Below are 57,671 nucleotides of genomic sequence, written 5' to 3'. Positions count from 1 at the left end.
GATCCAGCACGCGGTGGATGTACCCAGCATTCTAGAGGCCGCCTATTTTGGTGCCGCTGATCCATCGACCGGCATCATTGCACCGGGTCTTGCCGGGCATCGACCTTCTTCGCTTGTGCCACCCGAGGCGAATTTTGAAAAAGCGGCGCAGTTGCTGGCGGAATCCGGTGAAACCAATGTCACGCTGACCCTCGATACACTGAACAAGACGACCTTTACGACAACCGCCCAGATCATTCAGGCGACACTGGCGCAGATCGGGATCACGGTTGAGGTGAATGTTCTAGAATCCGGGGCGTTCTGGGCGTCTGGGGACAATGAGAACCTTCAGCTTGTACTGAATCGCTATTCCATGACCCCTGATCCGTATTATGCGACGTCGTGGTTTACGCCCGAACAGATTGGCAAGTGGAACTGGGAGCGTTTCAATAGTCCTGAATTCAACGAAATCCATGAAGCCGCGGCTGCGGAAACGGATATAGCAAAACGGGCTGAAATGTATCAGCGCGCGCAGGACTTGATGGAAGATAGCGGTGCCTATCGCTTTATCACCCACGAGGCGACACCGGTCATCCACAGCGCACGTGTCATTCCTGCGCTGCGGCCGGATGGCCTGTCCCTGCTTCGCTATTTCGGCAAGGCGACCTGATCTCCCCAGGTCGACCGGGGTGCGGCGGGCGCGTGACGCTCGCCGTGCCAAAAACAAAGCCACCAAGCCGCAAGGAGCCAGTTGGCCATGCTGAATTTCGCAACCCGTCGCTTCGGGCTGTCGCTGCTTATCCTGTTCGTGGCGGTCACCGTCATGTTCCTGATGATCCGCGCCGTGCCGGGCGATCCGGTCCAGATCATGCTGGGCCCACGCGCCACGCCCGAGCTTCAGGCCCAACTCACTGCGGCGTTGGGGCTTGATCAACCGATTTGGAAGCAACTTTTGATCTTCTATGGAAACCTCTTGCAGGGTGACCTTGGGACTGATGTCTTTTCGGGCCGGTCCGTCACCGAGATTGTGTTTCAGCAATTGCCTTTCACTCTGGAGCTAATCTTTGCGTCTATCCTGTGGTCTGCAAGCTTGGGCATAGCGCTTGGTGCCTATGCGGCTGCGCATCCTAACACTTTGATCGATCGGATCGCAGCCGCAGTATCGGTCAGCTTTGTTGCGGCCCCGGCCTTTGTTGTTGCACTTTTGGCGCTGCTTGTTTTTGCCGTGCATCTGCAATGGTTCCCTGCCATTGGCGCGGGCGAAGGGTTTTGGGATCGTCTAGACCATCTGGTCCTGCCGGCCTTTGCCATAGGGCTCAGCTGGGTTGGCTATATTGCCCGGCTTGTGCGGGCTTCGATGCTGGAGGTTATGGGCGAAAGCCACGTGCGCACGGCTCGGGCCTTTGGTATCGCCGAACGTCGCGTGGTTATGGTTTACGCGTTGCGTATTGCCATACTGCCAGTGGTTACCGTGATTGGGGTCGGGATGGGCTTTCTTCTCAGCTCGGCCGTTTTTGCAGAAATCGTCTTTGCCCGTCCTGGGCTGGGAAAGTTGGTTATCGATAGCATCACGACCCGCAATTACCCGATTGTCATGGGTTCGGTCCTCGTATCAACGGCGCTGTTCGTGGTGTCGACCGCATTGGCTGATCTGATCAATGCGTTGCTCGATCCACGTGCGCGTACGGCTCATTGAGGAGGGGGAGTTATGGAAAAATCTCGTTCTGAACTGGGCCAGATCATAGTCGGCGTCGCCCGTGACCCGCTTGGGCTAATGGGCTTGATCATCGTCGGCATCATCGTGTTCTGCGCGATATTTGCGGCCTGGATCGTGCCCTATGACCCGATTGCGATGGATATCAAATCCCGCATGCAAGGACCGTCCGCCGCGCACTTGCTGGGGACCGACCAGCTGGGTCGCGATACGTTTTCGCGTGTGATTGCCGGAGGCCAAGTCGCGCTCAAGGTGGCTTTGCCTGCTGTGTTTGGTGCCATGGCGATTGGCCTGACGCTGGGTATGATTGCAGGGTACGGGCCGAAATGGCTCGACAATCTTCTGATGCTGTTTTTCGATACCATTCGCTCCTTTCCGACCGTGATGTTCGCGCTTGCTGTTGTGGCCCTCGTCGGGCCGAGCCTTCAGACCGTGGTGTTCGTGGTCATGGCGACATCGATCCCGACCTATGGGCGGGTGGCGCGAACCCAGACGCTGACGCTGCGCAACTCCGAGTTCATACTGGCCGAACGCTCGATGGGGGCCAGCATGGCGCGCATCTTGGGCGTGCATATGCTGCCCAACATCATTGGCGTTCTGGCGGTACTTGCGGCCATGGACATCCCCACAGTCATCGCGCTTGAGGCTGGCCTGTCCTTTCTGGGTCTGGGCGTGAAACCTCCGACCCCCAGCTGGGGCGCTTTGCTCAAGGACGGTTATTCGCTTATCCGCCAAACCCCGTGGCTGGTTGTGGGCGGGGGCCTGCCGATCATTCTGGCAACACTTGGGTTCACGTTCCTGGGTGAAAGCCTGCGCGATGTGGTTGACCCGAAGCTGAGGAAACAGCGATGACCGATACACTTCTGGAAATCGAACACCTCAGCGTCGATTACGAAACAGGACGCGGTGACCTGAAGGCCCTGAGGGACATAACCTTCGACGTCAACAAAGGTGAAATCGTTGGCATAGTCGGGGAATCCGGTTGTGGCAAATCCACCTTGATCTCATCGATCCTGCGGTTGACCGCACCCAATACGCGGTTTCGTGAAGGAGAGATCAGGTTCAAGGGGCAAGACCTGTTGCAGGCGTCGGAGCGACATATGCGCGACCTGCGCGGGGCGGATATTTCGATTGTCTTTCAGGACCCGATGCAAACCCATAACCCGGTTCTGACCATTGGGCAGCAGATGCTGGACATTCAGCACCGATCCAAGAAGTCCAAAGCGGACAAACTGGCCCATGCAGCCAAGATGCTTAGCGCCGTTGGTATTCCCGATCCCGAAGCGCGATTGAAACAGTATCCTCATGAATTCTCAGGCGGGATGCGTCAGCGGATCGCGATTGCGATGGCGTTGATGTCCGAACCTGATCTTTTGATCGCGGATGAGCCGACTACGGCACTGGATGCAACGCTTGAGGTGCAGATCATTGAGCGTCTGCAAGAACTGCAGCGCGAGTTTCACTGTGCCATCCTGTTTATCTCGCACCATTTGGGCGTGATTGCAGAACTCTGCGACCGGGTGGTGGTGATGTATGCCGGAGCCGTTGTCGAAAGTGGCGACGTGCGTGAGATTTTTCACAATCCCAAACACCCCTACACACGCCGTCTGATCGAATGTGACCCCGGCCACATCAAAGAGCGCGCCCGCGTATTGCCGACCATCCCCGGCGAAGTGCCCGATCTGGCCAACCTGCCAGGTGGCTGCATTTTCAGAGATCGTTGCGATCAAGCAATGGCGCGTTGTGCGAGTGAGGTGCCCCCTTTGGATCAACTAAAAAAGGGCCATCACGCTGCTTGCTGGCTGAACCATGAGGAGGCCACAACATGAGCTTGCTGAACGTCGTGGACCTTAAAACCAGCTATGGACCGGTCAATGTTCTGGCGGGCGTCAGCTTTACCGTAGAACCCGGTGAGACCTACGCGCTGGTTGGTGAAAGTGGCTCTGGCAAAACAACAGTTATTCGCGCCATTGCGGGACTTGCCCCGGCGCAGGATGGTTCGGTCACATTCGAAGGTCAGGAAATTCGAGGGGCGCCGGAAAAAGTCATGCGTCCGCTTCGCAAAGACATGGCAATGATGTTTCAGGACCCAGTCGGAAGCCTCTCGCCACGCTTGACGATCCGCAGCCTGATCACAGAACCCTATCGCATTCAGGGCATGAAAGACCGCGATCTGGATGCCGAGGCCAAGCGCCTGCTGGAAATGGTCAACCTGCCCACGCATTTTGCAGATCGTTACCCCTATCAGCTGTCTGGCGGTCAGGCACGGCGTGTCGGCGTGGCCCGTGCGTTGGCGCTGGAGCCCAAGCTGATCCTGGCGGATGAACCAACCGCAGGCCTCGATGTGTCGGTGCAGGGCGAATTGCTGAACCTGCTCAATGACCTGCGCGAAAGGCTTGGCCTGGCGATGGTGATCATCACCCATAACCTCAGCGTCGTGCGCCACGTGGCTGACAGGATGGGCATCATGTATCTGGGCCGATTGGTCGAAGAAGGCACAACCGAGACGATTTTCAACGACCCGCGCCATCCCTATACGCGCTGTCTTTTAAGTGCGAACCCAGAGCCCGACCCGGATGCGCGATTGGAACGGATCGCCCTTAAAGGTGAACCCCCGAGCCTGCTCAAGCGCCCTTCCGGGTGCGAATTCCGCGAGCGCTGTCCTTTTGCCAAGGATATCTGCACCCAGACACCAGAATGGGAAGTGGGCGAAGGCCACGGCCTGCGTTGTCTGGCCCCGCTGTCGTAGTAGGAAATCCAATGCCAGGCACACTCTATTATAACGGCACTATCGTGACGATGGACGCGCAGAACTCTTCACCAGAGGCTGTTCTGACCGAAGGAAGCAGAATTCAGGCAGTGGGGGCCGAGGCTGACCTGCGCGCGCGCATGCCTTCTGATGTCCAAGAGCATAACCTGCAAGGGCGCACTCTGATGCCTGCGTTTATCGACCCACACGGACATTTCCCGGATCCGGGGTTTATCCGACTGTTCCGTGTTGACCTGTCCCCGCCCCCATTGGGGGATTGCACACAAATGGCTCAAGCGCTGGACAGACTTCGAGAGAAAGCCGACGCAACGCCCGAGGGTGAATGGGTCATGGGGGTGTCGTTCGACAATACGTCCATTCTAGAAGGCCGAATGCCCACACGGGCCGAGTTGGACGACGTATCACTACGCCATCCCATCTGGATTATCCATGCGTCGGGTCACAACGGGGCGGCAAATTCTGTTGCACTCGAGAGGCGCGGGATAAACCGTCAAACACCAGACCCGGAAGGTGGCCGCTTTGGTCGTGATCCTGATACCGGCGCCCTAACAGGTTTGATCGAAGGGCTATCTGCCATGGGTGAGATGGGCGACACGGATTTCCTTATTAACCGAGAAAGATTCTGGCAGGGCTTTGATGCTTGTCGTGACGAATACCTGGCCCACGGCGTGACCTATGCGCAGAATGCTTGGACGTCGCAAGCCATGCTGGATCACTTTGCCAGTTTGCCCGCAGATCAGGACCCGGGAATAGACATTGAGCTTTTACCCATCGGAAGCCTGGAGCCCGAACTAAGCACGCATTGGATCGGCGCGTATTGGCCCGGCAATCCACATTTCACTCTTGGTCCGCGCAAGCTGTTCACGGATGGGGCGTTTCAGTTGCAGACCGCCTATCTGTCGGCCCCCTATTATCGACCGATAGATTCGGATCATCCATGCGGAATGGTTTACACCTCGCAAAAACAGCTGGATGCTGACGTTCGCAAGCTTCATGAAAAAGGTCTGCAAATTCATTGCCACTGCAATGGCGATGCCGGCGCCGAGATGTTCATTGATGCGGTTGATAAAGCCCTGCAGGCGCACCCCCGCGCAGATCATCGCCATACCATTATCCATGGTCAGGCCCTGCGGGATGATCAGCTAAGGCGTATGGCCCTGCTTGACCTGACCGTCAGCTTCTTTCCCGCTCATGTGTATTTTTGGGGGGATCGCCACTTTGACACCTTCCTGGGGCCCGAGCGGTCTGAACGGATTTCCCCTGCGGCGTCAGCGGAAAAGTTCGGCGTGCGATACACGATCCACAATGACGCCTCGGTCACGCCAACACGGCCGATCCACTTGGCCCATTGCGCGGTAAATCGCAAAACCGCTTCGGGCCGTGTGCTTGGCGAGGATCAAAAGATCAGCGCTCTGTCGGCCTTACGCGCACAAACTATCGACGCGGCTTGGCAAGTCTTCAAAGAGGATCAGCGCGGGTCTATCGAGCCGGGTAAGGTCGCTGATTTCACCATTCTTTCGCGCAACCCTCTGCACGCCCCGGATCACCTGAAAGACACACGGGTGCTGGAAACAATTCGCAACGGTCAAATTGTATTTTCAGCACTGCCCACCGAACAAGAAGTCGAGCATACATAATGACGGCCAAGCGTATCGCGATCGCGGGGTTTCAGCATGAAACCAATTGCTATGGTGTGACAAAGGCTGGTCTGGCCGAGTTTGAGATGGCGGATTCCTGGCCTAGTATGCTGCACGGTGTGCAGGTTATCTCGGAAACGGCTGGCATGAACCTACCCGCCGCAGGTTTTGCAGAAGCTGCTGCAGCAGCAGGGTTTGAAGCTGTGCCGATAATGTGGTGTTCGGCAGAGCCGTCCGCTCATGTAACCGATCACGCATTCGAAACGATTTGCGGGATGTTATTGGATGGAATCCGCGCTGCGGGTCGGATTGACGGCGTGTATCTTGATCTGCACGGTGCGATGGTCACCGAAAGCTTGGCTGACGGTGAAGGAGAGGTTTTGCGTCGCGTCCGCAATCTCGTAGGCCCCGTAATTCCAGTGGTTGCAAGTTTGGACCTGCATGCCAACATCTCTGCTCAGATGGTTGAACACGCAGATTACCTGTCGATCTTTCGCACCTACCCTCATTTGGATATGGCAGAAACAGGGGCAAGGTGTGTTCCTGTACTACAGCGATTGCTGGCAAGTGAACCACTGTGCAAAGCGTTTCAAGCGGTGCCGTATCTCATTCCGCTGCATGCACAATATACCGGTTCTGCGCCATTCGACGAAGTCTATCAATTGCCAGCAAGATTCGAGCAGCAGGATGTACTGGCAGAAATCGCGCTTGGTTTTACGGCGGCGGATTTTCCCGACACCGGCCCGTCCTGCGTTGCCTACGCAGCCACGGCGAAGGAAGCGGCCGCTGCCGTTGAAGAGATCGTCGACTTGTTTTTGACCAAGGAAGCACACCTTGATTGCTCCATGCTTTCTCTGGAAGAGGCTGTTTTGACAGGCCGCCAAAGACGGGAAAAGCCGGTTGTTTTGGCTGATGTTCAGGACAACGCCGGTGCAGGAGGGACGTCTGACACCACTGGGTTACTGGCAGCCCTGATTGAGGGTGAAGCCACAAGCGTTTTGATGGGCCTATTCAATGATCCGGTAAGCGCAGAACAAGCCCATGCGGCGGGTGAAGGTGCATTGGCCAAACTGGCAATTGGTGCGAAATCCAACTTGGCGGGCCACGTTCCGGTCACGGCAGAATTTGAAGTTCTGGCATTGGGTGACGGCACATGTCGCTATAGCGGTGAAATGTATGGTGGTGGCGTTGCCACGCTCGGCAAGACGGCGGCCCTTCGATTGGTTGGGTACAAGGCCGAGATTGATCTTGTCGTCACAAGCATACGCAACCAATGTCTGGATCGCGCACATTTCACGCATATCGGTTTAAACCCAAAGAGTTATTCCGTGATTTGCGTGAAGAGTACAGCCCATTTCCGGGCAGATTTCGAACCTATTGCAGAGGAGGTTTTTGCGGTTTCTTCACCAGGTACCTTTCTCTGCGACCTGGAAAAAATCCCCTACACCCGTATCACCAGAAGGCTGCCCAACAATGTTGGGTCTGCGGCAGAGGGCGCATCAATCAATGTCCGCTATTCGGGTGTGGGCCCGGCATAGCTTCGCGCTTTGGACATCTTTCCAATTCCAGGGTTGAAGGAATTGGTCGGATCGCAGCATTTGTAATGTGCCGCCAGATCGGGTTTTGCGGCATATAAGTGGCCCACATTGTGTTCGGCCGGATACTCCGCGCCCCGTTCGTCAAACAATTTGAGCATCGCCGCCTTCAGTGGTTTAGGATCCACCCCTTTTCGAACCACATAGTCCTGATGCATCACGTGGCACATGAAATGCCCGTAATAGAGCTTGTGGACAAGCTGATCATTGATTTCGGGCGGTAGGTTTTCCAGCCAATCCTGATCATTGCGACGCAGGGCGACGTCCAAGGCGATAATGTCCTCAACCTCATCCGCGTGGATGGCCATGTAGCGCACGGCCGCCCCCGCGGCGGCAAAACGGTGAAGCCCCGCGATCTTGGCTTCTCGCATGGTGCATTCAAAGAAATCGGCGTCGCGATCTTCCAGAAAGCCGGGCAACCAATTGGCCGCTTCTTCTATCCCGGCATCCTTCATTTTGAGGATCAGGTGATGTTCAAATCGGTCACGGAAACCCAGCATCCGCTTTGGTAAAACACGCGGCCACAGCGCCACTGCCATTTGCATGAAGCGGTCGGTAAAATTGCGCAGGAACGGGACCCGGCGCAGCCACGCATCCACGGCTCCTTTTATGGCAAAAAACATCGGCAGGCGGTCAGTGCCCAGCTTATCGATCATCACCACCGTGTCCTTGCCATAGCGCGCGGTGATATCGAACACATCGCGGTGCATGTATTCCGCAGACACCGGCAAGACTCTAAACTCGGACAGAATGTGGCGGCGTAGGGCGGCCAGATCACCGGGATAGTTGGCGCCGATGTAAAACACCTTCTCAGCGTCATTCTTGGGAAAGGTATCAAGGCGCACCACGAATACGGCCAACTTTCCAGCAGACCCAGCGGATTCGAACAGTTTCCCCTTGTCGGCGTTGAACCGCGCCGGCGTTTCAGCATCCACATCTCGCACGATTTGCGCATAATCACTGGCCGAAGCACGTTTGTTTGTTGGCTCTGGTGTCCGGTCGAATTTTCCGGCGTCCAGATTGGTCAGAATTTCTTCGGGCGTCTCGCCCAAATCAATGCCCAGATGATTGACCAACTCCAGATCACCCTGTTCGGTGATCCGGGCATAGACCGAAAGCTCGGTGTAGACCGGGCCGCGTTCGACCAGTGAACCGCCCGAGTTGTTGCAGACACCACCAACAATCGACGCCCCGATACAGGACGACCCAATTACCGAATGCGGCTCGCGCCCCAGCGGAGCCAGCAGTTTTTCCAATGCGAAAAGTGTGGCACCCGGAAAGCTGACAATCTGCGCGCCGTCATTCAATGGGACCAGGGTATCCATCCGGCGGGTGTTTATCAGGACCACATCTCGGTCATAGTGGCCGGACGGGGTCGAGCCCTCGGTCAGGCCGGTGTTGGCCGCTTGCATGATGACGATTTTATCCGCCGCGACGCAGACTTGCAGCACCCTCCACTGTTCCAAAAGCGTACCGGGTCGGATGACACACAATGCCTCGCCCTCACCCGAGCGAAAGCCGCGGCAAAACCGTTCAGTCGCGCGTTTGTCGGTCAGGACATTGCGAGAGCCGACGATGACACGGAAAGTTTCGATCAGGTCCTCATTGGTCATGCTGCGTCCCTTTGCACATTCAAAGTGGGCGCAGTGTCCCTGAACCGGATGTTATTGCGGTTCAACTGGTCGATACGGGTCACACCCATCAGTTTCATATCGCGTTCGATCTCGGCCCGCATCAATCCCAAAGCGCGTTCGACCCCTGCTTGCCCCGCGGCGGCAAGCGGATACAAATAGTGGCGCCCTACCCCAACGGCCTTGGCGCCTAGCGATAGTGCCTTCAACACATGGGTTCCGCGTTGGATACCGCTGTCCATCATCACGTCCAGCTTGTCACCGACGGCATCGACAATTTCGGCCAGTTGATCGAATGGCGTGCGCGAGCCGTCCAACTGACGGCCGCCATGGTTTGACAGGATAATCCCGGTGCATCCGATCTCGGCCGCGCGACGAGCGTCTTCAACGGTCATGATCCCTTTCAGGCAGAATTGGCCGTCCCAATCCCGCACCATCTGAGCGACGTCGTCCCAGGTCATCGACGGATCCAGCATGTCGGTGAAATAGCCTCCTATCGAACTAGCACCTCCACCCATGTCCACATGTTCCTCTAACTGCGGCAGGCGAAATTTCTCGTGGGTCACATAGTTGATCCCCCACATCGGTTTAATTGCGAACTGGATCATACCCCCCAGTGTCAGCCGGAACGGGATCGAAAAGCCGGTGCGCAGGTCACGCTCGCGATTGCCGCCGGTGATGCTGTCGACGGTCAGCATCATAACCTCGACACCGGCCTCTTTGGCGCGTTGCATCATGGCCGAATTCAGACTGCGATCCTTGTGGAAATAGAATTGATAAATCTGCGGGTTCTTGTGTTTCTTTCGCAGTTCTTCCAGCGACACGGTGCCCAGCGAGGACACGCCGAACATGGTGCCGTACTTCTCGGCTGCCGCCGCGACCGCCCGCTCACCCTGATGGTGGAACAGGCGCTGCAAGGCGGTGGGCGAACAATAGATGGGCATGTCCAGCTTTTGCCCCATCACCGTGACGGACATATCCACATCCGACACCCCGCGCAAAACCGAGGGCAGCAGATCGCAGCGGTCAAACGCGTTTGTATTCTCGCGATACGTCACCTCGTCATCCGCACCGCCATCGATATAGTTGAAGATGGGTCCCGGCAGCCGCTTTTTGGCCAGTCGCCGAAAGTCATGAAAGTTGTGGCATTGGCTCAGACGCATCACGAGAACTCCTTAATAGGCGACCGAAGGCAACCAGGTGGCAAGGGTCGGCCATAAGAAGACCAGCGCCAGACCGGTAAGCTGCAGCAGCACAAAGGGAATGATGCCTTTGTAGATATGCATCAACTTGATCTCGGGCGGGCAGACGCCTTTCAGATAGAACAGCGCGAAACCCACGGGCGGTGTCAGGAAGCTGGTTTGCAGCGTCACCGCGACCAGGATCACGAACCACACCAGCGCGGGTTCGTCCAAAACGCCAAAGCCCGGGATGTCGATACCAAGGCCGTTCACGATGGGGCGCATCAGGGGCAGGACAATCAGCGTGATCTCGATCCAGTCGAGCACGAAACCCAGCAGGAAGACGATGAACAGGATAAAGAGGATGGTACCGTTTGCGCTGAACCCGGTGGATTGCACCACATGTTCAATCAACTCGTCACCGCCCAGTTCGCGCAGGACATACGAGAAGACGGTCGCACCCAGAAAAATGGCAAAGATGTAGGCCGTGGTGTTGAAGGTCGACACCAGCACGTTCCACAATTTGTGGAAGGTAAGCTTGCGATAGCCCAGTGCCAACAGCGTCGCCCCCAACGCACCGATACCTGATGCCTCGGTCGGTGTGGTCAAGCCCGCGAATATGGAACCCAGCACTACAAGGATTAGGATCAGCGTCGGGATGACGGCGATCAGAACGTCCTTGACCGCAGCCCAGTCGGGGGCCTTCGCACCTTCGGGCACAGGGGCCGCGTCACGGTTCACCAGTGCGAGTATGAAGATGTAGGTCAGGTACAGGCCACCGATTATTACACCCGGGAAAACCGCGGCCATGAATAGGTCGCCCACTGACAACGCCATCTGGTCGGCCATGATCACCAGCATGATCGAGGGCGGGATCAGAATACCCAGCGTACCGGATGCCGAGACCACGCCCGCCGCAAGCGTCGGCTGATATTTCTGTTGCATCATCGACGGCAGCGACAGCACTCCCAACAACACAACGGACGCACCGATGATGCCGGTCGAGGCCGCCAAAATTATACCGATCAGGGTAACGGTGATGGCCAACCCCCCGCGCACTGTACCAAACAGGCGTTGCATCGAGGACATCAGGCGTTCCGCAACACCGGATTCGTCCAGCATCAGACCCATGAAAATAAACATCGGCAGGGCCACCAGAACCGCATTGGACATCGTCGCATAGACCCGGTTCACAACCGCACCAAGGGTCAGATAGTCGAGCCCTGTGAACGTACTCTCCAACCCGGTCCACAGCATCAGATCGTTGTCGAAAAGATAGGCCAGACCGCAATAGGCGACGCCTACACCGGCCAGAACCCATGCCACCGGATAGCCGGTGAACAGCAGCGCGATGAAGGTCAGGAACATTGCAATGACCAGCTTCTCTTCGGTCGTCTCAACAAGGAAGGTCAGACCGACACAGACCGCCGCAAACACGGCCAGAACCAGCAGGATACGACGCAAAGATGCCCCTTCGCGCTCTGAGGCCGGTCCATACAAAAGCGCGTGCCCATCGTGGATCAGTCGCGCCAGCGCCGCCAGCGCTAGAAGAACAAAGCTGATCGGGATCACTGCCTTGAAAGCCCAGCGGGCAGGCAGGCCGGTTGGGCTGTCCGAGCGTTCGTTGACCCGGAAGCTTTCATAGAAATAGTCGTACCCCTGATCGATCATAAGATAGATGAACGGGGTCAGCAGGGTAAGAATACCGATCACCTCGATGACCCGCTGAGCCCGGCGTGACAGTTGCATGTGCAGAACATCGACCCGCACGTGACTGTCGGTGATCAAGGCATAAGAGATGCCGATCATCGTGACGATGCCGTAGAAATGCCACTGGATCTCGTCCAGCTTGGGGTAGTTCTGGCTGAGCAAGTACCGCAGAGCAACCTGGGTGAAAATTGCCCCCATCAGCAGGACATTTGCCCACATGACCACATGGCCGACAGCCTTGACGCTTGCGTCTATCGCGACCGCGATCTTCTGACGGTCGGTTTCGGGGTGTTCCAGGATGCCTTCGTAGGCTTCGACCGGATCGGTAAGGTTGTTCTGTGTGGTCATGGTCATACCTCGCTCAGCAGCCCGACGCGCGGGCAGTGAAAGGATAGAAATTCCGAAAATCAGGAAATAAGAACCGGAGCGACGGATACCGCCGCCCCGGTTGCGTCAGCAAGGGAGATTACTGACGAGGGAGGAACGCATTCGTTTTCCAGAGGTCATAGCCGTCGCGGAACTCGTTCATGTCGGCCAGTACCTGTGCGAAGAAGGCGTCGTTAGCAGCTTCTTCAGCAGCAACCTCATCCCAAGTTGCGCGGAAGGTATCCAGCATCTCAGGCGACCACTGTTTGATGGTGACACCGTTGTTTTCAATGTTGTCGATCAGCGCAGCGTGTTGGATGGCTTCGCCTTCGGCAAAGCTGTCCGCCATCGAAGCTTTACAGGCGCTTTCGATGATGGCTTTGTGCTGGTCGCTGGTTTCGTTCCAGACATCTTTGTTGATCAACAGTTCAAACACAGTTGCCTGCTGATGCCAGCCGGGGAAATAGTTGTATTTTACCAGCTTATGGAAGCCCAGACGCGCATCGATGGCGGGCATCGAAAACTCGGTTGCGTCGATGGCCCCTTTTTCCAGCGCGGGGAAGATCTCACCACCCGGCAGCAGCGAGGTCGCCACGCCCAGTTTCTGCATCACTTTGCCGCCCAGACCAAAGAAACGCATCTTCAGGCCGTTCAGGTCTTCGGGTGAATTGATCTCGGATGCGAACCAGCCCGAAGTTTCAGGCGCAATGATCGCGCAGGGCAGAACTTTGACGTTGAAACCCGCCTGATCATACATCTCTTGGTAAAGAGTCAGGCCGTTGCCATAATACAGCCAAGCCATGTATTCGCCCGCCTCGGGGCCGAAAGGAACGGCTGAGAACAGCGGCGCGGCAGGGATTTTACCCGCCCAATATCCGGCCGTAGTGTAGCCTGAATTGATCTTGCCGGTAGACACAGCGTCAAGAATTTCAAACGGCGGAACCAGTTTGCCCGGCTCGTACACTTTCATCTTCAGCGTACCGCCAGACATCACCTCCAACTGTTCCGCAACGCGTGGGATCGGTGAACCCAGGCCCGGCAGCTCGGTCGAAAAAGCAATTGGTGTTTTCAGCAGCAGCTTGTCCGCGGCAACCGCAGGTGCGGCCAGAAGGCTGGCGGCTACGGCGAGGCTCGTAAGGGTCTTCTTCATGAATTCTCCTCCAGGGTAGGTCGGAACATTGTCCCGATCAGCGGCGCAGGTCTCTCCCGCACCATTCCGGTGGTAAATTAACTTTACCAATAAAAACCAGTCAACAATTTTATTTACCAATGGAATTGAACCAACGTCGAGACGCAGTCACCTCAGCCACATACGTCATTCGCATATAAGAAGAGAAAATCACGTAAATTATGTTCAAAAACAGGCACCTGTTATGCGGTTATCTTCCAAATCTCACTGCTTGAGTTTTACCAAATTATGGTTATATTTATTTACCAGTGATCTTTTCTTAAGACATCGAACAGAGGCACAGCGCCATGAGCCCCACAGCAATATTTGAACCGGTTGGACACGAATCACTGGCCGAGGCTGTTGTGTCTCAGATCGAGGATTTGATCGCCTCGGGCATCCTGAAACAGGGCCGCAAACTGCCTTCGGAACGAGACCTCGCAGAGATGCTGCGCGTCTCGCGCCCGAAACTGCGCGAGGCTCTGTCCGTTCTGGAAGAGCGCGGCTTGGTCACGACGCAACATGGTGAAGGAACTTTTGTCGCGGCTCTGACAGGACAGGCCATGATGCCTGCACTGCTGGCACTTTATGAGAGACATGAGCCCGCCTTTTTCGATTATCTGGAATATCGGCGCGAACAGGAGGGCTTTGCCGCCCGCCTTGCAGCACGCCGCGCGACAAAAGCAGATCAAGAAAGGATTGCCGAGATTTTGGTCGAAAATGATCGCGCCTGGCGTGAAAACGACACCAAAGCCTCTCAAGAGGCAGATTTTGCGCTGCACTCTGCAATCGTCGACGCCAGCCAGAACGCAACTCTGATCCATATCATGGCTTCAATCTACGAACTCACGCGCAAGGGCGTATTTTACAATCGCGACTTTCTAAAGACGATTGATGGCACCGGCAAGAAGCTGCTGGATCAACATATGGAGCTTGGCCGGGCCGTAATCGACGGTGAAGAGGAACGTGCAGAAAAGGCCGCAACCGACCACATCGATTTCGTCGAGGAGTCCTTTAGGCTGGGGATCGAACGCAGTCGCAGGGAAGCAATGGCTGAAAAACGCCGACTGCTGTCGGATCAAAAACCCTCGTAGCGTTTACAGATCATAGGGATGAGCCGCACATTTTTGACCCCACCTTTGCCTAAGGAAAATGCGATCTGTTGTGCAGGGGTGTCAGATAACGATCCTATTTATGCGCCAGATCGTTCATTCCTTGCTAACAACCGGGCCGTCTTCCTTAACCCACTGGCTGAAGCCGCCTTCCAGATGAAATACTGGAGTCAAACCCATTTCTTGCGCCGCTTTCGCGCTTAGCGCAGAACGCCACGCACTTGCGCAATAAAAGACATAGATTTTTTCTTGGTTGAAAACCGGTTTGTGGTACGGACTTTTGGGATCAATCCAAAATTCAAGCATGCCACGCGGGCATGAGAACGCGCCCGGAATTTGACCATTCCTCTGCAACTCTCGAATGTCGCGCAAATCCACAAAAACGTAATCCGGGTTATCATACAACGATTTTGCCTCGGCCACGGACAGCGTTTTTACAATCTTGTTGGCCTCTTCCAAGAGAGTACTTACGCCCTTTGTGATATTCTGAGCCATTTCGTTTTTCACCCAATCGCCACGGCCACTTCTGACTGTACAGCCCGACAGAAGCGCTCATCGTTTGTTTCAAAATACGCTCGGGCAGCGCTTCTTGATTGAAACGCTGCCCGACATTTCTTCAACTGCGTTAGCCTATCACACGCGATCCGTGGATGCACCTTCGCGCTTGCCGGTGAACCAGGACAACCAAATCCCGCTCAGGAACCAGGAATAAGCCCAAGTACCAATGATAATATGCACAAATGTGATGGCGATATCCGGGGATGAACCATACAGAGAGAACGCAGGCACATAGCCAAACAGGAACGGTCCAAGATACAGGAACTTTGCGAACTTCAATGCAGAGAACGCCGTTTCCCACATATTGGCCTTGGCGATGGTGGCCCCGGCAAAGGCCGCGATGCAGACTGGTGGTGTGATGTTGGAATCCTGCGACAGCCAATAGACGATCATATGAGCGGCAATTGGATTGACACCCAGATGTGTCAAGGCAGGCACCGCGCAACAACAGCTGTAATCAGATAGGCCGCCGTCACTGGCACACCCATTCCCAGTACCAGCGACGCCAGCGCGATTAGATCAATGGTGAGGAACAACTTGCCGTCCGCCAGCTCAATCACAATGTCCGCAAAGGTCAGGACCAGACCACTATAGGTCAGCACACCGATGATGATGCTGATGACCCCAACCGTTGCACCAATCTTCAGGCTGGATTCCACGCCGTATCTGGACGCTTCGACAAAGCCGTGAAGATCAATCCGGCTATCTTTGTTAAACCAGCTAACAACGATACATGCGACGATCCCAAGGATTGCAGAATACCCTGGCGAGTAACCGGCCAACATAAAGACGGTGATCGTTGCCAGCGGCAGGATGTAGAACCATTCGGTCTTGAGAATTTCCCAGGCTCTTTCCGAAGATTTCTCACCAACGATGCCGTCTTTTTTGGCTGCATAGTGAACGATGACAAAGACCGAGAAGAAATACATCGTGTCTGACGTCAGCACCAATGGGACAGTTTAGGTCGATTTGATAAGAGAGGGTTTCTGGCTCATCGTAACCGCCAAGGAGTGGAGATTAGAAAGAAACCCGGAACCAAGCAGAGCCACGGTGAGAAGGTCGTAAAGGGCATTCGCCGTGCGACCCGCAAACAGTACTCCGCAGAAGAGAAGATCAGGATCGTGCTGGACGGCCTAAAAGGCGAGGACAGCATTGCAGAGCTGTGCGGTCGTGAGGGCATCGCGCAGAGACTTTTTTATAGCTGGTCCAAGGAATTCCTGGAAGCCGGCAAAAAAACTGGCAGGCTTTTGACACTCAAACTGTTTCAGTCGCTGCGTCAATAAAGTCCGACCCCAGGAACATCAGTTCTCAGACCGCGAGTTAACACAGGCTTTCGGTTCAAGAGCTTCTGCAAGCTCGCGCCAGGTCGCTGTTTCCTGGCGATCAAAGACGTTTGCGGGTGGGATATTGCCAAACTTCTCTTCAATGCTCAGCATGAGTATCAGGCTAAGGATGGAATCGAGAAACGGGTGTGTGTTGTCGGGATCAAAACCTGCGCGCGGGACCAACCCCTCGTGATCTGCGAAATTTCGCAACACCTCAAGCATTGGGGACAGAGGTGACTCAGGCAAAGTAGCTGCCTTCGGTTGCCGCGTTGGCAAACCAGATGTGTCTGCCCCCCCATTTTCCAATATTAATCGAAGACGTTTACGATCCAATTTTCCACTGGGAAGTCGCGGCAGTTCCTCTGTGTGTACAAATCTCAAAGGCGCGGCGGCGGGAAAGAAGTTTTCGGTAATGGCCTGCCGCAATTCCTTTTCCAGAATGTCGACATCCTTGCGTTTGGTTTCAATGGCAATGGCAACCGCATCTGCCTCGCGAATTTGCGCGACGGTGACAAAGGCCCGCTCGACCCCTCCTACGTTTTCTGCGATTTCGGTAACGGCATTCAGCGACAGTCTACGCCCCCGGATGTTAACCACATCGTCCACTCTTCCCAATACATCCAAACTCCCGTCAGGCAGAATGGTCACCCAATCATCAAGAAGAATGGGATCCTTGAGTGGATCAAAAACCGGCTCACCTGCCTGCAAATTCTTGAAATTACCCAGGGTTCGGTCATAGCCAACGGCCTTGACCCGGCCAATTTCGCCGGGTTGCAAGTCGTGACCGTCTGCATTGACTGCCGTTGCACCAGCCAAGAACATTCCACCCGGAGATCCCTGATACTTGGAGAAATCTTCGGCGGGAAGCTTTCCATGTGAAACTTCAATAAACTCCGAAGCGCCGTAGGTCGCGTTTAGTTCAGCTTTGGGAAAACGCTTCACAATATCCCGAATGAGACGCGCGCGACTCGGTTCCCCCCAAGGGTAAAAGACGGTCAATCCGGGCAGAAACTCGGGTGAGAAACTGGGGTTTTGCAACATACCGTGCAATACGCTGCACGGTGCGGACAAAGCTGTGGTGGACGTCGCAACCATCAGATCACAAAGCTGTTTCAGATCAGAAAATCCGGTGGTTGGGGGCAGAACAATCGTGTGGCCCCTTACAAATGCGGGCAGTGTTTCCAGCGCGGTTGCTGTGTCCCAACGCACAACCGTCAGCAAGGTTTGCAGCTGATCATAATCGAACACCCGCATCCGCGAGGCCATGCCCGCAGCCAGAACAACGCCTTTGGGCTCGCCCGAGCTGCCAGACGTGTAAACAACATAGGCGGGACACCGGAGATCAAGGGGTGGCAAAGCCGGCGCTTCGGCAAAACTCTCTAGAAGAAAGTCCAGAGCAGCTGCGTCGCAATCGTCGCCGATGATCACAGCATTCACATCCTCAAGCTCTGGGTTTGCGGCAATCAAACGGCTCCAAAGTGAAAACGTGACAAGAACCAAATCAGGGTCAAACGCTTTCAGGCGATCAACAAGCTGTTCGTCTGAGTCCTCTGGCAGACCCACGCAAAGCAGACTTCCGGTTGCCGTTGAGGCCAGTTGCGTCACAATTGCCGCAGGGCTGGCCGGTAGCAGGCACAAAATCCGGTGCTGGTCCCCAAATTTACGCCCAGGGTCCGAGTGATAGGGGGCAGTATCTTGAAAATGCAGCAACATGTTGGCCATGCGCAAACAAAGGCTTGCCAAAACCCCGTAGGTGACAGACCCAGACGCTGTTCGAATGGCGATATGATCCGGGTTATGATTGGATAGCCAGCACAACTTACTTAGGCGCACCGTGTCGCTGCGCGCCCAGGTTTCCAGGTCAACCAGTTTGCGCCTTGGCTTTGCTCCACCGTAAGCGGCGATCAAATGCCGCTGAACCGGCATTTTCTGTGTCAAAACAAAGCTTCGGCAAGCGCGCGCCAGTTGCTGGGTAAGCCACAACCGCTGAACCAGATTTGAACCCGAACGAGGCGGCAGTTTGAGTGGGACGAGGTCAATGACCGGCACGCCATCCTCGTCAACCCATGTCGCAGCAAAGCAGACATCCGCACCGCTGGAAATCGCAAGTTGCGCAGGAAATCCGGGCAGTTTGCCGGGGCGTAAAAGCCACGGTACCAACAACCGTTTGCCGGGGGCTCTTTCTCCGTCGAAGTATATTTGAAGCACCGCGCCCGCCCGCAAATGGTCCAGGTATCGGTTGGAGTAGGAATTGCGTTTTGTCACCCGCCGACCCGACAAGGTGATGTCGTAGCCTTCGCGACGCGCGGCGGTCAGAAAGTCCGAGGGTTCAGCAGGGTCGCCAACTTCGGGTGCAACCTCGACAAGTGTTTGTACCGGCTTTCCCATTCCCGCCAGCGCGACTTGCAAACGTCTGGAAGCAAAGGTCAGGTTCTGAGAATGAGGCGAGAACACTACGATCCCGTTTGCGTTTTCAGAATTGTTTTCCAGCCAGGATTTCGCCCGATCGGTAAGCGCAGAATCGACGCCGTATGCCACCCCTCTCGACGAGGTTGCGTAGTCTTGATCAGCTGGAAACGCGGCGGGCATTGATTCTGGACCAACCACGCGCACACCCTGAGTTTTCGCCACCTCAATCAATGGATCATTTCCAAACGACGACCAACCCCTAGCAAGGCGTAACAGCTTGTCAAACAACCGCTTCTTTGCCGCGTTCCTTTTAGGTGGAGATATTCGACCCGACATCGCACGAGTAAGCGATGCTTCGACATAGTAGGTTTGACCGTCTGAGAATGCCTCATCCAGCGCGTTAACCAGATGCTTTTCATCGACCCAATGCCAGTGTGAAAAGATCACGAAACGCGCCATTGGTGGCAGGGACAATGTGAAAGTAATCAGTTTGGATTTGTAACTGGCATCCAAACCATCGTTCAAAAAAACAACTAATGACAGGGCGCGCTGGGGATCATTAGAAACGTCGCAAAGCAACGCGTCGATATCTGAAGTGTCCCCCTCTTCTTCGGCTAAGAGAGCATTCACAATTTCCTGGTTGGCTGTTCGCCACTCAGTTTCCAAAGGTTGTTCAGAGTCGAGTTTTCTTGGTGACACTTCGCTATGACGGCTCGCCAGCCTGTGACCGCATTCCGAAATTGGGTCCCCAGTCTCATGCCTGATTAAACGTTTCCGAAGCGGTTCAAAATTCTCACGCAGATCGGTCTTGTTTTGCGTCAACAATTTGCGTGCGCTGTCGAATGCGCGCAAGCCAATAAGGCTTTGAACTCTTTGCGCAATACGATCGGCATTATCATCCGAGGTGCCGACAATCGCCTTGTTCATTACATTTGGGTATTGGTCGTTCAACGAGCCCGCTGCGTCGTCAATGGCCTGAGACAGTTTCCAACGGGGGGGTTTTGCAAGGTCCACATCCCGCATTGATTTCAGAACAAGTCGGCCCAACCTTCTGCGCGGTGTTGCGCCAAACAAAAACAGCAACCAACCGACTGCGCAAATCTGGTTTTGTCGTACCTGGTAACCGAAATCTGGGCTGGAAAGGTTTGAATTTGGGTATTCAGGCGAAGTCTCTGCTTGCCGATCCAAACCCGCGGCGATTGCGCACAGGGTTTTTTCTAACGTACTCGCGCTGCCATCATTCGGCGTCATCTGACTTTTCCCGGCCCCAATTTCGCTGTTTGGTCGCGATCCCTTTTCTAAGCTTGGTATCCGTTTTAAAGCCAAGTCTTATTGCGTCGTCAGCCGGGGTCAAATGTGAAAAAAGCTCAGACTGCGACCTACGACACCGGCTGGGGCCTTCTGCAAAGTGCATTGGGGCAAGGCGAACTTTTCCCAGCCCCAACATTTTGCACGTATCCGTCGTTCTGTGCTTCTTAGACGAATAGCTTCGCGCCCAAAGGCGACCTAGACACCAGATTTAACCCGAGTCCACATGCGCGTCACGAAACGCTGCATCTCAGCGTCCCAAGGCATCTTCATATAGAGGTTCTTCATCCCTTCTTCAGACGGATAGAGGCCCGGATCATTCAAAATCTCTTCGTTCAGAAACTCCTGCGACGCAAGGTTTCCGTTTGCATACCAAACATAGTTAGAAATTGCGGCCGCGTTTTCTGGCTCCATCAGAAAGTTGATAAACTTATGGGCCAGTTCCGGATGAGGGGCATCCGCAGGGATTGCTATCTGGTCGAACCACATGCCCGAACCTTCTCGGAAAGCGCTATACTCAATTACGATCCCGTTTCCGGATTCGGCAGCCCGACTTCGGGCTTGCAGGCCGTCACCTGACCAGGCCATTGAAACGCACACTTCACCGGTCGCAAGGTCCGAGATATAGCCTGTCGAGTTAAACTTTCTTACATAAGGACGAACCGCGTTAAGAACCGGTTCAGCTTTGGCAATAACATCGAGATCGCGCGTATTCGGATCCTCACCGATATAGGTCAGGGCGGCGGGGATAAGCTCGGACGGAGCATCCAGAAAATTCACGCCACAATCGGACAGCTTGGATACGTATTCAGGGTTAAACAGCAGCTCCATCGTATCCAGTGGAATATCGTCACCAAGCGCCTCGCGGACTTTTTCGACATTCACAGCGATGCCCGTCGATCCCCACATATAGTTCACTGAGTAGCTGTTTTCTGGATCGAACGTCGCGGTTCGTTGCTCGATAGCATCCCACAAGTGAACCGAGTTGGGCAGCTGGTCTTTGTCGAGCGGTTGGAAGACGCCGGCTTCTATCTGACGTTGCAAAAACGTGCCCGAGGGAAACACGACGTCATAACCAGACTTGCCTGCAAGCATTTTGGTTTCAAGCAAGTCATTGGAATCGAAGTTATCATAGACGACTTCGACCCCCGTTTCGGTGGTGAATTTTTGCAGCAGAGACTCGTCGATATAGTCAGCCCAATTGTAAACATAGACCTTTTCCTCGGCGTATAGCGCAGTTGTCAAAAGCAAGGTCATCGACGCAGCCGTCAATATTGATTTCATTGTGTACTCCTAAGGCTTTGCAACATGGTCCCGGTGGGCTGTGAGAAACGCGGTCCACCCGTCTTATGGTCCTGAGGCAGATCCAACAAGCCTGAAGTTAAAGCTAAGCCTTACCAAAGGACGTATCACCACCCCAGTTGGTGCGAACCTTAAACAGCGGGAATATGGCACCCATAGCGTCAAACGATGTGGTGAGAATAAATAGAAGCTTGCCGCGATAGTTGATCAGGTATTACTTGCCTCTGACTTCGGAGATGGTCGTCTCACCAAGACGGTCGACTAGGCTTTGCTCGATCTCCTTCATGATACTCGAAACGCGACGGTGCAACGCATGTTCCACTGAACATTTGGGGGCATGATCTTCGCTGCCAGAGGCGATCAGACTTTCGTCCAACGCAAGATACACATCCGCGAGGGTTATGCTGTCTGGTTCGCGTGCCAGACTCCACCCTCCTGCGTGGCCTTTTTCCGAAGTTAACAGACCCGCGTCACGAAGCCGTCCCAAGACGCGGCGTACCACCACCGGGTTCGTCCCTGAATGCTCGGCGATATCCGCAGATGTACGCTTACGATTCGGATCTCCGGCCATGTGGCTGAGCGTGTGCAGGGCGAGGGATAGGCGGCTATTGCGCTTCATTTGTCGTTCTTCTCTAGGCAGATATCACACGTAACAATAACTGTTGCATTCGTCTAGTAACTGCGTAAGTTACGTGACTCTCAAGGCACCATTTGGAGCAACTCATGTCAGATACCCGACTTCCTGTCACCGTCCTTTCCGGCTTCTTAGGGGCGGGTAAGACCACCCTTTTGAACCGTGTCCTGAACAACCGCGAAGGGCGTCAGGTCGCGGTTATTGTCAATGATATGTCCGAGGTGAATATCGACGCCGATCTGGTGCGGGCCGATACCGAACTCAGCCGGACGGATGAAACTCTGGTTGAAATGTCGAATGGCTGCATCTGTTGCACCCTTCGGGACGATCTTTTGGAGGAAGTCCGGCGCCTCGCTGCGGAAGGACGTTTTGACTACCTGCTGATTGAGTCCACAGGCATTTCTGAACCCTTGCCCGTGGCAGCAACTTTCGATTTCCGGGATGAAGCTGGCGACAGCTTGTCCGACGTGGCGCGGCTCGACACCATGGTAACGGTTGTCGATGCGGTGAACTTGCTGAACGATTTCTCGTCCCACGATTTCCTGCGAGACCGAGGCGAAACGATGGGTGAGGAAGACGAGCGAACGCTGGTCCACTTGCTTACGGATCAAATAGAATTCTCTGATGTCGTGGTTCTGAACAAGGTTGATGATGCAGGGCCGGAAAAAGTTGATGCGGCCCGCAAGATCATCCGCAGTCTGAATGCAGATGCCGAGATCATCGAGACCAACCACTCGGAAGTTGCCGCAGAAAAGATCCTGGACACTGGCCTCTTTGACTTCGAGCAAGCCCATGAACACCCAATGTGGGCAAAGGAACTGTACGGATTTGCCGACCACGTGCCTGAGACTGAGGAATACGGGGTTGCGTCATACGTTTACCGGGCGCGACTTCCGTTCGTTCCCGAACGCATTTTAGACGTTCTCAACGGTGATCTGCCAGGGGTGATCCGGGCCAAAGGCCACTTTTGGATTTCAACACGCCCCGACTGGGTGGCTGAATTTTCACTCGCCGGTGCATTGTCCAGCGTCAAACCACTCGGCACTTGGTGGGCATCGGTGCCCGAAGAGCTACGCCCCACACATGACAGCGCTCGCGCCTATATGCAGGCCCACTGGCAAGAGCCGTGGGGCGACCGCCGTCAAGAGATCGTTTTCATCGGTGCCAGTATCGACTGGCCGGGGTTGAAGGCACGATTGGACAATTGCCTTATGCCAGCAGTTACGGCGGCAGGGCCCGACAATTTGCCGGACCTTCCTGACCCCTTCCCGATTTGGCGCCGGGTAGAGGATGCCGCATGAACTTCGTCAGAAAACCCGTGAAAGACAAGGTCACCGGTGTGAGCTTCGCAGATGATCCAGCGTCGCTCCGCACTTTTGCACAGCCAAGCTGTGCCGCTATGATTTGGCGCCGGCGAACCCCGCCGGAAATGCAACGCTGGCTTGACCGGCTTGACCCCGAAGCTTTGCCAAGTGGGCGCGTCATTCTTCCGCCAAGCGCCATTCAAACGACCGTGGGACAACTCTGCGATATCTCCGGCTTGGCTGACGGCCCAGAAAAAGCGTGGCTTCAGGACGATATCTCTTCTCTGGCCGATATCTTCTGTGAATTGATGAACGCCAAGTTCCTGCGGCTGCGGCTGGATGTTGTCACTACCAATGCTTGCCGTAAATTCCATACCGATGCGGTCACCGCCAGGTTGGTCTGCACCTATCGTGGCACTGGAACACAATATGGCACTTCGACCGATGGAAGCGATCCCAAGCGAGTGTTCACCGTTCAGACCGGCGCGCCGATCCTGCTTCGGGGAACACTCTGGCCCGAGCGACCATCGTCAGGGGTGGTGCACCGCTCACCTCCGATCGAAGGTACCAATGAAACCCGTCTCGTCTTGGTTTTGGACCCAGTGCAAAATCCGGAAACCGAAGCATGAGACGTAACCTCGGGCAATGCAGCTTACGCCGCAAGCGGCGATCAAGCGATCCGATGGATGCGTTTGACGGCCTTCCAGCCCCGTTGCGACAGTGGTTGTCAGAAGCGGCATTGCCATGGTCCCCGGTATCCGCGCGCCGTATCTGGTCAAAATCGCGGGCCAAGGGGCTTTCATCAGAAGAAACGCTCATGTCGCTCAGTCGGGCCGAAGCTAGAACGCTCGCGCGCGACCGACAATCGACTGCGTTCAAATTGAATTCCCAGACCTGAAGGACAAAAAATGCCACTTCTATCACAGCCTGCTGTCGCAACGCCTGCGGCTTTAGAGGCTGCTCTTGCAGTCACTACACATGAGACAGATTTCGAAACTGTGAGCGTTTGAGTTCCGGTCGAAAGGTTGTTGTTTCAAATCGTGATTGACATGGCCCCCAGTCTAAGACAAGCAAGGGCCAGATGGTTCCCGATGGTCCGCCCAAGGGATGAAAAGGGAATACGGTGCGGTTCGCCACTTTGGCGCCAAATCCGTGACTGCCCCCGCAACTGTAAGCGGTGAGCGACGCCAAAATCCACTGGCCATTAGGCCGGGAAGGTTGGCCAAGCATCGACCCGCAAGTCAGGAGACCTGCCATCACATGTTCAACCAACCCGGGGCGGGGCGTCCTGGAAGGAGGCTTTGATGGCACGTCTGAAACGTGTGTACATGATCGGCACCTTCTGTCCGCGCTTGGCTTCAAGCGGAGCGGACAATGCCGGAAACACCTGACCATTTCCTTCTGATCTGCTCGACCTGCACCGGGGCATTGCCTGTTGATGCCGTGCGCAATGCGTTGACCGGCAGGTTGCCAACCGGGTTCGCAGTGCGCACCGTTACCTGCATGGCGGGCTGCGCGCGACCAACGACCGTCGGATTTCAGGCCGCTGGCAAAGCTCAGTACCTGTTCGGCGATATTGAAACTGCCGAAGATGTCGACGCGTTGGCGGAATTCGCACATCAGTACCGCAACGTCGCAGACGGTTGGACCAACGCGACGGACCGGCCGCAACCACTATTTACAAAAACCCTTTCTCGTTTGCCTCGAATTCAATTGGAGGAGCCATCATGACGACCTCATCTTTTCTGGTTGCGCGTGATCTCGAATATTATGCGCTCAATGGTGACGTTCTTCTGCAAGGCGTCTCGTTTGAATTGGCCGAGGGCGCGATACTGGCAATTGCCGGTCCGAATGGGGCGGGAAAAACCACGCTTTTGAACCTTCTGTGCGGGGCGGCTGAGATTGTATTGGGCAATGTATTGGTCAAGGAACGCAGCCTGAAACATATGCCCGCTATGGAACGTGCCCGCATGATCGCGGTTGTGGGCCAGCAAGAGCAGCCGGATGGCAGGTTGCTATTGCGGGACTATGTTGCCATGGGCCAGATTCCGATCTGGGCCGACCGATCCGCAGTTGAACATGCCAGGGAACTGAACAGAATCCTTGACCTGACCGACCTTGGTGCGCTGGCAGACAAGCGCATGGCGGTACTGTCCGGGGGCGAACGTCAACGCGCGCATATCGCCCGAGCTCTGGCACAGAACCCATCGTTGTTATTTCTGGATGAGCCGACCAACCATCTCGATCCGGATGCCAAGGGTCGGATGCTGTCTCTGGTCGCCGAACTGGGCATCACGGTTGTGATGATTGTCCATGATCTGGTCATGATCCCGGAATTCGCCACCCACGTGGCCCTGATGAAATCTACGCGGCTCACGGGATTTGGCCCCGTGGCCGAAGTGCTGACCCCCGAGCGGGTCCGCGATACTTTTGGCGTTGAATACCTGTGCTTTCACCACGAAGGCCGCGTGATTCCAGCGCTGGATATCCGTAAATCCACAATCTCAACCTAAACCAAGGAACATTCCCCAATGAAACACATCTGGTCCGTGACGCTGGTCACAGCCATGGCAGGCGGTGCGTCCGCCCACGAGGTCACCGTCGACAACTGCGGAGCGCCGCTGGTGTTCGAAACCCAGCCTGAGCGTCTGGTTGTGCATGACATGAACATGACCGATATGGCCTTCGCGTTGGGCCTGCAGGACAAAATCGTCGGACTGACCGGCATCACCGGCTGGTACAAAACCAGCCCGGAATTCGACACCCTGCGCGGTGATATCCCCGAACTGGCACCGAAATACCCAACTGTCGAAAACCTTGTTGCCGTGGAGCCCGACCTGTTTTTTGCTGGCTGGTATTACGGCATGAAACCAGGCGGAGATGTGACCCCGGATACGCTGGAGCCCTTTGGTATCAAAACCATGATCCTGACCGAAAGCTGTGTGCATCTGGACAAGGATCGCCCCGAAGCCAGCATGAACCTGCTATTCAATGACGTCCTGCGCCTGGGTCAGGTCATGCACGTCGAAGACAAGGCCGAGGCGCTGGTCACGGGCTGGAAAGACGAACTCTCAGCGATCGAAGCGCAGACTGCCGACCTGGCGAAACCCCGCGTTTTCTTGCTGGACGGCCCGGCGGACGCGCCATTCACCGCAGGTAAGTTCGCCATCCCCGATGCTATGATTGCTGCCGCGGGTGGTGAAAACGTGACCCACGACATGGAAACAAGCTGGGGCCGAACCTCGTGGGAGGCGGTTGCCGCTGCTAACCCGGAATTCCTTGTGCTGCTTGATTATCAAACGGGCAATGGCGCTGCGGACACGTTCAAATTTCTGCAGGAACATCCGGTGATGTCGCAGACCGAAGCCGTGAAAAACGAGCGCTGGATCGGTTTGCGGTACGAGGAATTGACCCCCGGACCGGCAAATATCGAAGCGATTTCGAAAATGGCCCAGGCCATGCATCCAGGCCTCAACTGATATGGGCCGACTGGGCCTGACACTTGTGCTGGGGGCGGCCGTATTGGCCGCCCTCTTACTGATATCCACGATCTATGGCACCACATCCATCCCCGTCGCGGACACGGTCACGGCGATCTTGCTGGGAACGGGCCTGAGCGAAGGAGAGATGTCACCGCTGCACCGGATCGTCTTTGATCTGCGCCTGCCGCGCGCCTTGTTCGCAGCCGTGATCGGGGCTGGTCTGGGCATTGTCGGTGTGGTTTTGCAAACCACCACACGCAACGATTTGGCCGACCCGTTTTTGTTTGGCCTGTCCTCGGGCGCGGCGGCAGGTGCCGTGTTCGTCATCACAGTGACCGGCGATATTCTGGGTTTCTGGACCTTACCGCTGGCCGCATTCTGCGGAGGGCTTGTAGCGTCGGGTATCGTGCTGGCGCTGGTTCACGGGTTGCGCACCAGCGCGCCCGAGAAACTGATACTGGCCGGTCTCGCCGTGTCCTTCTTGTTCTCTGCCATCACCAACTATTTGATCTTCGCGGGCGACAGCCGCGCCGCGCATTCGGTGATCTTCTGGATGCTGGGCGGTCTGGGTCTGGCCCGATGGGAGACATTCCCACTGGTCTGCGCCGGATTGCTGCTTATTCTGGCCTACTCGCTCTATCGTGCCCGCTGGCTAGACGCATTGCTGACCGGAGACCTGACAGCTGCAACGCTGGGCGTGCCCGTGCAGGGACTGCGGTTCAGCATGTTCTTTGTCGCTGCCCTTGCAACAGCCGTGTTTGTCTCGGTGGCAGGCGTGATCGGGTTCGTAGGCCTGATGGTCCCTCATATCGCCCGTGGGATCGCAGGGCCGTTGCACCAGCATCTTTTGCCGACAGCAGCGATTGTCGGGGCGGCCCTGCTGACAGGTTCAGATATTCTCAGCCGCCTATTGCTGGCTCCGCAAGAACTGCCCGTCGGGATCGTAACCACCTCAATTGGTTCCGTTTTCGTGTTCCTGCTTCTATTCAGAACGTCAAGAAGCCAGAGGTAGCTTTCTAGTGTCGCCTACCACCCGACCCGGGCAAGACTACAGCTTTTGCCCGGCCTGTTGAGGGATGCGCACTATTCCACCAACAATCCAATTTGTTTCAATGACCTCACAGATACGGAAAATTCTGTCTCGCGCTTGTCAGCGGGTGTGATCCAAATCGCGCGCAGGCTTACTAGTTCACTCGGATCGGCGCCTTTAAGTGTTGTGAACGCTGCGTGAGGTTACCTCGCGGCAAAGCAGGTCAGTGAAACAACTACAGGAGCCGGCTTCGACATGAATATGGCAGAGTTTTCCGGAGCAGCATTTCAATTACTTGAAATACTTACGTACTCGTTTGTCCTTTGTGTCGGCCTTGCGGCGCTTTGGGTTGTGGTTTTGTATGTTCGCGACCGGACGCAAACCGAAAGCACGCTGCGCCGCAACTACCCGGTCATTGCGCGGTTTCGTTACGGGTTCGAACATGTCGGTGAGTTTCTGCGGCAGTATTTCTTTGCACTGGACCGAGAGGAGATGCCGTTCAACCGGGCGGAGCGTTCCTGGGTTTACCGGGCAGCCAAGGATGTGGATTCCACTGTCGCCTTCGGGTCAAGCCGGGATTTGAAGCCGTCGGGAACTGTGTTCTTCGCCAACTGTCCCTTTCCAACGTTGGAGAAAGATGCCGAGGAACCCGCCGAGGTCGAAATCGGGCCTTTTGCGCGCCATCCTTATAAGACCAGTTCGATTTTCAACATCTCGGGCATGAGTTACGGAGCCATCTCAATCCCGGCGGTGCGGGCCCTGTCTTTGGGTGCAAAAAAGGCCGGGATCTGGATGAACACGGGCGAAGGCGGGCTGTCGCCGTACCATCTGGAAGGCGGCGCCGACATCGTCTTTCAGATCGGAACTGGCAAATTCGGCGTTCGTAAACCCGAAGGCGGGTTTGACGAGGACAAGCTGCGCGAAGTTGCGGCGCATGATGCCGTCAAGATGTTCGAGATTAAGCTCAGCCAGGGGGCAAAACCCGGCAAAGGCGGTATTCTGCCCGGCGTCAAAGTCACCGAAGAGATTGCCGCAATCCGGGGGATCAAACCCGGGCAAGACGCGATCAGCCCCAACCGGCATCCCGATATCGATAGCGTTGACGATCTGCTGAACATGATCGCCTTTGTGCGGGAAGTTACTGGCAAGCCGGTGGGCTTCAAGGCGGTGATCGGCGCGCAAGGCTTCTTTGAAGACCTCTGTGCTGCAATTCTGCGGCGCGGTGTTGAAAGCGCCCCGGATTTCGTGACCATCGACAGCGCGGATGGTGGCACGGGCGCAGCCCCCATGAGCCTGATTGACAATATGGGCATGCCGATACGCGAAAGCTTGCCTTTGGTCATCGATGTGCTGAAGGCGCATGGTCTGCGCGACCGGGTCAAGGTCTGCGCCAGCGGCAAGATGATCAACCCGTCCGAAGTGGCCTGGGCCTATTGCGCGGGGGCCGATTTTGTCAACTCGGCCCGCGGGTTCATGTTTGCCCTGGGCTGCATTCAGGCATTGCAATGCAACAAGAACACTTGCCCAACCGGGATCACGACCCACAATCGCAAGCTGCAATTCGGGTTGGACCCGGCCAATAAATCGGAACGCGTAGCCAGCTATGCTATGAACATGAAGAAAGAGATCGGCATTATTGCCCATAGCTGCGGTGTGGCTGAACCCCGACTTCTCAGGCGGCACCACGCACGGCTTGTATTGGAAAACGGACGCTCTCTGCCGATGAGCGAACTTTATCCCGAACCGCAACAAGTGGCGGCGGCTGAATAATCCGCAATTGCTGTCTATAGTTCCATTCAAACCCCATTTAGGTGAGTGTTTCCATGTCTGCCAAATCTACTCCGACCAAAGCCTCTGACCTGCTAGTTGCCGCCCTCGAAGCCGAAGGGGTCACCCGGGTTTTTGCCGTACCCGGCGAAGAAAACCTTGATGTTCTTGAGTCGCTGCGCACGTCGTCCATCGAATTGGTGTTGACGCGCCACGAACAGGGCGCGGCCTTTATGGCGGCCACCTATGGCCGTTTGACCGGCAAGGCGGGTGTGTGCATGGCGACCCTGGGGCCGGGGGCGACAAACTTCGCAACTCCGGCTGCATACGCTCATTTGGGGGGGATGCCCCTGATTATGATCACCGGGCAAAAGCCGATCAAGAAATCCAAACAGGGGCAATTCCAGATCATCGATGTGGTCGGTCTGTTTGACCCGATCTGCAAGATGTCCAAGCAGATCGTGCATGGCAACACGATCCCTGCCCTGATCCGCGAGGCGTTCCGCGTGGCCGAGGAAGAGCGCCCGGGCGCGGTATTGCTGGAACTGCCCGAAGATATTGCAGCTGAAGCCACCGATGCCCCGGTTCTGCAACCTCATCCGCGCCATTATGCTGTAGCGGACCATACGGTTTTGCAGGAAGCCGCTGAACTGATCCGATCGGCAAAGATGCCCCTGCTTTTGTTGGGCGCCGGGGCCAATCGTAAAGACGCGCGCAAAGCGCTCAGCCGGTTTGTGGCAGACACTCAGATCCCGTTCTTTGACACACAAATGGGCAAAGGTGTCATTGATGAACGGTCTGAGCTGTTCATGGGCACGGCTGCGCTGAGCGATGGCGATTATCTGCACTGCGCCATCGACCGAGCCGACCTTATCATCAATGTCGGCCATGATGTCGTGGAAAAACCGCCTTTCTTCATGGAAGAGGGCGGCACCAAGGTGATCCATGTGAACTACAAGGCCGCGCAGGTCGATCAGGTCTATTTCCCGCAGATCGAGGTTGTCGGCGATCTGGCCAAGTCGATCACACGCCTGGCCGAAATCCTCGACGGTCCGTTGGAATTCGATGACAGTTATTTCCGGCTTGTGCGCGAGGAAACGGAAAAACACACATCCGAAGGTGCCGATGACCCACGCTTTCCGATCATCCCGCAGCGTATCGTTGCCGACACCCGCAAGGTGATGGGTGACAGCGATATAATCGCGCTGGACAACGGCATCTACAAAATCTGGTATGCCCGCAACTATAAAGCTTATGAACCCAACACTGTTTTGCTGGACAACGCGCTGGCGACGATGGGCGCAGGGTTGCCCTCGGCGATGATGGCCGCGATGCAGTATCCTGACCGCCGGGTCATGGCGATCTGTGGCGATGGTGGATTCATGATGAACAGCCAGGAACTGGAAACCGCCGTGCGGCTGGGTTTGAACCTGGTGGTGACCGTGCTGAATGACAGCTCTTACGGAATGATCCGCTGGAAACAGGCTCATGCAGGATTTGACGACTGGGGGTTGGAGTTCAACAATCCCGATTTTGTGCAATACGCCAACAGCTATGGTGCAACCGGCCACCGCGTCGAAAGCACAGAAGACTTGGTTCCGACCTTCGAGGCCGCCTTTGCAGCGGGTGGCGTGTATCTGATCGACGTGCCTGTCGATTACAGCGAAAACCAGCGCGTCCTGATCGAAGAACTGGAAGCCAAGGTGTGCCTGATATGAGTACCAGCCTGGATGTCGTGAACCCATTCAGCCTTGAGAAAATAGGCGCGATTGATTTGCGGTCATGGGACGAGGTCGAGTCGATGCTGGATCGCGCTCACTCTCTGTTCCGGGACAGGTCCGCGTGGTTTCCCGGTTATCGAAGGATTGAAATTCTGGAAAAAACCGCTGCTCTGATGCGGGATCGGTTCGACGAATTGGCGTATCTGATCGCCGATGAAGGTGGCAAACCCTTGATTGACGCGCGGGTCGAGGTGACGCGCGCCATAGATGGGGTGGGCTTGTGTATCCACGAGATCGGGCAGATGTCCGGGCGCGAAATCCCGATGGACCTGACCGCCGCCGGAGCCGGGCGCTTAGCATTTACGACCCGCGAACCCATCGGGGTGGTTGTGGCCGCCAGCGCGTTCAATCACCCGCTGAACCTGATTGTGCATCAGGTCGCCCCTGCTGTGGCAACCGGGTGCCCGGTGCTGGTGAAGCCGGCCCTCGACACGCCACTGTCCTGCAAGGTCTTTGTCGACATGCTGCACGAGGCTGGCCTGCCGCAGGATTTCTGTCATTTTGTCGCCTGCGACAATGCGGTGGCGGAACAGTTGATCACCGACCCGCGCACGGCTTTCTTTACCTTCATCGGATCAGCCCGTGTGGGATGGATGCTGCGGTCCAAACTGGCACCGGGTACACGCTGCGCATTGGAACATGGCGGTGCCGCGCCGGTGATTGTGGACACAGATGCCGATCTGGATACGATGATCCCGGTATTGTCAAAAGGCGGGTTTTACCATTCCGGGCAGGTTTGTGTTTCGACACAGCGGGTCTTTGCGCCAATGGATATGGCCGAAGAGGTCGCCACGCAGCTGGCCAAAGCCGCGTCTCAGCTAAAAGTTGGTAACGCCACTGATGAAACGGTTGATTGCGGCCCTCTGATCCGTCCGGGCGAAGTGGACAGGGTCGCAGAATGGGTGGACGAGGCAATCGCTGGCGGCGCACGCGTTCTGACCGGAGGCAAGCGGTTGGGGTCGACAACCTACGCGCCCACCGTATTGCTCAACCCTCCGGCGGATGCCAAAGTCTCGACGCTGGAAATCTTCGGACCCGTTGTCTGTGTGTATGGCTATGACACTTTCGATGGCGCGGTTGAGGCGGCGAACGCATTGCCTTTCGCCTTCCAGTCGGCGGTTTTCACCCGGTCACTTGACCGCGCGCTGACGGCGGTACGCACGCTGGATGCCACGGCGGTCATGGTCAATGACCATACGGCCTTTCGGGTTGACTGGATGCCCTTCGCAGGCCGCCGCCAATCCGGTTACAACACCGGCGGGATCGGATACACGATGCACGACATGACACAGGATAAAATGGCAATTATCCGGCTGCCTCAGGATAAGTGACAGCGCTGCATATCCCGGTCCTGCCTCTCGTTTACCGCAAGGTACCCGGTGCCTGAAGCGCGAAGGGTATACCAATCTTGTTGAAGCCTGCGATGGGCACGAAGCGCTAGGAATACTGGCCAAGGCTTCATTTGATTTGGTTCTTCCGGATTTCATGATGCCCGGCATGAACGGGTTCGAAACACTGGAATGCATGAAGTCGGACATGGCCCTGCGGGACATACCCGTCATAATAGTCTCGGCGGTGGATGAGATCGAAAGCGTGATGCGCTGCATAAAACTTGGTGCAGCAGACCACTTGCCCAAACCCTTTAACTCGGTACTTTTGCGGGCCAGAATTTCTGCAAGCCTGGAGAAGAAATGTCTGAGGGATCAACCAACACAGTGTGTCCAAAACGTTTCTAAGATGTCGTGGTTTTGTTTTGCGATGTGGTCGGATTTACCGAATATTGCGACAGGCATGCACCGGAAGAAGTGGTGTCTCATCTGCAGGATTTGGTGAATACCTGTGAGCAAATCACCGCCCGCCTTGGGTTAGAGAAAATCAAACCCATTGGCGATGCGTACATGGCAACTGCCGGGCTATTACAATAGGTTGAAAGCCCGGCTGAGGCGAGCGTGCGTGCAGGATTAGAGATGATACCGGCGATCAAAAACATTGGGGCGACGCGGGATCTGCGCGCTGGAATTCGTATGAGTCCCGTGGTCGCTGGAGTCATTGGTCGCAAGCAGTTTGTATTTTTTTTATGGGGCGATACGGTGAATGTCGCGTCGAGAATTGTGGAAGAAGCAGAGCCCTCCGGTGTCCTTGTCAGCGACCCTGTATGGTGTCTGATCCAGGGCAATTTTCGCGGCAAGTCGATGGGTTTGGTTGAATTGCAAGGTAAAGGCACGCTCGAGTTGGTCCAATGCCAGTCCAACTGAAACGGTTTTTTGTTTGATCCGAACGGCAGGTAGGTTTGAATAAGCGCAGCTGCATTGCCAGCCGTATGCGCGTTCAAATTTTGCCGACATGACGCGCACGGACGATTTCCAAAAGGGGGCGCGGGTTGTTGCATCGATCAATCGCACCGTTGCGGACAAAGTAACCACGATCAACATCGGCAAGGGTATCGCAAAATACCCGCGTGTTTTTGAGCCTTGCGCGGGTCTCCATTGCTTCAAGGACCCGGGCGTTGGTCGCGTCATCATCCTTGTGGGGAATGGCAGGGTTGTCTCCGGCAACGCGCAGATGTACCGATGCTTTCAAGCCGTAGGGCATGACCGCCCGATCTGCGGCTTCTAACCGATCTACAACCGGCTCGTTGTTGCCCAGCCGGAACACGGCACCCGCATTTCCGCAGGAATTCGGAAGGGATGCGAGGATTTCCATCTGGTTACTGTCCTGTGTATCGAACCCGTGATTGATCACATGAAAGTACGTACCTTCCGCTTTGACCTCTTCCTTTGTGCGCATCCGGGAAATGTAGATCGGCAAGCCGGTTTTCTCGTGAGCGTCAGACAATGCATCAACAGATCTCTCGACATCACGCCAATTCAAGGTGATCTCCCAATCGGTCAGTGTGTCAGCGACGGATGCGATCAGATCCAGGTGGTTTTCAGGAATACTGTAGCCAAACAACGTGATGCGAAATCCGAGATGTTGCAAAATACCAAGCCGGGCGCGGCGTACAGGGTCCAGAAGATCCTGCAGAGGCAGGCGCACGTCCCGGACGCCCATCTCTTGCAGCGCCAGAAGATGATAGTCATTGCGGACCAGTTTGCGGTCGAATTCGTCCAAACCACCGCTGGGGGGCACCTCTGAAATTTCTGCCCAATTCTTACGAAGATCAAAGCCTATCAGCGGCCGGGTATTTTCCCTTGGGTCAGGGGCCAAGTGCTGCAGATCTCCGGTTGGCTTTTCACCGGGGGTCAGCTCTGTTCCGTTGGTACGCACAAACTTCGTGACGTGGCCGTTTTCATAAACATTCACTACAAAATAGCCCAGTTTGGCAGCGTCATTGCGCCCGAATTCACTGCCTTCCGGCGGGACTGCCCGCAGCATTTCTGAATAGTCCTGCCGGACAAAGCTGGTCGCTGGCGCAAGGTAAAAATCCGTCTCGCCATAACGATCGTACCAGAAGTTGTGAGCGTGGCCTGAAAACATGGCCTCGATCCCATGCTTTTCGAGCAGCCCCAACAGCCATCCCCTACCCGGCTGATCAGTATTGTCATAGTGATCAAGTTCGTCGGGATAACACAGGTAGGCCGGATGGTGCAGCATGAGCATGACCCGCTGCCCTTGCGCCGCGGCAAGCTCATTTTCGACCCAACGTCTTTGATCCACCTCGTCCTGCAGCCCGGAATTGATCAATTGCGCGTTCAGCAGAAGAAACCGAACTCCACCCTTTTCGAAGCTGTGGTATTGGGCACCAAACTCCTTTTCCCACGCTTCGATCATTTTGGGCGTGGTGGGGCTTGCTGGCCCGCCACTGATTGGCGTGTCGCCGATGTCGTGGTTTCCCGGCAGCACATGGATTGGCATCGTCAAGTCCGACACAATTGCGCGGTAAGCTTCGGCGGCCTGCGCAAACAGCTCTCCGGTCTCAGGCACGGGGTGAAGCAGATCACCGAGATGGACAACAAAGTCCACCTCTCTGCGGTTGATATCCGCGACAACATAACGAAATCGTCGATTAGCGCGCGCGTTCACGGGAAAGGGTGAATTGCAGCGATCTTCGTCTGGATTGACATGGGTGTCCGAGATCACCGCAAAGCTGTATACAAAGCGGCCCAGACCGACCTTTCCCGCGCTAACCATAGTGTCTTCCTTGTATCTCGGGATTATCCGCCAGTGGTCAGAACCGATGCCTGCCCTGTGCGTGAGGCACGAATGCGGGATCGGATCAGCACAAAGATCGACAATGCGGTCAGCAGCCAGAACAGCCAGCAAATCGCGTTTCTGACAAAAATGGAAAGGCTCCCATCAGACAACAGCAATGACTGACGGAAGTTGTCCTCAAGTAGCGGCCCCAGAACGAAAGCGATCAAAAACGGCGCGACCGGGATGTCGAGCCGCATCATCGCGAACCCAACCAACCCCATGCACAGCATTACCAAGATATCGAACAGGTTATTGTTCACCGCATAGGCCCCGTAAACACACAGTGTAAACACGATCGGGTACAAAATGCGATTGGGGATCAGCGCGACGCGGCTGAAGGTCTTGATCGCGACCTTGCCCACGATGAATAAATAGGCCGAGCTGAGCAGGATACCCATGAACAGCGCATAGATCATTGGCAGGTTCTCTGCAAAAAGAATTGGGCCCGGACGCAACCCATGGATCATGAATGCGCCCAGAATTACTGCCGTGATCACGTCACCGGGCACGCCCAAAGCCAGCAGCGGGATCATTGTCGCCCCGGCCACACCATTGTTCCCGGCCTCGGCCGCCGCGACGCCCTCAGGCTCGCCCTTGCCGAAGTTTTCGGGGTTTTTCGAGTTTCTGCGCGCTTCGCTATAGCTTAGAAAAGCCGCCGGGGCACCACCGATACCGGGAATGGCCCCCAATACCACACCGATGAAACTGCCGCGGACAACCGATTTCAGCGTCTTGCGGAAATCGGCAAAGCTTGCACCGCTCCCCAGTTCCTGACGCTGTGCCCCAGGTGGCCTTGCGCGTCGCGTCGCGCGATCCAATATTTCGGGGATTGCGAACAGGCCGATCAGAACGGGAATAAAGTTCAAGCCGGACATCAGCTCGTAATTTCCAAAGATGAACCGGTTCGTGCCATAGATCAGATCAAGCCCAACAGTGGCCAACATAAGACCCAAGCAAGCCGACAGGATACCTTTGGTCAAGCTGGGCCCTGCAACACCTGCGATGATTGTCAGGGAAAAGACGATCAGCGTGAAAAACTCCGGCGGACCAAAACGCAATGCGAATGTCGCCAGAAAACCGGCAAACATGATCAGCGCTACGTTCGAGATCAGATCAGCCACACAAGATGCATAAAGCGCTATGTCCAACGCCTTTCGTGCCTGCCCCTTCTGTGCAAGCGGGTAACCATCCAAAATGGTACAGGACGCCGCCGGGGTACCGGGCGTCTTGATGAGAATTGCCGTTAAAGACCCGCCATAAAGACCGCCCTTATACACTCCAAGCAACAGCAGGATGCCGGTCACAGGTTGCATCGTAAACGTAAACGGCAGCGCCAGAGCCACGCCCATCGGTGTCGTCATCCCGGGTATAGCACCAATGATAGTTCCAATCAGAACTCCGATGCCGATCACCAGTATGTTTTCCAAACTCAGGAAAAGCTGAAAGGCTGTGGAAATATTCTCGATCATGCTCAGCTCCTCCTCAGCTTAACGTTTCGAATACGCCAAGGGGCATTGGCACACCTGCGACGTGCAAAAAGAACAGGTAAAGAAGAATGGGAAGAAGGATGCTGATCGGAACGATGTAGTACCATTTACGCTCACCAAAAAAGAGCATCATGGCAAGCATCAAAACGATCGAGCTGGCAACAACGCCCAGCGTCGTAAGCGCAAAGTAAAACAGAAAAAGCGCAAAGATCAGAATTACCGTTCGCAGCGTTCCCGGCAGAGTGTCCAACTTGTAGATTGCATCTGCTTCTGCGTCCTCATCCGCATCAACCTCGGGCGTTTTGAGGAGGTATGATTCCGCCACCAAACTCAGCGCGACAAACACAACGGCAAAAGCAATGACACGAGGCCAGAACTCGGGTGACAACGCCGAGATCTCGACATTGCCCGGAGAATCCACCCCAGACGGTATGAGTATTACGATTGTCAGAATTCCAAGGATCAGGAACAGTGCCCCCGCGAAAAAATCCCTCCGTTTTGATGGCTCCACGGTCAGTTTCCTCCCTTCAGCAGATTCAAATCCAACTCAGCGTTTGCGATGTTTTCGCTGAGCGATAACAGCCGGGCCGCGCCCATATGCGTCATCTCGCTGGATTTGATCTTGATTGGTTGCTGCAGATCCGACTTGAGGGTGTCGATCTGCTTGCGAAACGCTTCGAGATAGATGGGTGATTGGGCCAGTGGCCCCGCCAGCAACACCAGTTCTGGCTGCAATACCGTCAAGCTGAGCGAAAAGCAGTTCGCTGCGCGCGCGCCAAATTCTTCCAAAACCGATCTGTAATCGCCATCCGTTTCGTCCGCCCCCGAAACGACCTCCCAGATTTTTCGCGCCCTATCCCGATCAGAAAGAGAATTGAAAACGTCCTCAGAAAGCAATTGCTGCAACAGCGCTTTGCCGCCGCACAAATCTGTCAACGCCACGGGCAGGTTGGACCCCAACCCGTCGGTGATCTTGGCTTCGGTCAGAACACCACCGACCCGACTGATCCCACTGTAGGGCTGCCCATTGATCTGAAGCCCGATACCAAAGCCAAGCGCGCAGTAGATCACCACGACGTTTTCAATGTTTCGTGCGGCCCCGAATGCGGCCTCGGATTGGCAGATTGCAGCGCTTGGCGTTTCCAGCGCAACTGGAACTCCAAGCTCTTTCTGGACCAAATCCCGAACGCCGACTTCGTCATCCCATCCAAGTGTCGGGGCCGAGATGACGGCACCACGTGCCTTGTCCAGATTTCCTGCAATCGTAAGCCCGACGCCAAACAGCCTGTCTTTGTCAGGAACATGCTGTTCAATGAGCTTTCGGGCCTGATCACAGCACTTCTTCAGAAAGCCTTTACCTTCAGACAGGCCTTCACCACGGGCATCCCAGGACGCAATTCTGTTGTTTGAAAGATCAGCCAGAGTAACGACCTGCTGATAGGCGTTGATACCTATTCCGATAACGTACCCGCCAGTGTGGTCGACAGACAGTCTCTTGGTGCGCGGGCCCCGCCGCCCCTCGGATTTGGCATCGCCGACCTCCTGCACCAGGCGCGCCTCGATAAGTTCGCGCGTGATCCGGGACACGCTTGCTGCGTTCAATTCCAGATTGTCGGCAATTTGTGACCGGGAAATTGTTCCCGACCCTAGAATCTCACTCAGAACCCGTTGCCGGTTTCCGCGTCCGATTTCTTCCAGTGATGAACCTGCCATTTTGAGCCTCCCATTTCACTTTGACTTATTTATTTACTTACTGCAAGTAATTTATTATGGTGAACCCATCCGATTCAGGGAGACGCTATAAAATGAAACTGAAAAATACAGTAGTCGCTACGCTGAGCAGCCTTGCACTGCTCGCTATGCCAACTGTGGCATCTGCGCAGGAATATCCAAGCAAACCAGTAACTTTGGTCGTTCCATACGGCCCCGGCGGTGCCGCTGATCTGGCCGCTCGCACTATGAGTACAGAAGCCCCCGAATATCTGGGTGAGAACATTCTGGTCGTCAACAAAACCGGCGCTGGCGGGGTCGTTGGCTCAACTCAGGTCGCAAAATCTCGCCCGGACGGCTACACTTTGCTTATGGCGCGCGTGGGCTCTCAGGCCACGGTTCCTGCGATCAACCGCACAATACCGTACAAGTGGGACGACTTTACCTTTCTCGGCCTGATCGAGAAGAACCCGTTTGTTCTGGGTGTAAGTGCGGACTCGCCGTACCAAAACTTTGACGAACTGAAAGCAGCGATTGAGGGGGGAGAGCGCCTTTCTTATGCGTCTGCCGGTGTTGGCACTCTGTTGCATATGGCAATGTTGATCATGCTGGATGATCTTGGTGTAGATTCCGAGGCCCTGATCCATGTGCCCTTCAAAGGGGGCGGCAAGGCGACGGCCGCCGTTGTTGGCGGGCACGCCGATCTGATCTTTCACAACCTTTCAGGCCTGTCCGGCGCAATTGAGAGCGATCAAATTCGACCGTTGCTGACAACCACACCTGAACGGTTCTCGGCCATACCGGACACCCCGACCGCGCAGGAGCTTGGTCATCCAAATCTGGAAAATGTCGTCGGTTGGACAGGCGTATGGGGCCCGAAGGATCTGCCGGAGGACGTTGTCGCAAAATGGGTCGAAGTGCTTGGCGCAATTTCCGCCGATGAAAGCTGGGTTGATACGACTGAAAAGCTGGGCTCGGTCCCTATTGTTCTGTCGCCAGACGAAACAAAGTCGTTTGTCGAGGGTCAGGTCAAAACCTTCAGTGACACCGCCGAAAAGCTGGGAATGGTAATTCAATAAGCAGCTCGGCGTCCCGGGCGGCCGCTCCTCCCCTTGGCCGCCCGGGACAAATTTCTTTCACATTTGGGAACCCACAATGGCACGTCCGAACATCCTTTTTATTCAGGCCGACCAGCTTGCAGCAAATGCGTTGAAAGCATACGGAAACAAGACGGTGAAAGCACCAAACATCGACCGCCTTGCGCAGGCAGGTGTCGTGTTTGAAAACTGCTATTGCAACCTGCCCATGTGCGGTCCGTCCCGCGCGTCGATGCACGCCGGAAAGCTGCCCTTCTCCATTGGCATGTATGACAATGCCAGCGAATTCCACGCCGATATTCCAACATTTGCCCATTACTTGCGCAGCAAGGATTACCGGGTTGAAATGTCGGGCAAGATGCACTTTGTCGGCCCCGATCAGCTGCATGGATATGACAAACGCCATACGACAGAAATCTACCCGGCGAACTTTGCCTGGACCGTGGATTGGTCCAAAGGGCGTGAATACAAGCCCACGAACTTGACTATGGCACCCATTCTAGAAAGCGGCCCGGCGGTGCGCACCATGCAGATGGATTACGATGACGAGGTCGAATATCACGGTATTCAGGCGCTGTATGACCTGGCGCGCACGGGCGATGACCGGCCCTTTATGTTGACCGTTTCCTTTACTTCACCACACTCTCCGTTCGTGATCGGCCAGGAATACTGGGATCTCTATGACCATGATGAGATCGAGTATCCCGCTGTACCACCACTTGAGCTAAACGAGATGGATCACCTCAGCCGCAACTTGCATTATTGCCAGTCGCGCCACGAATTTACCGTCACCCCCGAAGACCGTCGAATGGCGCGCCATGGGTATTACGGCATGATCTCGTACATCGACGAAAAAGTCGGCCACCTTGTGGAAGTTCTGGAAAAGACGGGCCAGATGGAAAACACCATCATCATCCTGACCGCCGATCATGGTGAGATGATGGGCGAGCGTGGCATGTGGTTCAAACAACACTTTTTTGAATGGGCCGCCAGTGTACCTTTCATTGTCTTCGCGCCAGATCGGTTCAAACCAGCGCAGGTGAAAGAAAACATCTCACTGGTCGATCTTCTACCAACACTCACAGACCTTGCCGCTGACGGCACGTTCCAGGATTTTGCGTCCCCCATAGACGGTCAATCCCTGGTGCCTGCCTTGAACGGAGACACATCCACTCTGTCGGATGTCGCGATCTCGGAATTTGCGGCCGATGGCTCAACCGGCCCCAGCCGAATGGTTAAAAAAGGGCCGTGGAAGCTCATGTGGCTCGAAGGTGAAGACACATTGCTCTATAATATCGACGAAGATCCCACCGAAGTGAGAAACCGCGCAAACGATCCTGACTGCGCCGAGACCCGGGCCGAACTTGAGGCTATCCTGTTCGATGGTTGGAATCCGGAGGAACTAAAAAGAGCCATTCGCGCCAGCCAAGTTCGCAGGCTTGCAATTCACAACGTGACAGGCGGGGATCCGACATATGTTCATACAGTGCGCCACGATGATGGTGAACGCTACATCCGCAACGCAGGGGCGGCAGACACCAAGGCGCGGGCACGTCTGCCTTACGTGGCTCCGGCAAAGCCAGATAGGGCGTAAATGCACCGCATGACTACACCCTTGTTGGCGCAGGCCTTGCGGAGTTTTTTTGCGTCGCATCAGCCTTCGGACCAAAATACCGACCGAGCCAATTGAAATGAAACGTGCCTGCCACCGTAGATATCGAAGAAAATCCGTTGATCCTATAAAAGGACATCAGGGCAAGCCGTCACAGATCAGCCCAAATTACACTTTGCTTTCCGGCGGACGAAAGCCCTAACACCTTGTTTTCGAAAGTGTCTTCACGAAGCACCGTATCGCGCCCATGCACTATTTCAAATTCGAAGACATTCGAACATTCTTTCCATAAAAAAACATATTGGTGCTGCTCGCCAACACGGAAAGAGATAAGCCTCAGGCTCGGTCCAACTTCAGGCTCCTCTACTCTTCTGTAGCCACAAACATAAGTTGCCGACCCAAGTTGCGCACTGGTTTGGCGCAGGCTTTCAATTCGTCGCGAACCATCCTTCTTAGCGTAGATTACAGAGCCAAAGGGCAATGTAATTTTCAATCGTCCATTCATCCCTTGTTGGGAAATTTCATTTCGAACATAGGCATGAGGGGAGTTTTGCGGAGCCTTTTGCATGTACTCGTCGTCTGCAATCAAATCAGCGGCAGCAGAGCAAAAGTTTAATCCTATTTCCCTATAAACATCACTCATTGTGCGATGATATGCTAAAGCCCGGCCCGAGTTCCGCTTCCCGGTATTCCGTCTATCTTCCCTTGGTACAGATCATATTTTTTCAATTCGATTTGGATCTGTTTCCAACTGTCGATCGACATATCCGGTTGCAACAGGCTTTGAACACCTGGACGCGCTTGTATCGCCAATGAAGGGAACCGCGAGGGTGAAACACTATTTTCCGGCAACAAATCGGGATTGGCATTTTTTTGTTGAAAAACCGAACTTGTTTGGATTTTCAGGAACGCCACCTTTGTTGACAAGCGCCTCAACAACACCCCTGGAAACATTCATGGACAAGGCAATCAGCAAAGGCGTATTTCCTTCGGCGTCTTCCAGTCTGAAATAGCTTCGCGGCGACTCCACGAATTTCGATAAGACTTCGATTGTGGCTGTTACATCGGACGCGACGCCCCGCTGCATGGCGGCATACATCAATGGTGTCCAACCATTGTTGCTGGAATACAGAGGATTCGCACCCAAAGAAATCAGCTGTTCCACCATGTCGGGATCGTTAATTTCAGCCGCAAAAAGAAGCAGGTTGTTCCGGGTAGAGGCATAATTCTTTGCCTGCAGACGTTTTTCTGACGGGTTATCCGCTGAACCAACCAAGTCCTGAAACGCTTTCAAGTTGTCAGAGGAATACACGGCCCCCTTTTCCTTGAGAATTTCAGCAGCTTCTTGATGACCGAACACTTCGGCAACTTGAAGCGGTGTCCACTCAAATACTTCGTCTTCTATATTCAGATCGGCATTTCGCAGGACAAACAACTCTACTTGGTTCGGCTTACCCACAGCGGCGCAATTGCTAAAGTTGAAACTCGATCTGGATCCGGTCAGTTTTTACAATTTGCGCAACAACAAGGACAATCCTGAATTTACCTCACCGGGGACAGCTATCTGGTAACGGATCTGTCTGGGCATATAGGCGATTACCTCGGCCTCGCGGCGGTTCTGGCGCGGCTAGATTTTCTGGTCACGACAAACCGCTCCGCCACACATCTCGCGGGTGCGCTCGATAAGCCGTGTATTTTGCTGCTCAATGAAACATCGTCGTGGATATACACCTATGACAATAACTCTATCGAAGCTTTGTACCCGTCGATCACCTTAGTGCCTGTTCTCAACGATGCCGAGAAGCAGGAGACGTATTCGAAGCTTCGCTGCACCATACGTGCCACATTCGCTGAGAAAACAAGGCCGACTGAAACCGCATATACCAGTTATGCTTGGTGTTATGTGTGATCCTGGTTCACTTTACTGCGAAGTTTCCTGCTGGCCGTAACCCGCGTTTTGGGCGGTATTTCAGGCGTAAAGCGAAACCGGTTCAGTACGCTCTGACAAGTTGGCGATGCCACCGGTGCCGGTGCTGACCAGACGGTTTAATCTGTTCCTATTGTGCAGAACAGTTAGCATAAATCCCGCCAAATCTCTTGCCGGGAATTTCCCAAAGGGGCTGGCTGGTATAGGTACAATGCGGCCTCAAAGATGCCCCCAACGGATTTATTGCAACTTGACAGTGGTGAGCTTTAGGCAGGACGTGTTGCCCGCGTCATGACGGCTCAGGCTGTGGCCACCGAGCGGCTCTTGGTACGGTCGGTACTTTCTGTGGTGAACCCTCATCGTCCGATCAGCACTGTTTCGAACACATTGTCTCTGGGCCTTATGAATGGCGGGGGCGGATCCTTGGCCTGGGTTCCAGGCATGCGGTTTGTCACAATAGCGCTGCAAAAGATTCGGGCGGCATGAAAACCCATCGCTGGGCTACTATTAAGGCCAAAGTCGAGAGCGTTGGAGTGATAGGCGATTTCGTCCAAAATGAACTGTCCGACTTCGATATCTAGGGCTGCAACGTCAGCTTCGCTCGCCATTTGAACTTCGCTGCCGGTGCTTTCATACGCAATCGCCAAGCCTGTCGCATTCACCGAAATCAAGCTAAGGGCCTTGTGCTGATCGTTCAGGAAAGGGATCACTGCGTTTAGGGCGTCTTTCGCCTGTTCAGACGTTAGGGCTGATGCAACTATCAGGTCAGACATTGCAGCTGCCATTTGCTGCATAGGGAAATCCGCTGCTCTTGCATCAAGTAGGACGAGATCAATCCCACCCAGTTCGGAAGCTCGCGCCGTTCCGCCAGCTCGGCCGGGACGAACATTCAGCAACCGATAGGTCAGTGGAATTCAACCCGCTTTGAGTGATCCACGCATTCCAACTATCGAAGAGAGACGGACATCTGCGCATTTGGTCTGACCGAACATTGGCGTAGGCGTCGCCCAGAAGTACCCGTTTCTCAAGAAAGAGATAGCCCGCATTCAACGCTAGGGTCGTTGAATAACGGCGTGCGCCGCCTTTGCTTGCGAATAGAGTGATGAACTGCATCGGTCTGCATTCAAAAAGATGCGATTAGCCCCTAGACGACATGTCGTCATTTGAAGGGCTTTGCAAGTGTGGCGGAGCAATCAGAGATAAGAGCATTCGGACTTCGCGTTCGAGAACTGAGAAAGGCAAAGGATCTTTCTCAAGAGACCTTTGCTCACCTAGTAGATTTAGATCGAACATATATTGGTGGAATCGAGCGTGGGGAGAGAAACCCCGGACTGAAGACGATTATCAAAATTGCTAATGGTTTGAACGTGCGCATAGTCCAACTCTTTCAAGCCGACTAGTTGCTTATTTATCAAGATTGTAGAACAACTCAGAGTATAACTAACATAGTTTAGCTTACCGGATGCAATTTCGAAACCAAAGTGCCACGAGAGGCGCCCACCAAGCAGTAACACCCTGACATCGATTTACACTTACGGTTTTAGTCACACTTGCGTTCCGCATTAATCCACTTATGAAAGTGCCGTCAATTGACCCCAAGGGAAAGTTTGCGATGCGCATGCGCGATACATTCATCAAACCGATGCACCCTGAAGGTATTCGGTTTGTCGCAATCTTTGCCGCCATAACAGTCGGTCTATTTCTACTGTCCAACATTCTGGGCTGGATCGGAGTCGGTCTCACGGTCTGGTGCTATTATTTCTTTCGCGACCCGAAACGCGTGCCACCGACAGGAGAAGGGTTGGTCGTCAGCCCCGCGGACGGAGTGGTTTCGCTGATCGAAGCAGCGGTACCGCCGAACGAGCTTGGGATGCCCGACACGCCTCTTACTCGCGTCAGTGTGTTCATGAGTGTCTTCAACTGTCATGTGAACCGAACGCCTATTGAAGGTGAGATTACCGCTGTTGCCTACCGCCCCGGCAAGTTTTTCAATGCTTCTCTGGACAAGGCCAGTGCCGACAACGAGCGCAACAGCCTGCGTATTCGGATGGGGAATGGTCAGGACCTGGCCGTTGTCCAAATTGCCGGCCTGGTGGCCAGACGGATCGTCTGCTTCGTGAAACCGGGCGACGCGCTGAAAACCGGACAGCGATTTGGATTGATCCGGTTCGGGTCTCGGCTGGATGTTTACCTTCCTGATGGCGTGGAGCCGCAGGTACGTGTCGGGCAAACGATGATTGCTGGGGAAACCGTTCTTGCCAGTTTGCCCACGCATTAAAAAGAAAATAGGCAGCTAGATCAGTGACCGAACCATCCAAACAGGAAGAGACCGGGTTTGCGCTGATCCATTTGTTGCCCAATGCACTGACCATAACTGCTATTTGCGCGGGCCTGTCGGCAATCAGATTTGGCGTTCAGGGCAATTACGTTCTTGCGGTGCAACTTATTATCGCTGCCTGTGTGCTGGATGGGTTGGACGGCCGCATCGCGCGCCTGCTCAGCAGTGACAGCAAACTGGGCGCCGAGCTCGATTCACTCGCGGATTTTTTAAACTTCGGAGTGGCCCCACCGCTCGTTCTCTATTTCTGGGCCTTGCAGGATATACGCAGTGCGGCATGGCTTGCAGTTCTGTTCTTTGCGGTGTGTTGCGTCATGCGGCTGGCCCGGTTCAATGTGGGTAGCAAATCCGAGACCTGCGATCACGACAGTGCCTATTTCGAGGGGGTTCCGGCCCCCGCGGGGGCGCTTCTGGTCATGTTGCCAATGTATCTGTCCTTCGCCTTCGCAGATGCCCCATTGCTGCCCAGTATGTTGATTTGCCTCTACATGGTGATCATCGGTCTATTGCTTATCAGTCGCATACCGACTTGGTCTTTCAAGACCACGCGGATTTCGCGGGAGAACGCGAAGTTTTTTCTCATCGGTGTCGCTGTTGTTGGCGCCGCGCTTCTTACATTCGCTTGGGCGACGCTGATCGCGCTGTGTGTCGGTTATGTGGGAATGGTTGCCTGGGCATGGATTGACAGGGAAATACCTTCTAACCGTTAAGGACTCGATATGGACATCAAAGCCGTTCAAACCTCCTACGCTCGCTGGGCGCCCGTCTACGACAAGACGTTTGGAACTGTCACGAATGTCGGGCGACAGCGCGCGGTTGAATACATCAATAAACGCCCCGGCAAAGTGTTGGAGGTGGGCGTGGGTACCGGGCTGTCCCTGAAACATTACAGGCCGGAAATGCGGGTGACCGGGATCGATTTCAGCGAGGACATGCTGCAAAAGGCACAAGAAAAAGTAAAAGGCCTATCTCTGAACCATGTCGAAGAGCTACGGCAAATGGATGCCCGTACGCTTGATTTTCCGGAAAACCATTTCGATACGATTGCAGCAATGCATGTGCTGTCGGTCGTTCCAGAACCGAAAAAGGTGATGGCGGAAATAGCGAGGGTTTGCAAACCGGGTGGCAGAGTGGTGATCACCAACCATTTTCAACGAAAGCATGGGATGCTTGCATCTCTAGAACGAGTCTTTGCTCCGCTGGCAAATACAATTGGCTGGCATTCTGATTTCGAGATCGAAACAGTGTTGAAAGAGGATGCCCTTGTCGTCGAAGAGCAAAGGTCTCTGCCGCCGCTGGGGATGATGACCTTTTTGGTTCTGAAAAAATCAGTAGTCGCGTAACGGTAGTGAAATATAACTTGGTGCCGCCACAAACGGAGATCCGCGTAGCGTCAGCTTTTCTGGATATTTAAACACAATTTAGCTTCTGCGATTCAAAGTTGAAGTAGGGTGGATTCACAAACGAAGTGCATATTCTGTACTAAAACAGAGAGTTGCATGGAGTATGAAGAATGGGAAGTCACTACTGTCACCTGAAGCTGGACGAACGACGCAAGCTTGCAAGGTGACTTGAAGCCAAAATGCCATTTTCAGAGATCGCAGATCGATTGGGGTGCGACCCTCACACGATCTACCAAGACATCAAGCGCAACCGATATACGGACACCGAATTGCCTGAACTGAACGACTACTACCCGCTGAATGCTCAGGACATGTATGAGAAACGCCGCGCAATCCATCGAAAGATGATCTTGCACCCCTAATTGAAGGAAGCCACCGAAGATCGGCTGAAGGCTGGCTGGTCACCGGAGCAGATTGCAGGCCGGATGCGGCTCGAACACCATCCGATCCGCGTGAGCCACGAGACGATCTATAATTTCGCTTATTCCAAGGACGGCCGCGAGGAGCAGTTCTATCGTCACCTTCCAGAACATCGCCGTCGCCGCAAGCCACGGGGGTACCGCAAACACAACCGGGCACACATCTTCGATGTTCAAAGCCTATCGCAAAAACCTGAGCGCATCTCAGAACGCGCGAAGTTTGTCCACTGGGAGTGCGATCTGATGATGTTACGCAAGGAGCACGGAAAGGTGAACGTGACCTCCCTCGTCGAGCGTGCCAGCAGGTACGCCGTCGTCATAGGTAACGAAGATCGTCAATCAAAAAACGATTATGGAACCACTGATCCAGGGGCTCGCCCCCTACCCGCAGATGCACGCCAGTCGATCACCTTCGACCGTGGCACCGAGTTCTCGGCCTGGAGGCACCTTAAAGCTGGGGTCTGTGTGGACGCATAGTTCTGTGATCCGCAGGCGCCGCACCAGAAAAGCACTGTCGAGAACACAGACAACAGGTTGCGGAAGTATCTGCCTCCTTCAATCAAACCAACGGCTCTGACAAATCGATTTTTGAGGCCGATTTGCCATCGCTTCAATGCTACGCCCCGCAAATGTCTCGGCTACCACACGCATGCGGAGGTCTTCGAAACCAAACTGGTGAAAACCCATAATCGGTTGAAAAGAAAGACATATCATGAAATGCACTTCACCGTGAGTTCACACGGGCACATTCTGGTTTCCTCTGGCAACGCCAAGAGTATAACCCGATACCAGCACCGGCATAGCTTAACATTCGCGTGACATGGCACTAACGGCAAATCTGATATTATCCGACAATATCGTAGTTCACGCGCGAGCAGGTCAAGCCAACCTTAGGGAGGCAGTACTATGACCAACATTACACCCACTAAACTGGTTCAGGATCTTCTGGATCGTGCCAGCGGCCAAGATCAGGAAGGCGGTGATAAGCGTCTGAAAACCGTTCTGCGTGCCCTTCTGGAGCAGACCTTTGCCCTGATCGAACGTCACGACTTGACCGAAGACGAACTTTGCGGCGCCGTTGCCTATCTCGGGAAAGGGGCCGACGAATACGGCCTTATGATCCCGGGTGTCGGCCTTGAACATTTCATGGACCTTGTGCTGGACGCCCGTGACGAAGAAATCGGCATGGGAGGCGGCACACCGCGCACCATCGAAGGCCCGCTTTATGTTGAAGGCGCTCCGCTGAGCGAAGGTTCGGCCCGCATGAGCGACAACGAAGATGAAGGCGAACGCCTGATCATCACCGGCGTTGTAAGCGATGAAGACGGCAACCCGCTTTCGGGTGCTCTTGTTGACGTATGGCACGCCGACACACGCGGCTTCTATTCGAATTTCGACCCGACCGAAAAGAACGCTCCGTTCAACAACCGCATCCTTGAAGAATTCGCAGCCTTTCAGTGAGATCATGTTGAATCCTGTCCGAAATCTATTCGACGGGAACGAACGTCAGATCACGCATATTCGTCAATTGGGCCTCATAGTTTGTGACACATCCTTGCGTGTTTCACGCCACTTTTTCCGGCTTCAAACCAATGCACGGTCATATGAAACACCCGCGACAAATCGGCAAATTCCTTCATAGACAACCGCGGCGCGTTGCGAGTCATTCTAAGCTGTTCTGGTCTCACGTTTTTCTCCAGCCTCATTTGGCATCGCAGATGGGACAAGTGTGCTTTGCATGAACTTCTTCATTGCAGCTCCAACACACCCGCAATTTACGAGCCTCACACACCTGGTCGGCCTACCGTTTTTTCCTACCAAAATATGAGCCACAAAATCCACAGTGTCGCCTCACACTCCTTCAACGTACGCGATAAGAGCAGCTTCGCAACCATTCTGCCAAACCATTTCAAGCCACTTACAGAACGCATCGGAGAATTGTATGGAGTTCTTTAAATCGCCATAAATCCAGGACTGCTGGAGCCACGCGGCCGGATTTGATTTGGCGGCAAGGGCGGCCTCAGTCAGCTTATCCCAAATTGGATCGTTCGCCTCGATCACGCTACCATCTTCACGCGTGCCTGCGCACATACGCGCCCATAATGCTTCGACCAGGGCTAAGCCGGTAATGGAACGCCCTGCCTTCAGCTGGTCTTGCAAAATCGGCAAAACAAAACCTGTGTGGCGCGCCGATCCGTCAAAAGCCACCCGTCGAGTAGTGTCGACAATCCGTGGGTTTGAGAACCTGCTTTCAACAAGGCTTATATACTCTTCCGGGCTTTTCCCAGCAACCGGCGAAACTGTCGGCGCTATCTCAGTCCGTTGAACTTTACCAAAGAATTGCGAGATTACAGGGTTCCTCATGCATTCGGAGATCGTTTGAAGTCCTAATATCTCACCAACATTGGCAAGAACTTGATGCCCGGCATTGAGTATGCGGATTTTCACGGTTTCGAACGCGTGAACGTCATCAGTGAAGATTGCGCCAACCTCGTCCCAATCTGGACGCCGGGAGAAGAATTTATCTTCAATAACCCATTGGCGGTAGGCTTCGTGCGTAACGACAACGGCATCATCGATGCCAAAGTCTACAGCAAGCGCAAGTTCGCTTGGACCCGTCGAAGGGGCGATGCAATCCACCATCGAATTCGGAAACGTCGCGTTGGCGTCGATCCAATCTGCGAGTTCAGTGTCAGACATGCGAGCCATCGAAATAACGGTTTGCCGAAGGACGTCACCGTTGCTCTGCAGGTTGTCGCAGCTCAGCCCAGTGAAGGGTGCGTGCCCGGCGTCGCGCCGCAGGCGGAGTGCGGCCACGATGGCACCAAATACGGTGCGCGGCGCTAAAGGGTTTGTTGCGTCGTGCTGAACTTCAGGATGGTTGGTGTCAAACCCCTTGGTGACTGGATCAATGTAGTAACCGCTTTCCGTTACTGTCATTGAAACGATGCGAATAGCCGGATCCGACATGGTGCGAATTAGTGCCCCGTTGCCTTCTTCAATGGGCAAGTAGTCGATCATGGATCCTATGACTTCCGCAGAGATTTTTTCCGGGTCAAGTTCGATTAGGGTCGTAAGGCAATCCTGGGCAAGCAGTTTCTCCCGCATAGCCGCATCATAGGGTCGTACGCCCGCGCCGATGATGGCCCAGTCCATGGCTTTGCCTTGTTGCATCAAGCGATGCAGGTACCACGCCTGATGCGCACGGTGGAAATTGCCGACGCCAATATGCACGATGCCAGGTTTCAGGGCGGCACGATCATATCTAGGGCGTTCGACGGTCAGTTGATCGAGTGTTGCATTCGAAAGGGAGATCAGCTCATCCATTGCCCACCATCCACGTTGTAAGTTTGTGCGACGATGTAATTCGCCGCATCGCTTGCCAGAAAAACCGCCATGCCAGTCAAATCGTCCGGAGTGCCCATGCGTCCGTAGGGTACGGCGGCATCAACTTCCTTCTTCTTTTGTCCACGCACCTTGTCTTCGTATTTCGCAAAGAACGCATCTACGCCGTCCCAGTGCTCGCCATCGACGACACCCGGAGAAATTGCATTCACGTTTATTCCGCTCCTGATCAGGTTCAGTCCCGCAGATTGTGTCAGGCTGATGACCGCCGCCTTTGTTGCGCAATAGACCGCGACTAAGGGTTCACCGCGCCTTCCGGCTTGGCTCGCCATGTTGATGATCTTGCCACCTTTCCCGCGCTCAATCATGTGTCGGGCGACGACCTGCATCGTAAAGAGCGTACCCGCTACATTGACGTTGAAAACGCGCTGGTAGTCATCCCGTTCGATTTCAACAATTGGGGCGGCTGTGAACAGTGCGGCATTGTTAACAAGAATGTCGATGTGACCGAACTCCGCTAACGTCTTGGAAACGGCGTTCTCGATGCTGATCTGGTCGGTCACGTCCAGAGCCACTGCGATAGCATTTTCACCAAGTGCTGCAGCGCTTTGGCGGGCACCATCGATATTGATGTCGGCGACGGCGACCCGCGCGCCCTCTTTGACGTAGGCCTCGGCAAAGGCCCGCCCGATTCCTCGGGCGGCACCTGTAATCAGGGCTGTTTTTCCAGCCAGTTGCATTAGTCGACCCTCAGCCCTTGAGCGTCGAACTTATGCAGCTTGTCCATTTGCGGCGTCAGGTAGATCGTGTCGCCGTGCTTGGCTTGGATATCACCGGTAATCCGCACGGTAACCATGTCAGCAAGACCTGTGTCATGGACGTGAATGAAAGTGTCCGAGCCAAGGTGTTCTGCCACCCCGACAACGCCTTTCCACATTCCATCAGTTGTGCTGACATCCGTGTGCTCAGGGCGAATACCGATTGTGGCTGCTCCGTTCTTCTCGGCCTCAGCACCTTTGATCAGGTTCATTTTCGGAGACCCGATGAAGCCCGCGACAAATTCGTTGCGTGGACTGTGATAGAGTTCCAGTGGTGAACCCACCTGTTCGATCACACCAGCCCGCAAAACGACGATCTTGTCCGCCATCGTCATGGCTTCGACCTGATCGTGGGTCACGTAGATCATCGTCGTCTTGAGCCGCTCGTGCAGCTCACTGATTTCAAGCCGCATACCAACGCGCAGGGCCGCGTCGAGGTTGGACAGCGGTTCGTCGAAAAGGAATGCCGCTGGTTCACGAACAATTGCCCGACCGATTGCAACGCGCTGGCGCTGCCCGCCTGACAATTGTCCCGGACGCCGATCCAGATAATCGGTGAGGTTCAGCGCCTTTGCTGCACCCTCAATCCGGCGGTTTTGCTCGTCTTCATCGATCCCTGCCATTTTCATCGGGAACGCAATGTTTTTGCGCACCGACATATGCGGGTAAAGGGCATAAGACTGAAAAACCATAGCCAAACCGCGCTTGGCAGGGGGCACATCGGTCGCATCCGAGCCATCGATTTCGATGTGACCTGAGGTGATGTCTTCGAGCCCTGCGATCAGCCGCAGCAATGTGGATTTACCGCAGCCCGAAGGTCCGACAAAAACCGTGAACTCGCCGTCTCCAATCGTGAGGTCCAGAGGCGGGATGACTTGAACGTCGCCGAAGCTTTTGGTCACTTGGTTGAGTTTAATTTGTCCCATTGGTCAAGTTCCTTATTTGACGGCGCCGAAGGTCAGGCCGCTGACAAGTTGTTTCTGGCTGAACCAGCCAAGAATGAGGATTGGCGCAATGGCCATGGTTGATGCTGCACTTAGTTTGGCAAAGAACAGGCCTTCGGGGCTGGAATAGCTGGCAATGAAGGCCGTCAGAGGAGCCGCATTGGCTGCCGTCAAGTTCAGTGTCCAAAACGCCTCGTTCCAAGCCAGAATAAAGTTCAGCAGCAGGGTTGAAGCTATGCCGGGAATTGCCATTGGTGTGAGAACATGAAGGATCTCCTCCTTCAGCGTCGCACCGTCCATTCGAGCCGCTTCAAGGATCTCACCGGGGATTTCCTTGAAGTATGTGTACAGCATCCAGACGATGATCGGCAGATTCATCAGCATGAGGATGATGACCAGTGCGCCTCGGCTGTCGAGGATACCTAGTTTGATGCAGATCAGGTAGATGGGGTACAGAACACCAACCGCCGGGAGCATTTTCGTGGACAGCATCCAGAGGAGAATATCCTTGGTGCGATTGGAAGGAACGAACGCCATCGACCAGGCCGCGGGGACAGCTACGATGATACCCAATATTGTCGAACCACCTGCAATGATGATCGAGTTCCAAAGGAAGCGGGCATAGTTCGACCGCTCCATCACCGCAGAGTAGTTTTCAAGCGTCCAATCGAATGCCAGAAACACCGGAGGGTCAGCAATTGCAGTGGCTTCGGTTTTGAAGCTGGTTAGGACGGTCCAAAGGATAGGGAAAAAGATCAGCAGTCCAACACCCCAAGCTAAGGCTGAGTTGATGATCTTACGTTGTTGAGTTACTGCGCGGGCCATTTTTTCCTCCTCACGCGTCCAGGTTCTTGCCGACGATGCGCATCAGGAAGATCGCAACGATATTGGCGAGAATGATTGCATAGACACCACCGGCAGAACCGAGGCCGACATTCTGACTTTCAAGAACACGCTGGAAAATCAGGTAGGTCAGCGTACGGGTGCCAAAAGCACCTCCAGTCGTGACAAATATTTCTGCAAATATTGCAAGTAAGAAGATCGTCTGAATGAGAACCACGATCGTAATCGCACGGCTGAGATGCGGCAGAGTGATGTAGCCAAACCGCTTTAACGGCGGTGCACCGTCCATTTCGGCCGCTTCCAACTGTTCCCCGTCGAGAGATTGGATTGCAGTCAAAAGGATCAATGTGGCAAACGGCAACCATTGCCAGGAAACGATCATGACGATTGAAGGTAGTGAAGCCTCCGACAGCCACGCAATCGGTTCGGCCCCGAAAAAGCGCCACAGATGCGCGAACAGGCCGTTCACCGGATCCATGAACATATTTTTCCACACCAACGCTGAAACCGTCGGCATGACAAAGAACGGAGCAATAACCAGAATGCGGACAACACCTTGGCCCCACATTGGCTGGTTCAATAAAATTGCCAGCAATACGCCAAAGATCACGGTGATCAAAAGAACCCCACCGACGATGGTCAGGGTGGCTATCACTGATGGCCAAAACGCGCTTGAGCTGACGAAGCGAACATAGTTATCGAAACCGACCCACCCAAGGTCTCCGCCTCGCAGTGGAAGGTATTGCTTGAATGAAAAAATGAGCGTCATGATCAAGGGAACGAGCATCCAGCCGAGGAGCAAGATGACCGCTGGGGCCATCATAAGCCGCGCCGCTGATCGGGAATGTTTAGTAGCCATCGGGCATACCTCCTCTGTTGATTGCCATAAGGCTATCTTAGACAGTGCAAAGTTTTTGAAATTTGATGGCGTCCCGGGAAACACTTGGGAGAAGAGTGTTCCCCGAGACCGATGGAGCGCTTAGCGGTAGCCAGCTGCTTCCATAGCATCGTTTGTCAGCGCCTGAGCTTTGGCAAGCGCCTCATCAACGGTTTGCTGGCCTGCATAGACTGCTGAGAATTCCTGGCTCACTTCGGTCGCAATGCCTGCGAATTCCGGAATTGCCACGAACTGGACGCCAACATAGGGAACCGGCTTAACCGTCGGATTTGTCGGGTCAGCCGCTAGAATTGAATCCAACGTCTTCTGGGCGAAGGGAACCGCCTGATAGTTGGGGTTTTCGTACAGCGATGTACGCGCACCCGGAGGCACGTTCGCCCAACCTTCGTTTTCGGCGACAAGTTCAATATAGTCTTTTGACGTCGCCCATTCGATGAACTCTTTTGCTGCAGCTTCCTTTTGCGTTCCGGCCGGAACCGCCAGCGCCCATGCCCAGAGCCAGTTTGCTTTCCTATCAACACCTTCACTGTTCGGTGCTAGCGCGAAGCCAACCTTGTCGGCGACGGTCGAGTCATCAGGATTGGTCACAAACGAAGCCGCAACGGTGGCGTCAATCCACATGCCACACTTGCCCTGCTGGAACAGGTTCAGGTTCTCATTGAAACCGTTGGTCGCGTAGCCGTTCGGCCCGGATTCCTGCATCATGTCGACAAAGAAGGTCAACGCCTCTTTCCACTCTGGCTGATCGAACTGGGCATTCCAGTCTTCGTCAAACCAGCGCGCACCGAAGGAATTGCCGGTTACAGTGATAAAGGCACCGCCTTCACCCCAGCCTGCTTTTCCGCGCAGGCAGATACCGTTAATGTCATTATCTCGGTCGGTCATTGCCGCAGCAGCTTCGCGGATGAATTGCCAGGTTGGTGCCTCAGGCATTTCAAGACCGGCCTTCTCCATAAGGTCAGTGCGGTACATGATCATCGAGCTTTCGCCATAAAATGGCGCGGCATAGAGAGTACCGTCGTGGCTCAGACCGGCTCGCATGGCTGGCAGAATATCATCCGCATCGTAATCGGCAGAAAGATCGTCAAGCGAGACCAGCCATCCATTGGCGCCCCAGATCGGCGTTTCGTACATGCCGATGGTCATGATGTCGAAAGAACCGCCCTTAGCAGCGATATCTGTGGTCACGCGCTGACGCAGAACGTTTTCTTCCAATGTGACCCACTCGACAGTGTGGCCGGTCTTATCGGTAAAGTCCTGCGTCAACCCCTGCATGCGAATCATGTCGCCATTGTTCACGGTGGCGATGACTAGATTCTCCGCTAGTGCGCCACTTGCAGTGACGAGTGTCATTGCCGTCGCCGCATATAAAGCTTGTTTGAATGACATCCCAATTCTCCTCCTCGTTGGATGATGACTTCGACCATAGTCAAAATCGCAACGCGAAGTCAATTAGAATTTTACGCGCGTAAATTTACGGGTAATTGCGCGACTAACATTGCCTCAAGCCGACTCCCGCATAATCAAACGGCCCTCAAACAGTTTTTCCTGTCTTTCCGTCAGGGCTTCTCCGTTCTCGAACAATGAAAACAGTGTGGAGACTGACCAATTCGCGATAGCTTCGTAATCCTGCGCAATTGTTGTCAGGGGCGGGCACGTGAACCGAGAAAATGGGTGATCATCGTGTCCAGCAATGCGGAGGTTACACTCCTGACCATGACCGACCTTGTATCCAAGGCCATACGCAGCGGACAAAAGACCAATAGCAAAGCGATCATTGCTACACAGGATCGTGTTGGTACTAAATGCCCCCTCGGACAGGAGCCGTCCGCCTTCGACTTTTCCAATTTCTTCGAAATCCCAGCCTTCCCCACTGACTTGAAAGATATTTGGCGATTGACCGTGACGCTCCATGCTTTCGATATAAGCTTGCCTGTGCTTGTTGGCATTCGGATTTAGGGGTTTCTTCATTTCGAAAAAACAAGGCGGCTCACCGCTGCGACAGAGATACTCAACCATCAGGTCAACGCTCTGAAAATGATCGGTACCAACAAATGCCCGCCCGACATCATTCATGTTGGCATCAAACAAAACGACCGGAATTTCTTCGTCAAATGCTTTTACAGCGTCTGTGTCGGAGAACCTTCCGAACGGTGCCAATAAGACACCAGCAGGTTTGAGGGATCTGAGTGAGTTAAGATTGTCTCGCTCCATTTCCGGATTACCGTGCGAACTGAGCAGTATTGGGCTGTAACCGGCGTCAATGCACGCAAGTTCCACGCGTCTGCCGATCTCGGAAAAGAAGGGGTCAGCCAGATTAGGTACTACAACACCGATATTCTTGGTAGTACGCCTGTTTTGGTTCATCGCAAATACATTCGGATGATAGTCGTACTCTTCCAGCGCTTCTTCGATCTTTTTTCTTGTAGAAGCGCGCACGCTTTCCGGATCGTTAAAGTACTTCGAGACGGTGGGTCGGGAAATCCCACTGATTGTCGCAAATTCTTCCATGTTTCGGATTTTGCGTTTCAATTCTTCTCTCACATCAAGTTAAAACATTTCGCGCGGAAACTAATGTTAAATTTATTGGTGAAATACCCACAGTGTCAAGTCGGCTAATTCCGCTTGCAGCTTCTCGGTTCGTTTTCAAGCCCGAACTTGGATGAACTGTCGGAAGGGCGTTGGGGGTTCTGTCGCAAACTTTTTGGATGGCAGAGCATCAGTGGAATTGGTGAACAGTTTACCCGGCACCGTAAAGTTAATGCGGCTGCCCGCGTAAAGTGCGACATGACGGCATGACTAACACCCACCTCTATCGCCGCCACTGTTTCCCGCCTGACGTGATTGCTTATGCCGTCTGGCTGTATTTCCGG

At 54.7% G+C, this 57,671-nt stretch carries 50 protein-coding genes, 3 pseudogenes and 1 riboswitch (1 of these 54 only partly in view); of the genes and pseudogenes, 29 read left to right on the top strand and 24 right to left on the bottom strand.

Features of this window, described 5'->3' with window-relative positions:
• From AB1A64_RS15720 to AB1A64_RS15690, 7 genes are all read left to right on the top strand, one after another.
• Positions 1-649, top strand: partial view of an ABC transporter substrate-binding protein gene (locus tag AB1A64_RS15720; RefSeq protein ID WP_366552263.1) — the 3' portion only. Its footprint begins 917 nt before the window's first position; 649 of the gene's 1,566 nt are visible here — the last part of the coding sequence; its start codon lies off the left edge, out of view; the stop codon is at positions 647-649.
• Between the two features lie 87 nt (positions 650-736).
• The gene (locus tag AB1A64_RS15715; RefSeq protein ID WP_170351176.1) at positions 737-1,675 is read left to right on the top strand and encodes an ABC transporter permease; all 939 of its coding nucleotides are present in this window, start codon (positions 737-739) and stop codon (positions 1,673-1,675) included.
• A gap of 12 nt (positions 1,676-1,687) precedes the next feature.
• Positions 1,688-2,545, top strand: coding sequence for an ABC transporter permease (locus AB1A64_RS15710; protein WP_170362625.1), 858 nt, complete (start codon positions 1,688-1,690; stop codon positions 2,543-2,545).
• Positions 2,542-3,522 (top strand): ABC transporter ATP-binding protein, encoded by a 981-nt coding sequence (locus AB1A64_RS15705; RefSeq protein ID WP_366552262.1) that lies wholly within the window; start codon positions 2,542-2,544, stop codon positions 3,520-3,522. Before AB1A64_RS15710 ends, AB1A64_RS15705 begins: the two co-directional genes overlap by 4 nt.
• A complete protein-coding gene (locus AB1A64_RS15700) occupies positions 3,519-4,442 on the top strand; it encodes an ABC transporter ATP-binding protein (RefSeq protein ID WP_170362623.1) in 924 nt (307 codons plus the stop codon). Before AB1A64_RS15705 ends, AB1A64_RS15700 begins: the two co-directional genes overlap by 4 nt.
• An 11-nt stretch (positions 4,443-4,453) precedes the next feature.
• Positions 4,454-6,100 carry an amidohydrolase gene (locus tag AB1A64_RS15695; RefSeq protein ID WP_366552261.1) on the top strand — a complete coding sequence of 549 codons (1,647 nt, stop codon included), beginning with the start codon at positions 4,454-4,456 and terminating at the stop codon, positions 6,098-6,100.
• Entirely contained in the window at positions 6,100-7,638 is a 1,539-nt protein-coding gene (locus AB1A64_RS15690) for a M81 family metallopeptidase (protein WP_366552260.1), read from the top strand. Before AB1A64_RS15695 ends, AB1A64_RS15690 begins: the two co-directional genes overlap by 1 nt.
• Here AB1A64_RS15690 and dld read toward each other — a convergent pair.
• The 4 genes from dld to AB1A64_RS15670 form a co-directional block, all read right to left on the bottom strand.
• Positions 7,614-9,308 (bottom strand): D-lactate dehydrogenase, encoded by a 1,695-nt coding sequence (gene dld, locus AB1A64_RS15685; protein WP_366552259.1) that lies wholly within the window; start codon positions 9,306-9,308, stop codon positions 7,614-7,616. The two genes, AB1A64_RS15690 and dld, sit on opposite strands and share 25 nt — an antisense overlap.
• Entirely contained in the window at positions 9,305-10,489 is a 1,185-nt protein-coding gene (locus AB1A64_RS15680) for an alpha-hydroxy acid oxidase (RefSeq protein WP_366552258.1), read from the bottom strand. Before AB1A64_RS15680 ends, dld begins: the two co-directional genes overlap by 4 nt.
• Before the next feature lie 12 nt (positions 10,490-10,501).
• Positions 10,502-12,571 (bottom strand): TRAP transporter large permease subunit, encoded by a 2,070-nt coding sequence (locus AB1A64_RS15675; RefSeq protein WP_366552257.1) that lies wholly within the window; start codon positions 12,569-12,571, stop codon positions 10,502-10,504.
• Between the two features lie 112 nt (positions 12,572-12,683).
• A complete protein-coding gene (locus AB1A64_RS15670; RefSeq protein WP_366552256.1) occupies positions 12,684-13,733 on the bottom strand; it encodes a TRAP transporter substrate-binding protein in 1,050 nt (349 codons plus the stop codon).
• 326 nt (positions 13,734-14,059) lie between these two features.
• Between AB1A64_RS15670 and AB1A64_RS15665 the strand changes: the two genes are divergently transcribed.
• Complete coding sequence (locus AB1A64_RS15665; protein WP_366552255.1) at positions 14,060-14,845, top strand: FadR/GntR family transcriptional regulator; 786 nt, start codon at positions 14,060-14,062, stop codon at positions 14,843-14,845.
• Between the two features lie 114 nt (positions 14,846-14,959).
• On the opposite strand, the gene AB1A64_RS15660 is transcribed toward AB1A64_RS15665, so the two are convergent.
• The 3 genes from AB1A64_RS15660 to AB1A64_RS15650 form a co-directional block, all read right to left on the bottom strand.
• On the bottom strand, positions 14,960-15,358 hold the full coding sequence (locus AB1A64_RS15660; RefSeq protein WP_366552254.1) for a rhodanese-like domain-containing protein: 399 nt from the start codon (positions 15,356-15,358) through the stop codon (positions 14,960-14,962).
• Positions 15,359-15,496: 138 nt separating this feature from the next.
• Complete coding sequence (locus tag AB1A64_RS15655; protein ID WP_366552253.1) at positions 15,497-15,850, bottom strand: TRAP transporter large permease subunit; 354 nt, start codon at positions 15,848-15,850, stop codon at positions 15,497-15,499.
• Positions 15,847-16,368: a TRAP transporter large permease subunit gene (locus AB1A64_RS15650; RefSeq protein ID WP_366552252.1), complete on the bottom strand. Its 522-nt coding sequence runs from the start codon at positions 16,366-16,368 to the stop codon at positions 15,847-15,849. The genes AB1A64_RS15655 and AB1A64_RS15650 overlap by 4 nt, the downstream gene beginning before the upstream one ends.
• A gap of 69 nt (positions 16,369-16,437) precedes the next feature.
• On the opposite strand from AB1A64_RS15650, the pseudogene AB1A64_RS15645 reads away from it, so the two are divergent.
• A pseudogene (locus AB1A64_RS15645) lies at positions 16,438-16,656 on the top strand (transposase); the annotation flags it as partial.
• A gap of 66 nt (positions 16,657-16,722) precedes the next feature.
• Here the strand turns inward: AB1A64_RS15645 and AB1A64_RS15640 are convergent.
• The 3 genes from AB1A64_RS15640 to AB1A64_RS15630 form a co-directional block, all read right to left on the bottom strand.
• Positions 16,723-19,785 carry an AMP-binding protein gene (locus AB1A64_RS15640; RefSeq protein WP_366552251.1) on the bottom strand — a complete coding sequence of 1,021 codons (3,063 nt, stop codon included), beginning with the start codon at positions 19,783-19,785 and terminating at the stop codon, positions 16,723-16,725.
• An 876-nt stretch (positions 19,786-20,661) separates the two neighbouring features.
• Positions 20,662-21,720: a polyamine ABC transporter substrate-binding protein gene (locus AB1A64_RS15635; protein WP_366552307.1), complete on the bottom strand. Its 1,059-nt coding sequence runs from the start codon at positions 21,718-21,720 to the stop codon at positions 20,662-20,664.
• Positions 21,721-21,979: 259 nt separating this feature from the next.
• The gene (locus AB1A64_RS15630) at positions 21,980-22,384 is read right to left on the bottom strand and encodes an Rrf2 family transcriptional regulator (protein WP_366552250.1); all 405 of its coding nucleotides are present in this window, start codon (positions 22,382-22,384) and stop codon (positions 21,980-21,982) included.
• A gap of 104 nt (positions 22,385-22,488) precedes the next feature.
• Between AB1A64_RS15630 and AB1A64_RS15625 the strand changes: the two genes are divergently transcribed.
• The 12 genes and pseudogenes from AB1A64_RS15625 (at position 22,489) to AB1A64_RS15570 (ending at position 34,018) form a co-directional block, all read left to right on the top strand.
• Positions 22,489-23,700 (top strand): GTP-binding protein, encoded by a 1,212-nt coding sequence (locus tag AB1A64_RS15625; protein ID WP_366552249.1) that lies wholly within the window; start codon positions 22,489-22,491, stop codon positions 23,698-23,700.
• A 17-nt stretch (positions 23,701-23,717) separates the two neighbouring features.
• Positions 23,718-24,332, top strand: coding sequence for a DUF1826 domain-containing protein (locus AB1A64_RS15620; protein WP_366552248.1), 615 nt, complete (start codon positions 23,718-23,720; stop codon positions 24,330-24,332).
• On the top strand, positions 24,329-24,601 hold the full coding sequence (locus AB1A64_RS15615) for a DUF6525 family protein (RefSeq protein WP_366552247.1): 273 nt from the start codon (positions 24,329-24,331) through the stop codon (positions 24,599-24,601). The genes AB1A64_RS15620 and AB1A64_RS15615 overlap by 4 nt, the downstream gene beginning before the upstream one ends.
• 167 nt (positions 24,602-24,768) lie before the next feature.
• A riboswitch (cobalamin riboswitch) is annotated at positions 24,769-24,976 on the top strand.
• Between the two features lie 101 nt (positions 24,977-25,077).
• The gene (locus AB1A64_RS15610; protein ID WP_366552246.1) at positions 25,078-25,434 is read left to right on the top strand and encodes a DUF1636 domain-containing protein; all 357 of its coding nucleotides are present in this window, start codon (positions 25,078-25,080) and stop codon (positions 25,432-25,434) included.
• The gene (locus AB1A64_RS15605; protein ID WP_366552245.1) at positions 25,431-26,216 is read left to right on the top strand and encodes an ABC transporter ATP-binding protein; all 786 of its coding nucleotides are present in this window, start codon (positions 25,431-25,433) and stop codon (positions 26,214-26,216) included. Before AB1A64_RS15610 ends, AB1A64_RS15605 begins: the two co-directional genes overlap by 4 nt.
• Positions 26,217-26,234: 18 nt before the next feature.
• On the top strand, positions 26,235-27,182 hold the full coding sequence (locus AB1A64_RS15600; RefSeq protein ID WP_366552244.1) for an ABC transporter substrate-binding protein: 948 nt from the start codon (positions 26,235-26,237) through the stop codon (positions 27,180-27,182).
• Position 27,183: 1 nt separating this feature from the next.
• Positions 27,184-28,197, top strand: a complete 1,014-nt coding sequence (locus tag AB1A64_RS15595) for an iron ABC transporter permease (protein ID WP_366552243.1) — start codon at positions 27,184-27,186, stop codon at positions 28,195-28,197.
• 279 nt (positions 28,198-28,476) lie between these two features.
• Positions 28,477-29,985 (top strand): FMN-binding glutamate synthase family protein, encoded by a 1,509-nt coding sequence (locus tag AB1A64_RS15590; RefSeq protein ID WP_366552306.1) that lies wholly within the window; start codon positions 28,477-28,479, stop codon positions 29,983-29,985.
• Between the two features lie 53 nt (positions 29,986-30,038).
• Positions 30,039-31,700 carry an acetolactate synthase large subunit gene (locus AB1A64_RS15585; RefSeq protein ID WP_366552242.1) on the top strand — a complete coding sequence of 554 codons (1,662 nt, stop codon included), beginning with the start codon at positions 30,039-30,041 and terminating at the stop codon, positions 31,698-31,700.
• Entirely contained in the window at positions 31,697-33,094 is a 1,398-nt protein-coding gene (locus AB1A64_RS15580) for an aldehyde dehydrogenase family protein (RefSeq protein ID WP_366552241.1), read from the top strand. Before AB1A64_RS15585 ends, AB1A64_RS15580 begins: the two co-directional genes overlap by 4 nt.
• Positions 33,057-33,596 (top strand): response regulator, encoded by a 540-nt coding sequence (locus AB1A64_RS15575; protein ID WP_366552305.1) that lies wholly within the window; start codon positions 33,057-33,059, stop codon positions 33,594-33,596. The genes AB1A64_RS15580 and AB1A64_RS15575 overlap by 38 nt, the downstream gene beginning before the upstream one ends.
• Positions 33,506-34,018: pseudogene (locus AB1A64_RS15570) on the top strand (adenylate/guanylate cyclase domain-containing protein). Before AB1A64_RS15575 ends, AB1A64_RS15570 begins: the two are co-directional and overlap by 91 nt.
• Positions 34,019-34,091: 73 nt before the next feature.
• Here AB1A64_RS15570 and AB1A64_RS15565 read toward each other — a convergent pair.
• The 4 genes from AB1A64_RS15565 to AB1A64_RS15550 are packed head-to-tail and all read right to left on the bottom strand — an operon-like array spanning position 34,092 to position 39,157.
• Entirely contained in the window at positions 34,092-35,894 is a 1,803-nt protein-coding gene (locus tag AB1A64_RS15565; protein WP_366552240.1) for a metallophosphoesterase, read from the bottom strand.
• Between the two features lie 23 nt (positions 35,895-35,917).
• A complete protein-coding gene (locus tag AB1A64_RS15560; RefSeq protein WP_366552239.1) occupies positions 35,918-37,426 on the bottom strand; it encodes a tripartite tricarboxylate transporter permease in 1,509 nt (502 codons plus the stop codon).
• A 13-nt stretch (positions 37,427-37,439) separates the two neighbouring features.
• The gene (locus AB1A64_RS15555) at positions 37,440-37,955 is read right to left on the bottom strand and encodes a tripartite tricarboxylate transporter TctB family protein (RefSeq protein ID WP_366552238.1); all 516 of its coding nucleotides are present in this window, start codon (positions 37,953-37,955) and stop codon (positions 37,440-37,442) included.
• Positions 37,956-37,957: 2 nt separating this feature from the next.
• Positions 37,958-39,157, bottom strand: a complete 1,200-nt coding sequence (locus AB1A64_RS15550; protein ID WP_366552237.1) for an ROK family transcriptional regulator — start codon at positions 39,155-39,157, stop codon at positions 37,958-37,960.
• A gap of 92 nt (positions 39,158-39,249) precedes the next feature.
• On the opposite strand from AB1A64_RS15550, the gene AB1A64_RS15545 reads away from it, so the two are divergent.
• Both AB1A64_RS15545 and betC read left to right on the top strand, forming a co-directional pair.
• Entirely contained in the window at positions 39,250-40,233 is a 984-nt protein-coding gene (locus tag AB1A64_RS15545; protein WP_366552236.1) for a tripartite tricarboxylate transporter substrate binding protein, read from the top strand.
• Positions 40,234-40,309: 76 nt separating this feature from the next.
• Entirely contained in the window at positions 40,310-41,845 is a 1,536-nt protein-coding gene (gene betC, locus AB1A64_RS15540) for a choline-sulfatase (protein WP_366552235.1), read from the top strand.
• Positions 41,846-42,014: 169 nt separating this feature from the next.
• Here betC and AB1A64_RS15535 read toward each other — a convergent pair whose 3' ends face one another.
• From AB1A64_RS15535 to AB1A64_RS15525, 3 genes are all read right to left on the bottom strand, one after another.
• Complete coding sequence (locus tag AB1A64_RS15535; protein WP_366552234.1) at positions 42,015-42,506, bottom strand: hypothetical protein; 492 nt, start codon at positions 42,504-42,506, stop codon at positions 42,015-42,017.
• A gap of 195 nt (positions 42,507-42,701) precedes the next feature.
• The gene (locus AB1A64_RS15530; protein ID WP_366552233.1) at positions 42,702-43,322 is read right to left on the bottom strand and encodes an ankyrin repeat domain-containing protein; all 621 of its coding nucleotides are present in this window, start codon (positions 43,320-43,322) and stop codon (positions 42,702-42,704) included.
• Positions 43,323-44,146: 824 nt separating this feature from the next.
• On the bottom strand, positions 44,147-44,686 hold the full coding sequence (locus tag AB1A64_RS15525; RefSeq protein ID WP_366552232.1) for a hypothetical protein: 540 nt from the start codon (positions 44,684-44,686) through the stop codon (positions 44,147-44,149).
• A gap of 285 nt (positions 44,687-44,971) precedes the next feature.
• Between AB1A64_RS15525 and AB1A64_RS15520 the strand changes: the two genes are divergently transcribed.
• From AB1A64_RS15520 to AB1A64_RS15495, 6 genes and pseudogenes are all read left to right on the top strand, one after another.
• Positions 44,972-45,190 (top strand): helix-turn-helix transcriptional regulator, encoded by a 219-nt coding sequence (locus AB1A64_RS15520; protein WP_366552304.1) that lies wholly within the window; start codon positions 44,972-44,974, stop codon positions 45,188-45,190.
• 212 nt (positions 45,191-45,402) lie between these two features.
• Positions 45,403-46,068 carry a phosphatidylserine decarboxylase gene (locus tag AB1A64_RS15515; RefSeq protein ID WP_366552231.1) on the top strand — a complete coding sequence of 222 codons (666 nt, stop codon included), beginning with the start codon at positions 45,403-45,405 and terminating at the stop codon, positions 46,066-46,068.
• Between the two features lie 23 nt (positions 46,069-46,091).
• Complete coding sequence (pssA, locus tag AB1A64_RS15510) at positions 46,092-46,838, top strand: CDP-diacylglycerol--serine O-phosphatidyltransferase (RefSeq protein ID WP_366552230.1); 747 nt, start codon at positions 46,092-46,094, stop codon at positions 46,836-46,838.
• A 9-nt stretch (positions 46,839-46,847) separates the two neighbouring features.
• Positions 46,848-47,471 carry a class I SAM-dependent methyltransferase gene (locus AB1A64_RS15505; RefSeq protein WP_366552229.1) on the top strand — a complete coding sequence of 208 codons (624 nt, stop codon included), beginning with the start codon at positions 46,848-46,850 and terminating at the stop codon, positions 47,469-47,471.
• Positions 47,472-47,710: 239 nt separating this feature from the next.
• Positions 47,711-48,631: pseudogene (locus AB1A64_RS15500) on the top strand (IS30 family transposase); the annotation flags it as partial.
• 225 nt (positions 48,632-48,856) lie between these two features.
• The gene (locus tag AB1A64_RS15495) at positions 48,857-49,411 is read left to right on the top strand and encodes a dioxygenase (RefSeq protein ID WP_366552228.1); all 555 of its coding nucleotides are present in this window, start codon (positions 48,857-48,859) and stop codon (positions 49,409-49,411) included.
• Between the two features lie 390 nt (positions 49,412-49,801).
• Here the strand turns inward: AB1A64_RS15495 and AB1A64_RS15490 are convergent, their stop codons facing one another.
• The 7 genes from AB1A64_RS15490 to AB1A64_RS15460 all read right to left on the bottom strand — a co-directional run bounded on the left by AB1A64_RS15490 (position 49,802) and on the right by AB1A64_RS15460 (position 57,330).
• Positions 49,802-51,277, bottom strand: coding sequence for a mannitol dehydrogenase family protein (locus tag AB1A64_RS15490; RefSeq protein ID WP_366552227.1), 1,476 nt, complete (start codon positions 51,275-51,277; stop codon positions 49,802-49,804).
• Complete coding sequence (locus AB1A64_RS15485) at positions 51,265-52,035, bottom strand: L-iditol 2-dehydrogenase (protein WP_366552226.1); 771 nt, start codon at positions 52,033-52,035, stop codon at positions 51,265-51,267. The genes AB1A64_RS15490 and AB1A64_RS15485 overlap by 13 nt, the downstream gene beginning before the upstream one ends.
• Positions 52,035-53,039: an ABC transporter ATP-binding protein gene (locus tag AB1A64_RS15480; RefSeq protein WP_366552225.1), complete on the bottom strand. Its 1,005-nt coding sequence runs from the start codon at positions 53,037-53,039 to the stop codon at positions 52,035-52,037. The genes AB1A64_RS15485 and AB1A64_RS15480 overlap by 1 nt, the downstream gene beginning before the upstream one ends.
• A gap of 12 nt (positions 53,040-53,051) precedes the next feature.
• The gene (locus AB1A64_RS15475) at positions 53,052-53,882 is read right to left on the bottom strand and encodes a carbohydrate ABC transporter permease (protein ID WP_366552224.1); all 831 of its coding nucleotides are present in this window, start codon (positions 53,880-53,882) and stop codon (positions 53,052-53,054) included.
• 10 nt (positions 53,883-53,892) lie between these two features.
• Positions 53,893-54,759 carry a sugar ABC transporter permease gene (locus tag AB1A64_RS15470; protein ID WP_170719459.1) on the bottom strand — a complete coding sequence of 289 codons (867 nt, stop codon included), beginning with the start codon at positions 54,757-54,759 and terminating at the stop codon, positions 53,893-53,895.
• A gap of 120 nt (positions 54,760-54,879) precedes the next feature.
• Entirely contained in the window at positions 54,880-56,187 is a 1,308-nt protein-coding gene (locus AB1A64_RS15465; RefSeq protein WP_366552223.1) for a sugar ABC transporter substrate-binding protein, read from the bottom strand.
• 114 nt (positions 56,188-56,301) lie between these two features.
• A complete protein-coding gene (locus AB1A64_RS15460) occupies positions 56,302-57,330 on the bottom strand; it encodes a LacI family DNA-binding transcriptional regulator (RefSeq protein WP_366552222.1) in 1,029 nt (342 codons plus the stop codon).
• Between the last annotated feature and the right edge of the window lie 341 nt (positions 57,331-57,671).

The sequence above is a fragment of the Ruegeria sp. ANG10 genome (assembly GCF_040705255.1).
GTDB lineage: Bacteria > Pseudomonadota > Alphaproteobacteria > Rhodobacterales > Rhodobacteraceae > Ruegeria.
The sequence above is the reverse complement of the archived record's forward strand: the minus strand, read 5'-3'. Positions and strand labels throughout refer to the sequence as shown.

Coding starts and splice junctions, on each gene's coding strand:
- AB1A64_RS15715 (WP_170351176.1), top strand. CDS start 737: ATGCTGAATTTCGCAACCCGTCGCTTCGGGCTGTCGCTGCTTATCCTG.
- AB1A64_RS15710 (WP_170362625.1), top strand. CDS start 1,688: ATGGAAAAATCTCGTTCTGAACTGGGCCAGATCATAGTCGGCGTCGCC.
- AB1A64_RS15705 (WP_366552262.1), top strand. CDS start 2,542: ATGACCGATACACTTCTGGAAATCGAACACCTCAGCGTCGATTACGAA.
- AB1A64_RS15700 (WP_170362623.1), top strand. CDS start 3,519: ATGAGCTTGCTGAACGTCGTGGACCTTAAAACCAGCTATGGACCGGTC.
- AB1A64_RS15695 (WP_366552261.1), top strand. CDS start 4,454: ATGCCAGGCACACTCTATTATAACGGCACTATCGTGACGATGGACGCG.
- AB1A64_RS15690 (WP_366552260.1), top strand. CDS start 6,100: ATGACGGCCAAGCGTATCGCGATCGCGGGGTTTCAGCATGAAACCAAT.
- dld (WP_366552259.1), bottom strand. CDS start 9,308: ATGACCAATGAGGACCTGATCGAAACTTTCCGTGTCATCGTCGGCTCT.
- AB1A64_RS15680 (WP_366552258.1), bottom strand. CDS start 10,489: ATGCGTCTGAGCCAATGCCACAACTTTCATGACTTTCGGCGACTGGCC.
- AB1A64_RS15675 (WP_366552257.1), bottom strand. CDS start 12,571: ATGACCATGACCACACAGAACAACCTTACCGATCCGGTCGAAGCCTAC.
- AB1A64_RS15670 (WP_366552256.1), bottom strand. CDS start 13,733: ATGAAGAAGACCCTTACGAGCCTCGCCGTAGCCGCCAGCCTTCTGGCC.
- AB1A64_RS15665 (WP_366552255.1), top strand. CDS start 14,060: ATGAGCCCCACAGCAATATTTGAACCGGTTGGACACGAATCACTGGCC.
- AB1A64_RS15660 (WP_366552254.1), bottom strand. CDS start 15,358: ATGGCTCAGAATATCACAAAGGGCGTAAGTACTCTCTTGGAAGAGGCC.
- AB1A64_RS15635 (WP_366552307.1), bottom strand. CDS start 21,720: ATGACCTTGCTTTTGACAACTGCGCTATACGCCGAGGAAAAGGTCTAT.
- AB1A64_RS15630 (WP_366552250.1), bottom strand. CDS start 22,384: ATGAAGCGCAATAGCCGCCTATCCCTCGCCCTGCACACGCTCAGCCAC.
- AB1A64_RS15625 (WP_366552249.1), top strand. CDS start 22,489: ATGTCAGATACCCGACTTCCTGTCACCGTCCTTTCCGGCTTCTTAGGG.
- AB1A64_RS15615 (WP_366552247.1), top strand. CDS start 24,329: ATGAGACGTAACCTCGGGCAATGCAGCTTACGCCGCAAGCGGCGATCA.
- AB1A64_RS15610 (WP_366552246.1), top strand. CDS start 25,078: ATGCCGGAAACACCTGACCATTTCCTTCTGATCTGCTCGACCTGCACC.
- AB1A64_RS15605 (WP_366552245.1), top strand. CDS start 25,431: ATGACGACCTCATCTTTTCTGGTTGCGCGTGATCTCGAATATTATGCG.
- AB1A64_RS15600 (WP_366552244.1), top strand. CDS start 26,235: ATGAAACACATCTGGTCCGTGACGCTGGTCACAGCCATGGCAGGCGGT.
- AB1A64_RS15595 (WP_366552243.1), top strand. CDS start 27,184: ATGGGCCGACTGGGCCTGACACTTGTGCTGGGGGCGGCCGTATTGGCC.
- AB1A64_RS15590 (WP_366552306.1), top strand. CDS start 28,477: ATGGCAGAGTTTTCCGGAGCAGCATTTCAATTACTTGAAATACTTACG.
- AB1A64_RS15585 (WP_366552242.1), top strand. CDS start 30,039: ATGTCTGCCAAATCTACTCCGACCAAAGCCTCTGACCTGCTAGTTGCC.
- AB1A64_RS15580 (WP_366552241.1), top strand. CDS start 31,697: ATGAGTACCAGCCTGGATGTCGTGAACCCATTCAGCCTTGAGAAAATA.
- AB1A64_RS15565 (WP_366552240.1), bottom strand. CDS start 35,894: ATGGTTAGCGCGGGAAAGGTCGGTCTGGGCCGCTTTGTATACAGCTTT.
- AB1A64_RS15560 (WP_366552239.1), bottom strand. CDS start 37,426: ATGATCGAGAATATTTCCACAGCCTTTCAGCTTTTCCTGAGTTTGGAA.
- AB1A64_RS15550 (WP_366552237.1), bottom strand. CDS start 39,157: ATGGCAGGTTCATCACTGGAAGAAATCGGACGCGGAAACCGGCAACGG.
- AB1A64_RS15545 (WP_366552236.1), top strand. CDS start 39,250: ATGAAACTGAAAAATACAGTAGTCGCTACGCTGAGCAGCCTTGCACTG.
- betC (WP_366552235.1), top strand. CDS start 40,310: ATGGCACGTCCGAACATCCTTTTTATTCAGGCCGACCAGCTTGCAGCA.
- AB1A64_RS15535 (WP_366552234.1), bottom strand. CDS start 42,506: ATGAGTGATGTTTATAGGGAAATAGGATTAAACTTTTGCTCTGCTGCC.
- AB1A64_RS15515 (WP_366552231.1), top strand. CDS start 45,403: ATGCGCATGCGCGATACATTCATCAAACCGATGCACCCTGAAGGTATT.
- AB1A64_RS15505 (WP_366552229.1), top strand. CDS start 46,848: ATGGACATCAAAGCCGTTCAAACCTCCTACGCTCGCTGGGCGCCCGTC.
- AB1A64_RS15495 (WP_366552228.1), top strand. CDS start 48,857: ATGACCAACATTACACCCACTAAACTGGTTCAGGATCTTCTGGATCGT.
- AB1A64_RS15490 (WP_366552227.1), bottom strand. CDS start 51,277: ATGGATGAGCTGATCTCCCTTTCGAATGCAACACTCGATCAACTGACC.
- AB1A64_RS15485 (WP_366552226.1), bottom strand. CDS start 52,035: ATGCAACTGGCTGGAAAAACAGCCCTGATTACAGGTGCCGCCCGAGGA.
- AB1A64_RS15480 (WP_366552225.1), bottom strand. CDS start 53,039: ATGGGACAAATTAAACTCAACCAAGTGACCAAAAGCTTCGGCGACGTT.
- AB1A64_RS15475 (WP_366552224.1), bottom strand. CDS start 53,882: ATGGCCCGCGCAGTAACTCAACAACGTAAGATCATCAACTCAGCCTTA.
- AB1A64_RS15470 (WP_170719459.1), bottom strand. CDS start 54,759: ATGGCTACTAAACATTCCCGATCAGCGGCGCGGCTTATGATGGCCCCA.
- AB1A64_RS15465 (WP_366552223.1), bottom strand. CDS start 56,187: ATGTCATTCAAACAAGCTTTATATGCGGCGACGGCAATGACACTCGTC.